The 57,671-nt window shown below is 46.0% G+C and carries 49 protein-coding genes, 2 tRNA genes, 1 other RNA gene, 4 pseudogenes and 1 riboswitch (1 of these 57 running past the window's edge); of the genes and pseudogenes, 32 read left to right on the top strand and 24 right to left on the bottom strand.

All coding sequences use genetic code 11. The features are described from left to right. The 4 genes in view from ICN35_RS02405 to ICN35_RS02390 are tightly spaced (at most 39 nt apart) and all read right to left on the bottom strand, a layout consistent with a single transcriptional unit that may run on beyond the window. Positions 1 to 390: the beginning of an arginine/lysine/ornithine decarboxylase gene (locus ICN35_RS02405; protein ID WP_215296623.1), read on the bottom strand. The gene continues 1,878 nt to the left of window position 1, outside the view; 390 of the gene's 2,268 nt are visible here — the first part of the coding sequence; it begins with the start codon at positions 388 to 390; the stop codon falls past the left edge of the window. Further along, positions 387 to 1,301, bottom strand: a complete 915-nt coding sequence (locus ICN35_RS02400; RefSeq protein ID WP_216123981.1) for an ion channel — start codon at positions 1,299 to 1,301, stop codon at positions 387 to 389. The genes ICN35_RS02405 and ICN35_RS02400 overlap by 4 nt, the downstream gene beginning before the upstream one ends. A gap of 13 nt (positions 1,302 to 1,314) precedes the next feature. Then, positions 1,315 to 1,881 carry a dCTP deaminase gene (dcd, locus tag ICN35_RS02395; protein ID WP_215296622.1) on the bottom strand — a complete coding sequence of 189 codons (567 nt, stop codon included), beginning with the start codon at positions 1,879 to 1,881 and terminating at the stop codon, positions 1,315 to 1,317. A 39-nt stretch (positions 1,882 to 1,920) separates the two neighbouring features. Continuing rightward, positions 1,921 to 2,772, bottom strand: coding sequence for a formate dehydrogenase accessory sulfurtransferase FdhD (locus tag ICN35_RS02390; protein WP_216123980.1), 852 nt, complete (start codon positions 2,770 to 2,772; stop codon positions 1,921 to 1,923). 150 nt (positions 2,773 to 2,922) lie between these two features. Here ICN35_RS02390 and metG point away from each other — a divergent pair. The 5 genes and pseudogenes from metG to ICN35_RS02365 form a co-directional block, all read left to right on the top strand. Next, positions 2,923 to 4,587 (top strand): annotated as a pseudogene (metG, locus tag ICN35_RS02385) (methionine--tRNA ligase); the annotation flags it as partial. A gap of 110 nt (positions 4,588 to 4,697) precedes the next feature. Beyond that, positions 4,698 to 4,886 (top strand): DUF3460 family protein, encoded by a 189-nt coding sequence (locus tag ICN35_RS02380; RefSeq protein WP_216123975.1) that lies wholly within the window; start codon positions 4,698 to 4,700, stop codon positions 4,884 to 4,886. Further along, positions 4,879 to 5,754: a ScpA family protein gene (locus ICN35_RS02375; RefSeq protein WP_216123973.1), complete on the top strand. Its 876-nt coding sequence runs from the start codon at positions 4,879 to 4,881 to the stop codon at positions 5,752 to 5,754. The genes ICN35_RS02380 and ICN35_RS02375 overlap by 8 nt, the downstream gene beginning before the upstream one ends. Next, positions 5,751 to 6,602, top strand: coding sequence for a pantoate--beta-alanine ligase (gene panC / locus ICN35_RS02370; RefSeq protein ID WP_216123971.1), 852 nt, complete (start codon positions 5,751 to 5,753; stop codon positions 6,600 to 6,602). The genes ICN35_RS02375 and panC overlap by 4 nt, the downstream gene beginning before the upstream one ends. Positions 6,603 to 6,629: 27 nt before the next feature. Beyond that, positions 6,630 to 8,033, top strand: coding sequence for a DUF2252 domain-containing protein (locus ICN35_RS02365; protein ID WP_216123969.1), 1,404 nt, complete (start codon positions 6,630 to 6,632; stop codon positions 8,031 to 8,033). A gap of 5 nt (positions 8,034 to 8,038) precedes the next feature. Here ICN35_RS02365 and ICN35_RS02360 read toward each other — a convergent pair whose 3' ends face one another. From ICN35_RS02360 to ICN35_RS02340, 5 genes are all read right to left on the bottom strand, one after another. Further along, positions 8,039 to 8,971: a methionyl-tRNA formyltransferase gene (locus ICN35_RS02360; protein WP_216123967.1), complete on the bottom strand. Its 933-nt coding sequence runs from the start codon at positions 8,969 to 8,971 to the stop codon at positions 8,039 to 8,041. A 1-nt stretch (position 8,972) separates the two neighbouring features. Continuing rightward, complete coding sequence (gene frc / locus ICN35_RS02355) at positions 8,973 to 10,220, bottom strand: formyl-CoA transferase (RefSeq protein ID WP_216123965.1); 1,248 nt, start codon at positions 10,218 to 10,220, stop codon at positions 8,973 to 8,975. A 239-nt stretch (positions 10,221 to 10,459) separates the two neighbouring features. After that, the gene (gene frc, locus ICN35_RS02350; protein WP_215296613.1) at positions 10,460 to 11,710 is read right to left on the bottom strand and encodes a formyl-CoA transferase; all 1,251 of its coding nucleotides are present in this window, start codon (positions 11,708 to 11,710) and stop codon (positions 10,460 to 10,462) included. Positions 11,711 to 11,801: 91 nt separating this feature from the next. After that, on the bottom strand, positions 11,802 to 13,511 hold the full coding sequence (gene oxc / locus ICN35_RS02345) for an oxalyl-CoA decarboxylase (RefSeq protein WP_216123964.1): 1,710 nt from the start codon (positions 13,509 to 13,511) through the stop codon (positions 11,802 to 11,804). A gap of 213 nt (positions 13,512 to 13,724) precedes the next feature. Beyond that, positions 13,725 to 14,342 (bottom strand): Crp/Fnr family transcriptional regulator, encoded by a 618-nt coding sequence (locus ICN35_RS02340; protein ID WP_216123963.1) that lies wholly within the window; start codon positions 14,340 to 14,342, stop codon positions 13,725 to 13,727. Positions 14,343 to 14,424: 82 nt separating this feature from the next. Further along, positions 14,425 to 14,641, top strand: a riboswitch (cobalamin riboswitch). Between the two features lie 140 nt (positions 14,642 to 14,781). Between ICN35_RS02340 and ICN35_RS02335 the strand changes: the two genes are divergently transcribed. The 5 genes and pseudogenes from ICN35_RS02335 to ICN35_RS02315 all read left to right on the top strand — a co-directional run bounded on the left by ICN35_RS02335 (position 14,782) and on the right by ICN35_RS02315 (position 18,446). Beyond that, on the top strand, positions 14,782 to 16,803 hold the full coding sequence (locus ICN35_RS02335) for a TonB-dependent receptor domain-containing protein (protein ID WP_216123962.1): 2,022 nt from the start codon (positions 14,782 to 14,784) through the stop codon (positions 16,801 to 16,803). 28 nt (positions 16,804 to 16,831) lie between these two features. Then, a complete protein-coding gene (locus ICN35_RS02330; protein WP_215296609.1) occupies positions 16,832 to 17,113 on the top strand; it encodes a hypothetical protein in 282 nt (93 codons plus the stop codon). After that, positions 17,094 to 17,309: pseudogene (locus ICN35_RS11470) on the top strand (cell division protein ZapA); the annotation flags it as partial. The gene ICN35_RS02330 and the pseudogene ICN35_RS11470, both read left to right, overlap by 20 nt. A gap of 99 nt (positions 17,310 to 17,408) precedes the next feature. Continuing rightward, positions 17,409 to 17,627: non-coding RNA, 6S RNA (gene ssrS, locus ICN35_RS02320), on the top strand. Next, on the top strand, positions 17,628 to 18,446 hold the full coding sequence (locus tag ICN35_RS02315; protein ID WP_216123961.1) for a sulfite exporter TauE/SafE family protein: 819 nt from the start codon (positions 17,628 to 17,630) through the stop codon (positions 18,444 to 18,446). On the opposite strand, the gene ICN35_RS02310 is transcribed toward ICN35_RS02315, so the two are convergent. The 6 genes from ICN35_RS02310 to ICN35_RS02285 all read right to left on the bottom strand — a co-directional run bounded on the left by ICN35_RS02310 (position 18,447) and on the right by ICN35_RS02285 (position 25,492). Continuing rightward, entirely contained in the window at positions 18,447 to 19,970 is a 1,524-nt protein-coding gene (locus tag ICN35_RS02310) for a malonyl-CoA synthase (protein WP_216123960.1), read from the bottom strand. A gap of 39 nt (positions 19,971 to 20,009) precedes the next feature. Then, a complete protein-coding gene (locus ICN35_RS02305; protein WP_216123958.1) occupies positions 20,010 to 20,990 on the bottom strand; it encodes a tripartite tricarboxylate transporter substrate binding protein in 981 nt (326 codons plus the stop codon). A 174-nt stretch (positions 20,991 to 21,164) separates the two neighbouring features. After that, complete coding sequence (locus ICN35_RS02300) at positions 21,165 to 22,469, bottom strand: malonyl-CoA decarboxylase domain-containing protein (RefSeq protein WP_216123956.1); 1,305 nt, start codon at positions 22,467 to 22,469, stop codon at positions 21,165 to 21,167. A gap of 135 nt (positions 22,470 to 22,604) precedes the next feature. After that, entirely contained in the window at positions 22,605 to 23,396 is a 792-nt protein-coding gene (gene lgt, locus ICN35_RS02295; protein WP_215296605.1) for a prolipoprotein diacylglyceryl transferase, read from the bottom strand. 12 nt (positions 23,397 to 23,408) lie between these two features. After that, entirely contained in the window at positions 23,409 to 23,873 is a 465-nt protein-coding gene (locus tag ICN35_RS02290) for a DNA polymerase III subunit chi (protein ID WP_216123954.1), read from the bottom strand. A gap of 14 nt (positions 23,874 to 23,887) precedes the next feature. Then, complete coding sequence (locus tag ICN35_RS02285; protein ID WP_370625653.1) at positions 23,888 to 25,492, bottom strand: leucyl aminopeptidase; 1,605 nt, start codon at positions 25,490 to 25,492, stop codon at positions 23,888 to 23,890. Positions 25,493 to 25,666: 174 nt separating this feature from the next. On the opposite strand from ICN35_RS02285, the gene lptF reads away from it, so the two are divergent. The 3 genes from lptF (at position 25,667) to ICN35_RS02270 (ending at position 28,938) form a co-directional block, all read left to right on the top strand. Continuing rightward, positions 25,667 to 26,782: an LPS export ABC transporter permease LptF gene (gene lptF / locus ICN35_RS02280; RefSeq protein WP_216123952.1), complete on the top strand. Its 1,116-nt coding sequence runs from the start codon at positions 25,667 to 25,669 to the stop codon at positions 26,780 to 26,782. Further along, on the top strand, positions 26,779 to 27,933 hold the full coding sequence (gene lptG, locus ICN35_RS02275; protein ID WP_216123950.1) for an LPS export ABC transporter permease LptG: 1,155 nt from the start codon (positions 26,779 to 26,781) through the stop codon (positions 27,931 to 27,933). Before lptF ends, lptG begins: the two co-directional genes overlap by 4 nt. A 63-nt stretch (positions 27,934 to 27,996) precedes the next feature. Beyond that, positions 27,997 to 28,938, top strand: a complete 942-nt coding sequence (locus ICN35_RS02270) for a CysB family HTH-type transcriptional regulator (protein WP_215296601.1) — start codon at positions 27,997 to 27,999, stop codon at positions 28,936 to 28,938. Between the two features lie 37 nt (positions 28,939 to 28,975). On the opposite strand, the gene ICN35_RS02265 is transcribed toward ICN35_RS02270, so the two are convergent. Next, positions 28,976 to 29,060, bottom strand: a tRNA-Leu gene (locus tag ICN35_RS02265). A 152-nt stretch (positions 29,061 to 29,212) separates the two neighbouring features. Here ICN35_RS02265 and ICN35_RS02260 point away from each other — a divergent pair. From ICN35_RS02260 to rng, 8 genes and pseudogenes are all read left to right on the top strand, one after another. Beyond that, on the top strand, positions 29,213 to 29,932 hold the full coding sequence (locus ICN35_RS02260; RefSeq protein ID WP_215296600.1) for a YebC/PmpR family DNA-binding transcriptional regulator: 720 nt from the start codon (positions 29,213 to 29,215) through the stop codon (positions 29,930 to 29,932). Between the two features lie 21 nt (positions 29,933 to 29,953). Further along, positions 29,954 to 31,231: a phosphoribosylamine--glycine ligase gene (purD, locus tag ICN35_RS02255; protein ID WP_216123948.1), complete on the top strand. Its 1,278-nt coding sequence runs from the start codon at positions 29,954 to 29,956 to the stop codon at positions 31,229 to 31,231. Between the two features lie 95 nt (positions 31,232 to 31,326). After that, positions 31,327 to 32,178, top strand: coding sequence for an oxygen-dependent coproporphyrinogen oxidase (gene hemF / locus ICN35_RS02250; RefSeq protein ID WP_255535688.1), 852 nt, complete (start codon positions 31,327 to 31,329; stop codon positions 32,176 to 32,178). Then, entirely contained in the window at positions 32,175 to 32,864 is a 690-nt protein-coding gene (locus ICN35_RS02245; RefSeq protein WP_216123939.1) for a nicotinate-nucleotide adenylyltransferase, read from the top strand. Before hemF ends, ICN35_RS02245 begins: the two co-directional genes overlap by 4 nt. A gap of 45 nt (positions 32,865 to 32,909) precedes the next feature. Next, positions 32,910 to 33,296: pseudogene (rsfS, locus tag ICN35_RS02240) on the top strand (ribosome silencing factor); the annotation flags it as partial. A gap of 28 nt (positions 33,297 to 33,324) precedes the next feature. Then, the gene (gene rlmH / locus ICN35_RS02235; protein ID WP_216123937.1) at positions 33,325 to 33,768 is read left to right on the top strand and encodes a 23S rRNA (pseudouridine(1915)-N(3))-methyltransferase RlmH; all 444 of its coding nucleotides are present in this window, start codon (positions 33,325 to 33,327) and stop codon (positions 33,766 to 33,768) included. Then, positions 33,761 to 34,396, top strand: a complete 636-nt coding sequence (locus ICN35_RS02230) for a nucleoside triphosphate pyrophosphatase (RefSeq protein WP_370625652.1) — start codon at positions 33,761 to 33,763, stop codon at positions 34,394 to 34,396. Before rlmH ends, ICN35_RS02230 begins: the two co-directional genes overlap by 8 nt. Then, positions 34,393 to 35,856 (top strand): ribonuclease G, encoded by a 1,464-nt coding sequence (rng, locus tag ICN35_RS02225; RefSeq protein WP_216123935.1) that lies wholly within the window; start codon positions 34,393 to 34,395, stop codon positions 35,854 to 35,856. The genes ICN35_RS02230 and rng overlap by 4 nt, the downstream gene beginning before the upstream one ends. A gap of 23 nt (positions 35,857 to 35,879) precedes the next feature. Here the strand turns inward: rng and msbA are convergent, their stop codons facing one another. Then, positions 35,880 to 37,643: a lipid A export permease/ATP-binding protein MsbA gene (gene msbA / locus ICN35_RS02220; protein WP_216123934.1), complete on the bottom strand. Its 1,764-nt coding sequence runs from the start codon at positions 37,641 to 37,643 to the stop codon at positions 35,880 to 35,882. 10 nt (positions 37,644 to 37,653) lie between these two features. On the opposite strand from msbA, the gene ICN35_RS02215 reads away from it, so the two are divergent. From ICN35_RS02215 to ICN35_RS02205, 3 genes are read left to right on the top strand one after another with little or no spacing between them, the layout of a single operon-like run. Next, complete coding sequence (locus ICN35_RS02215) at positions 37,654 to 38,415, top strand: glycosyltransferase family 2 protein (protein WP_216123932.1); 762 nt, start codon at positions 37,654 to 37,656, stop codon at positions 38,413 to 38,415. Next, a complete protein-coding gene (locus tag ICN35_RS02210; protein WP_216123930.1) occupies positions 38,412 to 39,191 on the top strand; it encodes a glycosyltransferase family 2 protein in 780 nt (259 codons plus the stop codon). The genes ICN35_RS02215 and ICN35_RS02210 overlap by 4 nt, the downstream gene beginning before the upstream one ends. 11 nt (positions 39,192 to 39,202) lie before the next feature. Further along, positions 39,203 to 40,342, top strand: a complete 1,140-nt coding sequence (locus ICN35_RS02205; RefSeq protein WP_216123928.1) for a glycosyltransferase family 9 protein — start codon at positions 39,203 to 39,205, stop codon at positions 40,340 to 40,342. 3 nt (positions 40,343 to 40,345) lie between these two features. Here the strand turns inward: ICN35_RS02205 and dnaE are convergent, their stop codons facing one another. Continuing rightward, entirely contained in the window at positions 40,346 to 43,960 is a 3,615-nt protein-coding gene (gene dnaE, locus ICN35_RS02200; RefSeq protein WP_216123926.1) for a DNA polymerase III subunit alpha, read from the bottom strand. 3 nt (positions 43,961 to 43,963) lie between these two features. Here dnaE and gluQRS point away from each other — a divergent pair, with 3 nt between their 5' ends. Beyond that, entirely contained in the window at positions 43,964 to 44,911 is a 948-nt protein-coding gene (gluQRS, locus tag ICN35_RS02195) for a tRNA glutamyl-Q(34) synthetase GluQRS (protein WP_216123924.1), read from the top strand. Here gluQRS and ICN35_RS02190 read toward each other — a convergent pair whose 3' ends face one another. The 3 genes from ICN35_RS02190 to ICN35_RS02180 all read right to left on the bottom strand — a co-directional run bounded on the left by ICN35_RS02190 (position 44,912) and on the right by ICN35_RS02180 (position 48,118). Beyond that, positions 44,912 to 46,345, bottom strand: coding sequence for a DEAD/DEAH box helicase (locus ICN35_RS02190; RefSeq protein WP_216123922.1), 1,434 nt, complete (start codon positions 46,343 to 46,345; stop codon positions 44,912 to 44,914). It lies immediately after the preceding gene. Between the two features lie 6 nt (positions 46,346 to 46,351). After that, entirely contained in the window at positions 46,352 to 46,756 is a 405-nt protein-coding gene (locus ICN35_RS02185) for a heme-binding protein (RefSeq protein WP_216124244.1), read from the bottom strand. A 177-nt stretch (positions 46,757 to 46,933) separates the two neighbouring features. Beyond that, positions 46,934 to 48,118: an alanine--glyoxylate aminotransferase family protein gene (locus ICN35_RS02180; protein WP_216123921.1), complete on the bottom strand. Its 1,185-nt coding sequence runs from the start codon at positions 48,116 to 48,118 to the stop codon at positions 46,934 to 46,936. Positions 48,119 to 48,339: 221 nt separating this feature from the next. Here ICN35_RS02180 and ICN35_RS02175 point away from each other — a divergent pair, with 221 nt between their 5' ends. Next, positions 48,340 to 49,026 carry a GntR family transcriptional regulator gene (locus ICN35_RS02175; RefSeq protein WP_216123920.1) on the top strand — a complete coding sequence of 229 codons (687 nt, stop codon included), beginning with the start codon at positions 48,340 to 48,342 and terminating at the stop codon, positions 49,024 to 49,026. Further along, the gene (locus tag ICN35_RS02170; protein ID WP_216123910.1) at positions 49,023 to 52,094 is read left to right on the top strand and encodes an FAD-binding and (Fe-S)-binding domain-containing protein; all 3,072 of its coding nucleotides are present in this window, start codon (positions 49,023 to 49,025) and stop codon (positions 52,092 to 52,094) included. The genes ICN35_RS02175 and ICN35_RS02170 overlap by 4 nt, the downstream gene beginning before the upstream one ends. A 5-nt stretch (positions 52,095 to 52,099) precedes the next feature. On the opposite strand, the gene ICN35_RS02165 is transcribed toward ICN35_RS02170, so the two are convergent. The 3 genes from ICN35_RS02165 to queG are packed head-to-tail and all read right to left on the bottom strand — an operon-like array spanning position 52,100 to position 54,388. Beyond that, positions 52,100 to 52,459: an AzlD domain-containing protein gene (locus ICN35_RS02165; RefSeq protein ID WP_215296582.1), complete on the bottom strand. Its 360-nt coding sequence runs from the start codon at positions 52,457 to 52,459 to the stop codon at positions 52,100 to 52,102. Next, on the bottom strand, positions 52,459 to 53,244 hold the full coding sequence (locus ICN35_RS02160) for an AzlC family ABC transporter permease (RefSeq protein ID WP_216123908.1): 786 nt from the start codon (positions 53,242 to 53,244) through the stop codon (positions 52,459 to 52,461). Before ICN35_RS02160 ends, ICN35_RS02165 begins: the two co-directional genes overlap by 1 nt. Before the next feature lie 43 nt (positions 53,245 to 53,287). Continuing rightward, complete coding sequence (queG, locus tag ICN35_RS02155) at positions 53,288 to 54,388, bottom strand: tRNA epoxyqueuosine(34) reductase QueG (RefSeq protein ID WP_216123905.1); 1,101 nt, start codon at positions 54,386 to 54,388, stop codon at positions 53,288 to 53,290. Between the two features lie 42 nt (positions 54,389 to 54,430). Here queG and tsaE point away from each other — a divergent pair, with 42 nt between their 5' ends. The 5 genes and pseudogenes from tsaE to ICN35_RS02130 all read left to right on the top strand — a co-directional run. After that, on the top strand, positions 54,431 to 54,970 hold the full coding sequence (tsaE, locus tag ICN35_RS02150) for a tRNA (adenosine(37)-N6)-threonylcarbamoyltransferase complex ATPase subunit type 1 TsaE (RefSeq protein ID WP_216123904.1): 540 nt from the start codon (positions 54,431 to 54,433) through the stop codon (positions 54,968 to 54,970). Beyond that, the gene (locus tag ICN35_RS02145) at positions 54,971 to 56,314 is read left to right on the top strand and encodes an N-acetylmuramoyl-L-alanine amidase (protein ID WP_216123895.1); all 1,344 of its coding nucleotides are present in this window, start codon (positions 54,971 to 54,973) and stop codon (positions 56,312 to 56,314) included. An 87-nt stretch (positions 56,315 to 56,401) separates the two neighbouring features. Beyond that, a tRNA-Lys gene (locus ICN35_RS02140) sits at positions 56,402 to 56,477 on the top strand. A 72-nt stretch (positions 56,478 to 56,549) separates the two neighbouring features. Continuing rightward, complete coding sequence (locus ICN35_RS02135; protein ID WP_216123893.1) at positions 56,550 to 57,278, top strand: site-specific integrase; 729 nt, start codon at positions 56,550 to 56,552, stop codon at positions 57,276 to 57,278. A gap of 58 nt (positions 57,279 to 57,336) precedes the next feature. Then, positions 57,337 to 57,543, top strand: a pseudogene (locus ICN35_RS02130) (transposase); the annotation flags it as partial. Between the last annotated feature and the right edge of the window lie 128 nt (positions 57,544 to 57,671).

Below are 57,671 nucleotides of genomic sequence, written 5' to 3'. Positions count from 1 at the left end.
GGTGTCTTCATTCATATGAATGAAACCATGAAGCTCACGCAGAATATCGTTGGGCATATGGCGTGAGGTACGAGTCTCGCCATATAAGAAGATCGGAATATCTTCGTTACGTTTACGGACCTCAGTAATAAATGCGCGGAGATTATTGAGCGCTGGAAGATCATGGTCTTCAGAATCAGAAACAAACTCTTCATCATCGATCGAGACGATAAATGAAGAAGCGCGGGAGGCTTGCTGAGCAAATGAAGTCAGGTCACCATAGCTGGTTAAGCCAATAACCTCCATGCCTTCGCTTTCGATTGCCTCAGCAAGATCGCGAATACCAGAACCCGAAATATTTTCGGAACGGAAATCTTCATCAATAATGATGATTGGGAAACGAAATTTCATAAAAACTCTCCTGCTGTTTTGTCCGATGTATTCGGAACCCACTTCTCAAAATTAGAAAGGTCAATGATCCGACTGCCATCTGACGAAACCGTGACTATATCGACAAATGTCGCATTTTGCTGCACATCTCTAGGTAAGTAAACATGGCGGGCATAAACCTGGTTAGCCAGGCTCTCGTGATAGCCCGTAAAGGTAATTAGCAAATGCCAATGGCCATTCAGGGCATGGTTGCCTAAATACTCATTCAAGGGGCTAGTCTCGTCTACGCTATGCATTGTAGTCCACGTCAAAGAAAAGACGGGACTCTCGGAGCGATGCAGGGGTAACTCCACTGAACGGCGATAGCGCTCACCCTCAGAAGTCATACTCTCCGCAATTAACCAGAGTCGCAACTGGGCTTCAACGATATGCGAGCTACGATCATTAGCCACCCGAAACTTCAACGTCTTAACACCGTCGTGATTACCAACCACCGCCACCTTAGTAAAACGCACGCCTGCAGTTGGTCTGGTAAAGCGTGCAAAGGCTAAACCGGTAGTTAGGGCTGAATAAACAATGCCAAAGAATGCTTCAAAAGTCACAATCGAGTTAGGCCAGTGACCTACCGGCGTCATTTGACCGTAACCAATAGTTGCCATGGTTTGTACGCTGAAGTAAAAAACATCAATCAGAGAATCTGGCTTGGTGTTTGTAATAGCGCCAGGGCCACAGGCCAGGTAAGCTACAGCAAATAGAAAATTTGTGCCCAAGTACACACAAATAACCAAAAGCAAAAACTTAGTCCAACTCGTTCCCAATAACCAATGATAGAAATTGTTTTCTGGGCGTGCTACTGCTGAGCGTGTCAGGGTAGCGCGGTACTCATCAAGATTAATTCGTGCGGGACGGCGACTCAATTGAAATTTACGCACTACCGAAAATGGCTTAGGTCTTAGGCAGGGTCACGCCCCGCTGACCTTGATACTTACCACCGCGATCTTTATAAGATGTGCCACACACTTCATCACTCTCAAAGAAGAGCACTTGTGCACAACCTTCGCCTGCATAAATTTTGGCAGGTAATGGTGTGGTATTTGAAAACTCTAAAGTGACATAACCTTCCCACTCAGGTTCAAATGGCGTGACGTTCACGATGATGCCGCAACGTGCATAGGTGCTCTTACCTACGCAAACTGTTAAGACGCTACGCGGGATCTTGAAGTATTCCACCGTTCTTGCCAAGGCAAATGAATTGGGAGGAATGATGCAAACCTCGCCCTTAAAATCTACGAACGATTGCTCATCAAAATTTTTGGGATCAACAATCGTGCTGTTGATGTTAGTAAAGATCTTAAATTCGTCTGCGCAACGAATGTCATAGCCATAACTTGATGTGCCATAACTAACGATTTTGTTGCCTGCAGCGTCTTGGCGGATCTGCCCAGGTTCAAATGGGCTGATCATACCTTGCTCGCCCATACGGCGGATCCAGTGGTCAGATTTAATAGTCATGGGCGAATTGTAAAACCTTCACCTCACCCGCCCAGAAATTTATTGGGGTTTTGGGGTAAAAACCACCCGCTCTGGGGCGTTGTAGATCTCGAAGTGTTTACCGGAACAGCGGGATAGGATGGTCAGATTGGTTTTGCGGGCCAGCTCTAAGCCCATGAGGGTGACCCCCGACCTTGTGAGCAAGAAAGGAACGCCCATTTGAGCGCCTTTAATCACCATTTCTGAGGTGAGGCGTCCCGTTGTAAAGAAGATCAAATCTTTGCCAGGCTTATTTGCCAACCACATCAAGCCAGAAATGGAGTCGACCGCGTTGTGACGACCAACATCCTCAATAAAGTGGAGGAGTTTGACCCCTCCATCTTTCGCCCTCTCAAACACGGCACAGGCGTGGACTGAGCCTGATTTTTTATAGATGGAATCATGTACTCGGATGTGATCCACCAATGCAACAATTGCCTCTTGGGACAAGTTGGGTCCATCGGGCAAGCGAATCTCTGACATCTCCTCCATAAGACCGCCAAACATAGTGCCCTGGCCACAACCCGTGGTCACTACGCGCTTGCTGGTGAGAGCATCAATATCCACCGTGCTTCGGCGTGTCTTGACTGCGGCAGAGTCTGTCTCCCAATCAACTTGGATGCTTTCGATGTCATCAGGTGACTCCACTAGGCGCTGGTTTCTTAGATAACCCAAAACTAGAGCCTCAGGGGCGCTACCCAAGGTCATCAAGGTGACCACCTCGCGTTTGTCTAAGTAGATAGTCAGTGGGCGCTCCCCAGGGATATGAGCAAGCTTAGCCCGCCCCGCCTCATCCATGATCTCTACCTCGTGCACCAAAGGCACGGAGGCATTAGACATCTGAATGTTCGGTTTTGCTGCTACTACTGACATTGGGCGCCTTCTAAATAGGGTACAAAAGTATTTTATCGAGACTAATCGGGGTTTTACTTTAACCGCAGACTAAAATTACTGCTCAAGCCCGCATAATTGCGGATTGAGCCCTAAATTAACCTTGTTACTTCTTATTTAAGACCGCTTTACATGAGCAGCCCCCAGCGTCGCATTCTTGTCACTTCCGCCTTACCGTATGCCAATGGTCAGATCCATATCGGCCATTTGGTGGAATATATACAGACTGATATCTGGGTTCGCTTTCAACGGATGCGTGGTCACGAGGTTCATTACGTAGGGGCCGATGATACTCACGGCACCCCGATCATGTTGCGCGCTGAAAAAGAAGGTATCACGCCAAAAGAACTCATCGCCAATGTTTGGAAAGAACATAAACGTGATTTCGATGACTTTTTAATTTCATTCGACAACTACTACACCACTGATAGCCCTGAGAATGAAAAGTTAGCGCAAAGCATTTATCTCAAGTTACGCGATGCAGGCTTCATTGAAAAGCGCGCCATTGAGCAAGCTTACGATCCTGTGAAAGAGATGTTTTTACCAGATCGCTTTATTAAAGGTGAGTGCCCCAAGTGCGGCGCCAAAGATCAGTATGGTGACAACTGTGAAAAATGTGGTGCCACCTATTCACCAACGGATTTAAAAAATCCGTTCTCAGTAGTGAGTGGTGCAACCCCAATCAAAAAGATTTCCGATCACTACTTCTTTAAGTTGTCTGATCCACGTTGCGAAGCATTCTTACGCGAGTGGACCCAAGTTAAAACCCCACTCCAAACTGAAGCTCGCAACAAGATGAAGGAATGGGTGGGTGAGCCTGGAGATAGCAAGTTGGGTGACTGGGATATCTCCAGAGACGCCCCGTATTTCGGCTTTGAAATCCCTGATGCGCCTGGCAAATACTTCTATGTCTGGTTGGATGCCCCCATTGGCTACTACGCCAGCTTCCTCAATTACTGCCAAGCTAAAGGCCTCAATTTTGATGAATGGGTGAAGCCAGACACAACGACAGAGCAATACCATTTCATCGGCAAAGATATTCTGTATTTCCACACTTTATTTTGGCCAGCTACTTTGCAATTTGCAGGCTATCGCACACCAACCAATGTATTTGCTCACGGCTTCTTAACCGTTGATGGCGAGAAGATGAGTAAGTCACGCGGCACATTGATTTCTGCAAGCAGCGTGATCGAGTGTGGCTTCAATCCTGAGTGGTTCCGCTATTACTTTGCTACTAAATTAAATGACAGCATGGAAGATTTGGATTTAAATCTTCAAGATTTCGTTGCACGTGTGAACAGTGATTTGTTAGGAAAATACATCAATATTGCAAGTCGCAGTGCCGGCTTCTTAGTAAAACGATTTGGCGGCATCGTTTCTGATGAAGCCATGAGCAACCCATTACTGAAAGAAATTGCTGCGGCCAGTGAAAAAATTGCTGCGCTTTATGAAGTACGCGAATATGCAAAAGCCTTACGCACAATCATGGAGCTCGCTGATAAGGTCAACGGTTTCGTGGATGAAAATAAACCATGGGAAATCGCTAAAGCTCCAGAGCGTGAAGCAGATTTACAGCGTGTTTGTAGCGTGACCCTGGAAGCCTTCCGCATGCTGAGTCTTTATCTCAAACCTGTCATTCCCCAGGTAGCAATTGGAGTAGAAGAATTTCTCTCTCTAGCTCCGCAATCCTGGAGCGATATCAATACCCCGCTTTCCAGCAAGAACCCAATCAAGACCTATAAGCACCTCATGACTCGAGTTGAAGCCCCTCAAATTGAGGCTTTGCTGGCAGCAAACTTGTAAAACGGGGGCTAAAAAGCACCTATAATGGTGGTCGAAGTCCCCAGATAACTTTTGGAATTAAATGCCACAAGTTATTGAATTTATTGAGTATTTTAGGAAATACGATGGCAAGATATCAATCTGAATTCACCCAGTTCTTAAGTGAACTCAAAACTGAGAAACCACACCTCGAGGCAGATCAGCAAGCTGGACGCGCCCTCTTGTGGGACAAAGAGCCACTTTCCGTTGAAGATCAGCGTCGCGCTAAAGCCGCCAAATTAAAACAACGCGCCTACGTTTACTCGAATGACTAATGCAGGCAATGAGCCAAGTGCTCAGCCAATAACCGATTTACTAGATAGCACTCCATCAGTAACCGATGGGATGTCAGAAGCATTCGCCAAGCTTTATGGCGAGCCTCTGTTTAAGCTCCCTACTGATCTTTATATTCCGCCAGATGCACTTGAAGTATTTCTAGAGGCATTTGAAGGGCCGCTCGACCTTTTGCTGTATTTAATTCGTAAACAGAACTTCAACGTTCTCGATATTCCGATGGCGCAGGTTACTCAACAGTACCTGAGTTATATAGACCAAATTCGTCACCATAATCTTGAACTTGCTGCTGAGTATTTGTTAATGGCGGCAATGTTGATTGAAATTAAATCCCGCATGCTGCTGCCAATGAAGAAAGCAGATAGCGAAGAAGAGGTAGATGATCCCCGCGCAGAACTAGTACGCCGCCTCTTAGAATACGAGCGCATGAAACTGGCTGCGCAAGAGCTTGATCAGATTCCCCAGCAAGGTCGTGACTTCCAAGTAGCCCATGGCTTTGTTGACACTACTGTTGCCATCACATGGCCAGAAGTGAATTTAGAAGATTTACAAATGGCTTGGCGTGATGTTCTACACCGCGCAAAACTTAATCAGCATCACACGATTACTCGTGAAGAACTCTCTGTTCGTGACTTCATGACTCGCATTTTACGTCGCTTACAAAATACGAAATTTGTTGAGTTTGGTGAATTATTTGAAGACGCTATCAAATCTGGCAATGGCATTCCAATAGTGATTGTGAACTTTATTGCCATGCTGGAACTCTCTCGTGAAGCCTTAATTGAAATTACCCAAGCTGAGCCATACGCGCCAATCTATGTGCGCCTCGCCTATACGCCTGTTGCATGAAAATTATTAGTGACATTCAAGAGCTGCGCGATCACCTGCGCGGACAAAATCGTGCTTCTTTCGTACCAACCATGGGTAACCTGCATGAAGGCCACCTCTCGCTTATGCGCTTAGCTAGGCAACATGGGGATCCAGTAGTTGCCAGTATCTTTGTAAATCGCTTGCAGTTTGGGCCGAATGAGGATTTCGATAGCTATCCACGCACGATGCAAGCGGATATCGAAAAGCTTGAAAAAGAAGGTGTGTACATCCTATTTGCACCGACTGAGCGTGACCTCTACCCGCAACCCCAAGAGTACCGTGTTGATCCACCTCAACAACTCGGCGACATCCTCGAAGGTGAGTTCCGTCCTGGATTTTTTAAGGGTGTTTGTACGGTCGTACTCAAACTCTTTTCCTGTGTGCAACCTAAAGTAGCTGTGTTTGGGAAAAAAGATTATCAGCAGCTGATGATTATTCGGCAAATGGCGAAGCAATTTGCTTTACCAGTTGAAATTGTCGCAGGGGAGACTATTCGTGCTGATGATGGTCTTGCTCTCTCCTCTCGTAATAGCTTCCTCTCCAAAGAAGAACGTGCAGAAGCGCCTGAATTACAAAGAGTACTCAAAGAAGTTCGCGAGCAAGTACTTCAATTGAAAGAACAGAACACCCATTCACTCTCTGAGATTGAAAAGAAAGCTGTTGCCACTCTTACGGGGCGAGGCTGGAAACCAGATTACATCGCCATCCGCCAACAAAGTGATTTAGCACCCGCATCCAATGAAAGTTTGCAAGCTGGTGAGCCACTCGTGATTCTTACGGCTGCTAAGCTTGGTAAAACCCGCTTGATTGATAATCTAGAGGTTTAGCCATAAGGCTTGTGTCATCATCAAAATATGCCAAGCAAAATCTACGAATCATTTCTTAAAAAAAATCCAAGTCTACAGGCACGTCATGACTTAGGCAGGTCGATTCGCAAACAAGTCAGCCGATCTGCAATCGGGCACTTTCATGTAGAAAGTAAACGTCAATCCCCAATTGATATATTGCTTGCACAAGCTGAAACCCGAATTCCAGAGTACATTCCAATTCGCCATGCGCGTATGGCAGTCGATCCATTCGCCTTCTTTAGGGGTGGTGCCGCTATTATGGCCAAGGATTTATCCAGCTTGCCAAGCCCTCCGATCACCGTTCAATTATGTGGTGATATGCATGTAAGTAACTTTGGCTTCTTTTCCACTACCGAACATCAGCTAGTTTTTGGAATCAATGATTTTGATGAAACGCTACCTGGAAATTTTGACTGGGACTTAAAACGCCTTACAGCAAGCGCATTGATTGCCTCCCAACTATTAGGCCAAGATCAAGCTTACGGAGAAATGATTGTTAGAAATATTTCTTCGACCTATCGAAACTACCTTCATCGATATGCGGCTATTCCATATGTAGATCTAAAGCGTAGTTATATCGACGATAAAGTCTTAGTGCTGACTGCTGCCAGAAATGCGAGAACAGCTAGCCAAAAATACTTGCATAGATTACTTGATAGGGCGCGAACAAATACGAATCACTATATTACAGAAAAGTTTATAGAGGAAACGCCAAAGGGGCCCCGCTTTATTGAACGTCTACCGCTAATAGTACATGCCGAGATCTCTGCATTTGGGGGTGGACCGGTTATAGACCTACTTGACCAAGCATTGCAAACCTACACAATATCTTTATTGTCAGATCGTCGCCATTTATTAAATCGCTATAAATTAATTGATTGGGTGCGAAAAGTAGTCGGGGTTGGTAGCGTGGGCACTTCATGTTGGGCCCTATACCTCCAGGGTCTGGATATACACGACCCATTATTTCTACAATTTAAGCAAGCTCAAAAATCTGTTCTATCTCCCTTCTTTCCAAATGAGCAGTTTAGTACCGAGGGTGAACGAGTGGTTTATGGACAATGCCTTATTCAAGGCGCCCCAGATCTATTTCTTGGCTTTGGAAAAACCGTTGAGGTAGATTTTTATATCCGTCAGTTACGCGATATGAAGGGTGGCATTTCTATAGGCGGTGATGGCATTAACACTAAAGTATTTCCTGATTTTGCAAAACTTTTTGGATGGGCTTTGGCAAACGCACATGCCAGATCAGGCGATCCTGCGGTTCTTGCAGGCTATTACGGTAGATCTGAAGCGCTAGATGATGCTCTTGTGAAATTTTCTATTTCGTATAGCAAGCAAAATGAAGCAGACTACGATACTTTTTTAAAAGCAATTAAATCAGGCAAAATTAGCTGCGCTCAAGAGTAGCAGTCTTACAGCGTAAAGAACTGCCCTAATTGTAGATTTAACTCTTTAGCCAACTCGGCACCAGTGACTTTCCCTGCCGCACCCTTAGCTTTGAGCACTTCAATTTGTCCGCCATGACAGGCGACGAAGAAAGAATCTAAAGTGATTTGCGTTACTTCGCCAGGTTTTCCTTTGACGGCACTAAAAGTAGCTGCGACATGCTTATGGCAATCGTAGAGCTGTACCTTTTGCTCACCAAACTCAGTCCATGCGCCAGGGGCTGGATTGCATGCCCGAATCAAGTTATAGATTTGACTAATATGTGTCGCCCAATGAATTTGGGCAGCATTGGCATCAAACCAACCTTCATAGTTAGCCCGCGATTCATCTTGGACTAACTCTTGATGTTTGCCTGCAACTACCAAATCAGCCGTCTCTAGCAATGCCTTCACACCAATCGGGAAAAGATGGTCAAAGTAGATCTTACCTAATGTGTCATCAGGACCAATAGGTACCTCTTTTTGCAGAATGACTTCACCTTCATCTAAACCATCGGATGGACGGAAAATGGTTAGACCAGTTTTTTCTTCGCCCAAAGCAATTGCCCAGTTAATAGCGCTTGGTCCACGATATTTTGGTAGAAGTGAGGGGTGGTATTGAATCGTACCGTGCTTCGGAATCTTGCAAAGTTCTTGCGGCACAAACTGTAATACATAAGCCATGACACAGATATCAGCTTGACTATCAATCATGGCTTGAGCAGCCTCGGGACCTTTGAGAGAGGCGAATTGCAAGGGGCTCAAACCTCTTGCTAAGGCAGCCTCTTTAAGTACCTCTGGTTTAGTTGACTTGGGATTGTCGGGCGGACAAAAAACGGCAACGACCTCATCGCCACGATCCAAAAAAGCCTCTAAGGCAGCTTTACCAAAATCGGCACTCCCAATTAACGCAACCCGCATCTTAGATCACCTTATCGTGGCGTAATGAAATTAATTCATCAGTGGAATAACCTAATTCACTCAGAATCTCATCGGTATGCTCGCCCAATAAAGGTGAACGTGTAACTTCAGTTGGACTGTCCGACATCTTGATTGGGTTACCAACCGTGAGGTATTTGCCACGAATAGGATGATCAACTTCAACCACAGTACCAGTAGCACGTAGTGCAGGCTCTTCAGCGATTTCTTTCATGGACAAGATTGGACCGCATGGGATGTCGTATTGATTCAATACATCCATGACTTCAAATTTGGTCATAGTCATGGTCCACTTTTCAATCTCACCAAAGATCTCCATCAAATGGGGCAAGCGTGCCATTGGCGAAGCAAATCTCACATCGGTAATCCAATCTTCGCGACCAATGACTTTACAGACCGCCTCCCAAACTGGGGCTTGCACTATAACGTACATGTAAGCATTGGGATCAGTTTCCCAACCTTTACATTTCACAATCCAGCCTGGCTGACCACCACCGGAGGCATTACCAGCGCGAGGTACAGCATCGCCAAACTCGCCGTTCGGGAATTGCGGATACTCTTGCATCAAGCCCACTCGCTCGAGGCGCTGTTGATCACGCAACTTCACGCGGCACAGATTCAACACTGCATCTTGCATCGCTGCTAATACTTTTTGACCACGGCCAGAGTGAGTGCGCTGATAAAGGGCAGTCACAATACCTAAAGCTAAATGCAAACCCGTTCCGCTGTCACCAATTTGTGCGCCAGTCACCATAGGAGGGCCATCATCAAAACCGGTTGTCGATGCAGAACCGCCAGCACATTGCGCCACGTTCTCATAGACCTTGCAATCTTCATATGGACCAGAGCCAAAGCCTTTTACAGAAGCCATGATCATCATTGGATTGAGCTCCTGAATACGCTCCCAAGAAAAGCCCATGCGGTCGAGTGCACCTGGGGCAAAGTTCTCAACTAATACGTCACACTCTTTAATGAGGCGTTCAAGAATTTCTTTGCCCTTTTGGGTTTTTGTATTGACAGTGATCGAACGCTTATTGTGGTTGAGCATTGTGAAATACAAGCTATCCGCATCTGGAATATCACGTAGCTGACCGCGAGTAGCATCCCCTTCGCCTGATTTTTCTACCTTGATTACATCTGCACCAAACCAAGCCAGCAGCTGAGTGCAAGTTGGGCCCGATTGAACGTGCGTAAAGTCGAGGATTTTGACCCCTTCTAGTGCTTTTGCCATGATTTAAGTCCTAATAAGAATGAAAATTTTGAATTGACTCAATTTTACCAGCGAGAAATCAGGATGAATAATAGATGCCTAATTTTTAAGCAAATAGCACGACCAAGCCTTTATTAGGGGCATATGGAGCCATCGCAGTGGGTTTTCAAGCTCAAAAGGCGCTTTAACAGATCCTGCCTAGGGAATAAAAAAGGCGCTCACGAGGAGCGCCTTCAAATGAACAGCAATTGTGATTGTTATTAAACCGCTTTAGCTGCGTGCAACTTAGCGATGTCATCCGTACTGTAACCAAGGTCAGATAACACTTCATCAGTGTGCTCACCCAACACAGGAGATGGCTTCACTTCAATTTCCAAATCAGAGAACTTGATTGGGCTGCCGATAGTCAAATATTTACCACGTACTTTGTGGTCAACTTCAACGATCGAACCGCTCTTACGCAAGTCTGGTGATGCAGCCAATTCTTTCATGGAAAGCACTGGAGCACATGGAATATCGAACTTGCGGAGGATATCCACAGCTTCGTACTTAGTCTTGTCTTTGAGCCAATCTTCAATGGTTGCAAAGATATCAAAAATCTTGTCTTGACGAGCTTCGGCAGTCATGTATGCAGGATCAGTTGCCCACTCTGGTTTGCCCAAAGCTTTAGTAATTGGCTCCCAAGCATGACCTTGAATGGTGAAGTAGATGTATGCGTTTGGATCAGTCTCCCAGCCCTTACACTTCAACACCCAACCTGGCTGACCGCCACCACCAGCGTTACCGCCACGTGGCACTACGTCAGTGAATGAGCCGTGTGGGTACTGTGGATACTCTTCCAAGTAACCCACTTTGTCTAAACGCTGTTGATCGCGCAACTTCACGCGGCATAAGTTCAATACAGCGTCTTGCATTGAGCAAGAAACTTTTTGACCACGGCCTGTTTTTTCACGTTGCATCAAAGCAGTCAAAATACCAATTGCCAAGTGCATACCAGTATTAGAGTCACCTAATGCTGCTGCAGAAACTGTAGGAGGACCATCCCAGAAACCAGTAGTAGAAGCAGCGCCACCAGCACACTGAGCAACGTTCTCATACACTTTTAAGTCTTCGTATGAATGGCCATCGCTAAAGCCTTTTACAGAAGCCATGATCATCTTTGGGTTCAATTCTTGAATACGCTTCCAAGAAAAGCCCATACGATCCAAAGCACCGGGGCCGAAGTTCTCAACCATCACATCAGAAGTCTTGATCATTTTTTCTAACACTTCTTTACCCTCTTGGGTCTTCGTGTCGAGCGTCAAAGAACGCTTGTTACCGTTGAGCATCGTGAAGTACAAAGCATCTGCACCTGGAATGTCACGTAATTGGCTACGCGTTACGTCACCAGAGCCTGGACGCTCTACTTTGATAACGTCTGCACCATACCAAGCCAACAGCTGAGTACATGCAGGACCCGCTTGAACGTGGGTGAAGTCAATGATGCGAATACCGTCTAATGGTTTAGTCATGTTTGTTTCTCCTTAAATGTTTCTTGTTTGCTTCTAAATTTAATCTCGAAATATTAACTTTTTATTACCGTGTTGAATTCCCAATCGAAGCTTATTTCTTAGCACTTGCTGTGGATGGGTTCAAGTTCGTTAAACGTCCACTCTCAGTACCTGCAGTCTCATCAATAACAGCATTGATGAGGGCTGGTTTACCGGCAGCAATCGCTTCAGTTAACGCTGCTTCTAATTCTGCTGGGGTGGTGACGTAGTAACCAACGCCACCAAATGCTTCAATCATCTTGTCGTAACGGGCATCTTTCACGAACACAGTTGGCGCCACATCAGCTCCGCCTGTTGGGTTTACGTCAGTTCCACGGTAAACACCGTTGTTATTAAATACAACCGTTGTGATTGGCAAGTTGTAACGGCAAACCGTTTCCAATTCCATACCGCTAAAACCAAACGCGCTATCGCCTTCAACTGCAACCGTTGGCAAACCACTAGTAACTGCAGCGCCAATCGCATAGCCCAAACCAATACCCATAATGCCCCAAGTACCAGAGTCAAAACGTTTACGAGGTTTATACATATCCACAATCGCGCGGCAATAGTCGAGTGTGTTGGCACCTTCGTTTACCAAGTTCACATCTGGATTCTTCTTGATCACATCACGAATCACTCGCAATGCGCCGTGGAAGTTCATCGGCGTAGCTTCTTTGGCCAAAGTTTCGGCCATCTTTGCCATGTTCTTATCTTTTTTCTCATTGATGGCATTGATCCACTCAGCACTTGGCTTAGGTACTGAAGCAATACCCTTCAAGAGTTCACTGACGCACGAACCAATATCACCAATTAATGGCGCAGCGATTTGTACGTTGCTATCCACTTCGTTTGCCTGAATATCGATTTGAATAAATTTCTTAGGATCTTTGCCCCATGTCTTGCCTTTACCGTGGGCAAGCAACCAGTTCAAGCGTGCACCAACCAACATTACTGCATCAGCTTCAGCCAATACAAATGAACGTGCTGCAGATGCTGATTGTGGATGGTTATCTGGCAACAAGCCTTTTGCCATGGACATTGGCAAATAAGGGATGCCCGATTTTTCGATTAAGTCACGAATTTCTTTGTCAGCTTGTGCATATGCAGCGCCTTTGCCCAAAAGAATCAATGGACGCTTGGCACCTTTAAGAACATCTAATGCGCGCGCAACTGCATCAGCAGCTGGGATCTGACGTGGAACTGGATCGATTACTTTGAAGATCGATTTTTTAGCTTCTTCAACCGGCATGGTTTGAGCAAGCAACTGAGCTGGCAAATCTAAATACACGCCACCTGGACGACCAGAAACTGCTGCACGAATCGCGCGAGCAAAACCGATGCCGATATCTTCAATGTGATTGATACGATAAGCAGCCTTGCAATAAGGCTTAGCAGCATTGAGCTGATCCATCTCTTCGTAATCGCCTTGTTGCAAGTCAACGATTTCACGTTCGCTTGAGCCAGAAATCAAAATCATCGGGAAGCAGTTCACAGTAGCGTTAGCCAATGCTGTTAAACCGTTCAAGAAACCTGGCGCAGAAACAGTCATACAGATACCCGGCTTTTGGGTCATGTAACCTGCAATCGCTGCAGCATTACCAGCATGTTGCTCATGACGGAAGCCAATAAAACGCAAACCTTCTGCTTGAGCCAAACGACATAAGTCAGTAATTGGAATACCAACAAGACCAAAAATCGTATCGAGGTCGTTTGCTTTCAGTGCATCGATCACGAGGTGAAAGCCATCAGTTAATTGGGTGTTTTGGTTATCTGTTGTCATAGAATTTTTATGTGAATTACGGATAGCCCCGAATGAGAGCTAATGCAATCTAGCTTGCGCTACTGTCTCCAATAAAGTTATTAATCGCACTACGGGTATTGCCCCCGCTTAGGCTGAGGTGAATATTAGGCTTGGAGCGGGGGTTCATCATTGACTTCGGTCAATTTCCCCCTAAATCCTCAATATCCAAATAGATATGAGGCTTCAGAAGACTTATATAAAAAGCTCTTTATGCTTAGTTTTGAGGCGACTCAAAGTCTCCGGGGAGAGATTCAGGTAGGCGGCCAGCTCTTTTTTGGGGAGAAGCTCAAAGAGATCTTCATATTTGCGTAAAAAGCGCTCTACTCGGCCAGGGGCATCGAGCATATGCAAGGTAATGGTATGAGCCATGATCTCGCTCATCAAGCGCATGACCTCAAATTCAAAACTTTCCTTCAGCGACTTATGTTCATCTAGAAACTCAGCCCACTTTTTAAGGGGCATCCGAGCCACACGAGCCTTGGTTACACAGGCAATACTGTAGGGGGCTGCGGTCTTTAGGCGCCATGCTGCATAGCTCGTTTCAATATCTTTTTCAATCGCAAAACGCAAAATCATTTCCTTAGCATCTGCACTGGAAACAATCCGCTTGAGAATGCCATCCAGCACAAAATACTGCTCCATCTGGTGATCGCCTTGATGCAAGAGTATTTCTGATTTTTTGAGATCCGAGACCTCTAAATGGCGCTCTAATTCGACCATCACAGTTTCATTGAGGCTTTTGAGAACTGAGTTTTGCCTCAACTGAAGCCGAATCAAGTTTTTTTCGGGGTGCTTATCTAATACGGTCATGATTCCTTCATCCTGGGTCTCATATTGTAGGCTTTTTTATCCCAATAACTAGATAAAAACCCTAACCCAGCATCTAAGTAGGCTAGAATTGAACAGTCGTGGTGCTTTGTTGCAATGCAATAGAGTTAAACGGGAAACACTAAACGTGTGCTGCCCCCGCAACGGTAAGTAAATACCTCCGAAATAATCATTTTGGAGGTCAGGAATCTGAAATACGCCACTGTGCGCGTCAATCGCATGGGAAGGCCAGATTCTGAGATTTACTAGCCCGGATACCGGCCAAGACAGGTGGAATTTCGCGGACGGGGACCTTCGCGCGCCGATGACAGCGCTCGGTCCAACCCTGCCGCCAAATTGACGCCAATCTCCTGCACGAGAAATTCTGTTCGACCCAGCTTACGGGGAAGTGAGCTAGGCAGTTGATAACAGAAAGTCAAAAATGACACAGCAGTTCAACAGGAAATATCTTGGCGCATTTCTATGCTTCCCTCTATTTGTCCTTAGCAGCACGGCAATTTCACAAAACAACTCCAGCGTTTCAGTTACTAACTCACTAGATCCAATCAATCCAGTAATTGTTACTGCAACTCGCACACCAAAATCTGGAAATGATGTTTTAGCTGACTTCACCTACATCAGCAGGGAAGAAATTGAAAATTCTGCACAGTCTAGTCTTCCCGACTTGCTGCAACAACAACGAGGCATTCAAATATCAAGCTCTGGTGGTGCAGGCAACCTTTCGAGCGTTTATTTGAGAGGTGCAAGCAATGCACAAAGTCTAGTTTTGATTGATGGCGTCAAAATTGATTCGACTGGCGGTGGGGCAATTTGGAGCGCTATTCCACTATCTCTCATAGACCACATTGAAATTATTTATGGACCACAAAGCACTTTTTATGGTTCGGATGCGATGGGCGGTGTTGTGCAAATATTCACCAAAAAAGGTGGTGGTCCCACACAATTTGAAGCATCTGCTGGATATGGGGCCTATAACACCAGCATTACAAATGCAGCAGTATCTGGCTCACTTGGAAAAGAGAGCGCAACCAACTACTCAATAGGCATCAGCCAAGAAAATTCGGTAGGCTTTAATACAGTAGCACCAAATAATCCACACTATAGAGGCGGAGCGAACTACTCGACAACCCTCCCATCACCTTACCCAACCACGCCAACGGGATACACCCGCTTGGGAGCAAGCGGGTCACTCTCCACAGTTTGGTCTGCAGGACAAGAGCTGGGATTAAAGATATTTGCGAGTAAAAACAGCTACCAATATCCAAGTAATGAATATTTAAGCGGCAATGCAGAGGTAGCACAAGGCATCAATCAACTCGCCATTTTTTCAGCGTACTCAAAAAATCAAATTTCCGATATCTGGCAAAGCTACTTTCAGGCATCAAGCTCTACAAACGCTTCTCAAAGTTTGACCTCACAAAGCAATGATCGACTGGTAACTCCATCTTACGATTTTCTGTGGCAAAACGACATCAAAGTTGGTACAGATAAATTACAAGTCCTGCTAGAGCGAAATATTCAATATGCAAATATGAATAACTCTGCATACCAAACTTATTGTGGCTACTCTTCAGATCCAAACGCTTGCAGCAATATTAATATCAATCAACAGCGCACAACTAATTCAATTGCTGGATCTTACGAATTGAAACGGGGTAATAATCTGGCAACGCTAGCCCTTAGAAATGATCAAATCTCTCAATATGGATCAAAGGTCACCTATAGTGCGGCCTATGGTTATTTCATAACCAAGGAATTAAGAACAAATATTAATTACGGTACAGGCTTCAGAGCTCCATCGTTTAATGATTTTTATTACCCAGGATATGGGACTGCAAACCTTAAACCAGAGACAAATAAAAACCTTGAAGCAGGTATTCACTATGAGACTCGTAACTATGGGGTCCATTTAACTGCATATCAAAATAGGATTGAAAACTTTATTCTGCCAATCAATTGCTATGACAGTGACTTCAACTGCGGCAATCCAGCCTACTATTCTGGATCACATCCAGTGAACTTTAGCCTAGTCCAAATCAAAGGCGCTTCATTGGGTGTTGATGGAAAAATCAATGATCTTTCTTTAAAAGCATCGGCTGATGCTATGAGCACTGTAGACCAAACTACAGGTTTAGACGTGCCAAATCGAGCAAACTGGGTTGGTAATTTCTTAGCCGATTACAAGATAAATAAATTAAACGTGGGGACCAATATCACTCTTTCAGGACCTCGCTGGGGTGGCGTGAATGGAACACAAACGGCAAATACCTACAACATGCAAAGCTATACATTAGTGGGTTTATACGGCAGCTACCAAATTGAGAAAAATTTGTCCACTTTTATACGCTGGAATAACGTCTTTAATTCTCAGTACCAGACAAATTATGGCTATGCCAACCCAGGATCCAATGTATTTGTAGGCTTGCGCTACGCCATGAAATAACCCTTTAGTTTCAGACTACAATGCCAATATGAACGAGCCTATCTCTCATTTCACTGGCGATGCAAATCTGGGTGCCCTGAGCGCATCCATTCAGCGCCTGTCTGAGAAGATTTCACTAATTCAAGAAGCTGTGCGCAATCTCAATCAAAGTCATGTGCTGCTTGAGGGCAAAATCGAGGATGCTCAAAAACGGGTTCAGCGCATTTTGAGTCGCTTGCCAGAACAAAGTGATGGTCGTCAACTAAACTTACTTGGCGAAGCAATTCCACCAACCAATCCAGAGGACGACAGTGAGCCAACAACGCATTGAAGTAACTCTTGCCGGTCAAAAGATCACTCTAGCAACCAGCACTGAACACGAACCACTGCTTCGTGCCGCCTGTGTGTTGGTCGATGAACAAATTCAACTGGCTATTAGCGGTGGTAACCGCAGCATTGAACGAGCCAGCATGATGGCCGCACTCAAGATTGCAGGTGACTTCATTACATTGCAGAAAAATCAATCGCAACAAAGCTCTTCTTCAAATGTGAGCTCTCATGAAGTAGCTCGTCTTCAAGCGGAAATTCGTGGGCTTGAAGAACAAGTGGACACTTTGTTGCAAACTCTTTCCCTGCCTGGTTCGCCAAGGCCAATAGTTCCTTGAACCGATGCGCAAGCATCCGGAACGATCTTTACCTTGTGGGCGTGAGCGTTTTGCAAGTTCACAGTGCCAACTCAGACTTGGTCACTCCCTGAACCTCTTAATGCACCCGAAGCAGAGTAGCCGTTCCACCTTGAACCTTTGGGTTCAGGATGACGGCCTAGCGGCCAAGGCGGGGAATTCATGTTACTAAGCGATATCCTGATGCTGATACTGTGTGGCAGTATCTCTGGATTTTTAGCAGGACTTCTCGGAATTGGTGGTGGCATGATTTTGGTGCCGTTCATGATCTTAGTTTTTAATCACCTAGGCTTTAACCAAGAAGTGATTGTGCACATGGCCATCGCCTCTGGCATGGCGACTATTCTATTCACCACCACTTCAGCTATTTGGGCGCATCACAAACACGGTTCGATTGACTGGAAACTTGTTGCCGCCTTGAGTCCAGGTTTAGTGATTGGCAGTTTGATTGGCGGCAGTGAAATCTTTGAAGCACTCAACACCTCTTGGTTATCACTCTTCTTTGCCATCTTTATTGTGTATAGCTCTATTCAGATGATTCTGAATAAAAAACCAAGCGCAGGACGAGAGTTGCCAGGCGGTCTAGGTTTATTTTCTTTTGGGGCATTTGCGGGTAGCTTAGCCAGCTTAGTTGGTGCAGGAGGTGCATTTATCACCGTGCCATTTATGCTTTGGTGCAATGTCAAACCCCACACCGCTATGGCCACCTCTTCTGGCTTAGGGTTTCCAATCGCTGCAGCTGCCACCATTGGCTATATGTATGGTAGCTGGGATCACCCTAACCTGCCCTCAGGATCTCTGGGTTTTGTATATGTCCCAGCAGTGGCCTGTATTGTGGCGATCAGTATTTTCACTGCTCCACTTGGAGCAAAGATGGCGCGTAAGTTGAATGTTGCTCAACTCAAACGCATCTTTGGTGTGATGCTATTAATGCTTGCAGTCTTCATGTTTAATGAAAGCCGCAAGGCATTTGGCTTTTAATTATGCAGTGTATTGCTGACGCAGAATATTCTTTTGCACTTTACCCATAGCGTTACGTGGCAAGTCAGAAACAATTTCTAAACGCTTTGGTATCTTGAAATTAGCAATTTGGGTTTTCAAGGTGGCAATCATCGCTTCAGCATTTAACTTAGCTCCAGGCTTGGCTACCACCACAGCCATGACAGCTTCACCAAAGTCAGGATGCGGAATACCAATCACTGCGCTCTCATCAACGCCATCCATATCATCTATAAAACTTTCGATCTCCTTTGGATAAACGTTATAGCCACCGGAAATAATCAAATCTTTGCTGCGGCCAACAATACATAAGTAATCCTTAGGTGCTTTACCGCCATTGGCATCACCACCCCAGCGACCAACGTCACCTGTCTTGAACCAGCCATCCTTAGTAAATTCTTCGGCGGTTTTCTCAGGCATGCGCCAGTAACCCTTAAATATATTCGGACCTTTAACTTGAATGCTACCGATCTCATCAACACCACAAGGTTTATTGTCTTCATTCACCACACGTACTTTAACGCCAGGCAATGGCAAACCAACAGAACCCCCTACGCGGGCACCTTTATATGGATTAGAAACCAACATCACGGTCTCACTCATGCCATAGCGCTCTAAAATAGGCTGGCCAATGACATCCTTGAAGGTATTAAATGTCTCTGTAAGCAATGGGGCGGAACCAGAAATAAATAAGCGCATATTGCGCGCCACTTTCTTGGTGAAGCCTTTATCAGCAAGCAAACGTACATAGAAAGTCGGTACGCCCATCATCACAGTCGATTGAGGCATATGATGCATTAGCTGCGTAACATCCAAACGTGGCAACCAAATCATCTTGCTGCCATTAATTAATGCGCCATGAGCTGCTACAAACAAACCGTGCACATGGAAGATGGGTAATGCGTGCAAGAGTACGTCGCCTTTTACCCAACCCCAAAACTTTTGCAAGACCTGTGCATTGCTATATAAATTCTGATGGGTTAGCATCGCGCCCTTACTACGACCAGTAGTACCGGAGGTATACAAGATTGCAGCCAAATCATCATCTTTCGTGGCAACCGTCTTGAAGGTGTCGCTTAAGCTACCAGCACGCTCCAACAATGTTCCAGAACGATCTTCATTTAAAGTAAATACTTGTTTGGTTCCAGCCTTAAAAGCAACCTGAGATACCCAAGAGAAATTTTTTCCGCTGCAAACCACTACTGCAGGCTCAGCATTCTCAATGAAGTACTGCATCTCAGCAGCTTGATAAGCTGTATTCAGAGGCAAATACACATAACCGGCACGAATCGTAGCCAAATATAGAAAAAGTGCTTCAGGAGATTTTTCAACCTGAACTGCTATGCGCGAACCGGCTGGTAACTGCAAACTCTTCAGCAGATTGGCCATCTTCGCAGTAGCGCGCTCTAGGTCCCCCCAAGAGTAATAGAGGCCATCATGCGTTTCGATAGCGCAGGCTTTTTTATCTTTTGGAAAACCTTTTTCCAATACTGAATACAAATTCATTAGAACCTCTGATCAAACAAACATTTTAGGAAAGCGATCTTAATCCAACTTAGCGCCAGAAGCTTTAGCAACCGCAGCCCAACGCTTTATATCTGCATTAATAAATTTTGCAAATGCATCGCCGGATAAATTAGGCGTATCAGAACCATTGTTAGTCCAGATCGTCTTCATGTCCGGTGTATTAATAGCCTTTTGTACTTCTGCAATCATTTTGTCAACGATCGGCTGTGGCGTTCCCTTGGGAGCAAACAAACCATACCAAGTAGAAACCTCATAGCCCACTAAGCCAGCCTCAGCAGCAGTAGGGACGTTTGGAAAGCCAGGTGCGCGCTTTTGTGATGCTACTGCTAAGGCCACAATTGAACCATTCTTGATCTGTGCAGCAGAAGAACCCAAGCCATCAAATTCTATATCTACTTGACCAGCAATCAGGTCTTGCATTGCTGGTCCTGCGCCACGATAAGGAATATGGGTAATAAAAGTCTTGGTTAGCATTTTAAATTGCTCGCCAGCCAGGTGGTGTGAAGAGCCATTACCAGCACTCGCATAGTTAAACTTGCCAGGATTTTTTTTAAGAAGTGCAATGAACTCTTTAAGATCTTTCACTTGCACGTTCTTTGGGTTCACCACAATCACTTGCGGTGGATTTGCAACCATCGCTACTGGAATAAAACTCTTTTCAATGTCGTAGTCTAGGTTGGGATACATTGCTGGGGCGATGGCGTGATGAGCAGCGCCCATAAAAAATGTGTAGCCATCTGGTGCCGCTTTTGCTGCAATAGATGCGCCCAATGTACCACCTGCGCCACCACGGTTATCAATCACGATTTGCTTGCCCAACTGCTTAGTAAGCTGAGCAGCCAAAGGTCTTGCAAATGCATCTGTTCCACCGCCGGCTGGAAATGGAACCACAAATGTAATGGGTTTATTAGGCCACTCTTGAGCCATTACAGCTAATGGTGCAAAACAAACGACAAATAGAGCTTTTCTGAAAAAACCCTTTAATGTTTGCTGAATCATGATGTCTCCTCCACAAGCCTATTTGGCTATTGTTTGTAAGTTATTTACGTCAATTATTCACTACTGAATGCTTTGCTGAGCCTTACTACTGTCCAGTTTCTTCCCATTCTAAAGGGAATGCTCTCTAAATTCTGCTTTAGAGCTTCTACTCCAAAATCCTGCATTTATGGCTATCTAAGGCTGCATTAAACGACCTACCGCACGGGAGTAATCAATCTCACCCTGCGTAAATCGCTCATGATTCTCCTCAACTGAGGATAAATCGTACAAATAATTCACCATCAGGGCTGCTGACTGTCGTAATCCCTTGCGAGAAAGATCAGCCGCCCAGTTAATTTGATGCAACTTCGCACCATTTCCCAAATGAAACTTGGCTACTGGGTTGCCATTTCTGCCAGCAGACCCTAGGCCAAGATAAATACTTGCCAGACAAAGCAAGGCTGATTTTTCTTTTTCACTCGCATTATCGGGATGCCATCCCGCACCTAGTCGTTCAGTCCAAGACTGATTAGAAAGACCCATCGTATTCAGGGCTTGCTCCCGAGCAGTACGAATAGCTGGCTTTAATTGCACTCCTGTTTTGTCGCCACCGATATCTGCACCCGCAACAACCCAATCAATAAATCCAGGAATGGGAGAGAGAGTCACAAAAGTCTTCAGACCAGGGAACTCTGCATGCAACTGCTCAGCAACACGCTTGATCAAAAAGTTACCCATCGAAACGCCACGCAGGCCAGGCTCGCAGTTACTAATAGAATAAAACGCAGCGACTTTGTATTGGGAGTTTTGATGAACAGTCTCCGCCTTCTTATCAACTAGGGGAGTAATCACTGCGGGAATCTCAGGCAGCAAAGCTACTTCAACAAAAATCAGTGGCTCATTAGGCAATTGCGGATGAAAAAAGGCAAAGCAACGGCGATCAGGCTGCAAACGTCTGCGTAGATCATCCCAACCATCAATGGCATGCACTGCTTCATGTTGAATTAATTTCTCCAAGACTTCAGCAGGGGATTTCCAATCCACTCGATGCATCTTCAAAAAGCCAGGATTGAACCAGGAAGACAGTAAGTGGCGTAAATCGAAATCAACTGCTGTGAGTTCAGGTTGCTTTTCTAGTAGCTGCAATAAATCACGCCGCATGCCTACCAATGCTGCAGTGCCATTGCTTGCGCGATTGAGGCGACGAAATAATTCTTGCCTTGGAGGCTCAGTAACACGCTGCAGTTTGATGTAATTACGCGCGCTAGCTTCAGCAGAAAAGTTTTGCGCTGCACTCATCACCGCAGCAGGATCTGGGTTGAGTTTTTCAAACAAGAAAGTGAAAAACTTCAAATGCTGATCTTTGGAAAGCTTTCGATAGTTATTGATGACATCATCCGCCATGCTTACAGCATTAGACTCGCCTCTCTCAGAAATGAGGCGGTTTACTGCACCAGTGACACGCGAAAAATAACGCGCTTTTGCTAACTTTTCCAGCATGGGAGCCTATCTATTAAAACAGTGAATAAATCCAATAAACCATGTAGTGCTTCTTACTGGATGAATCAATTAAATCAACTGCATTTTCATTAAATTTCTAATAATGATAAAGGGATTCTCAATATGATGAAGCCCTTAAGAAATAAGGGGGGCCGAATGACGGCGTAGCAAGTAGGTGCCAAAGATCATCATTGGTATGCAGAGCCACTGACCCATCGATAGGCCAAGGCCCAAGAGCCCCAAGAAAGCATCGGGCTCACGAGCATACTCAGCCAAGAAACGACAGACTCCATAGCCTAGTAAAAATAATCCGGATATCTGTCCAATCCGGCGAGGCTTACTTGCATACATCCAAAGAATAATTCCGAGTAAAACACCTTCACCCAGCAATTGATAAATTTGTGATGGATGACGTGGAATGGAATCCACCAAGGGAAAAACCATTGCCCAAGGAAGATCGGTTGGTCTACCCCACAACTCGCCATTAATAAAATTACCTAAGCGCCCAAATGCCAATCCAAAGGGAACCAAAGGTGCCACCAAATCACTCACTACAAAAAAAGTCGTCTGACGTTTCTTTGCAAACCACCATAAGGCCACCAGAACACCCAAGAGACCGCCATGGAAAGACATGCCACCTTCCCAGATTTTCAAAATACTCAATGGGTTGGCAAGGTAAAAGCTAGGCATGTAAAAAAGGGTATACCCCAAGCGACCTCCAAGCACTACACCCAATACACCTGCAAATAATAAATCTTCTAGGTCTTTATAGGTCCAGCCCAAAGCCTGATAACGAGGAGTACGAATGCGTAAACGACCTAGCAACAGAAATTGCGCAAAGGCCATGAGATACATCAAGCCATACCAGTGAATCGCAAAGGATCCAATACGCAGTGCTGCCGGATCAAACTGTGGATGGATCAACATGAAAAATGGAAATTAACTCTTGGATTGATCAAAGTTATGGAGCTCATGACCTAATTCACGATAGGCCTTGAAGCGCTCGCGCCCTGCTAAACGCTCCGCTTCATTCACTGTTACGACTTCCACAATCCGCGGAAAGCGCTCAACTAAAGCCGACACATCTTGCGGCATGCGCATACCCAAATGAATCATGACGTCAGCATGGGGAATAGCGCTTAGATAAGGTGAAGCAAAGTTATCTGTGAGAATGATGGGTGTCTCTGCAGCGGCTTCATCGTCAATATAACAATGCGGCAAAAAGTCAGCGCTACTGAAAGTCCAAAGCAAATCATCCAGCTTCTGTAGATCCCCTTTTTCACCGACAATCACAATCTGTCGAACCGGCTGGCCCTCTGGTGTGGCGCTCCAGATTTTGCGGGTCAAGCGACAGGCATATTCCAGCTTGTCACTTACATTACTATGAAAATCAATGCGCGCCATATAAATTGGCTAACTTACTTTTGCGCAAGCAAGAAATTCACCAAGAGAGGGACTGGACGACCGGTTGAACCTTTGGCAGCACCACTCTTCCATGCAGTTCCAGCGATATCCAAGTGAGCCCATTTGTACTTCTCAGTAAAGCGCGATAAGAAGCAGGCTGCGGTGACACTTCCTGCAGGGCGTCCACCAATATTGGCAACATCCGCAAAATTGGATTTGAGTTGCTCATGATAAGCAGCATCTAAAGGTAAGCGCCATACCGTATCTAAGGAATCTTTACCCGCTTTAGTCAGAGCATCTACCAAGACTTCATCATCAGAAAACACGCCGCTATGCACATGTCCCAACGCAATGACGCAGGCGCCTGTTAAGGTTGCTACATCAATTACAGCCTTAGGTTTAAAACGCTCAACATAAGTTAGTGCGTCACACAATATCAAACGGCCTTCAGCATCAGTATTGAGAATCTCAATGGTTTGACCTGACATGCTCTTCACAATATCTCCTGGACGTGTTGCTCTACCGGATGGCATATTTTCACAGGTAGGCACTACGCCAATCACATTCTTCTTGAGCTTCATCAGTGCGGCGGAATACAAGGTGCCAATAACCGATGCGGCACCACACATGTCGTACTTCATCTCATCCATCGCTTCGCCAGGCTTCAGAGAAATGCCGCCCGTATCAAAGGTAATGCCTTTACCAACCAAGACAATTGGAGCCTCTCCAGTTTTGCCTCCTTGGTGACGCATCACGATAAATTGCGGCGGGGTTTCAGAACCCTTAGCAACAGATAAAAATGAACCCATGCCCAAAGCTTCAATTTGTTTGAGTCCTAACACTTCAACCTTCAGGGCGGTCTTTTTAGCCAAGCCCTGTACAGTCTTACCTAAATAAGTTGGGGTGCAAATATTAGGAGGAAGGTTGCCCAAGTCCTTGGCGAGATTCATCCCCTCAACCATCGCACCACCCTGCTCAATCGCTAGTTTTAATTCTTTGGCGCAAGCATTGTTGCCTGCAAAGATCAAATGCTTAAAAGTATCAGCCTTATCTTTCGCCTTAAATTTCATCGCCGGTTGGCGCACACCGAAACGATAAGCCTGATCGCCAGCATATTGAATAGTGAGCCGTACTTCTTGCGCAATCTTCTCGGATGTTTTAGAGAGCGTAAAACTCGGAGCAAACCAAATTGCATTTTCAATTGAGCCGCCACTCAATGCCTTTAATCCTGCGCGTGCCACTTTGGAATAAGCCGTCAAACTTTGATCGGCGGTTAAGCGCAGATCACCCATGCCGAGCAATAACACCCGCTTAGCTTTGACTGCATTCGCAGACCAAGATTTATCCGCTCTCAATATACAAACTGAGGCTTGTTTGCTATCTAAATCGCCCAAAACGTTGGCGTGACTAACTGAACCGCCCAAGAACAGATCTAACTCCGCCAAAACGCCGACCTTAGCCTTGGTACCTTTACTACCCGCAAATCCTTCAAAGTCAGCTTTGGAATAACCCAAAACGAGGCAATCTGTAGTTTGAGCCAGCATTGTTTTGAGGCTCGGTTTGAGCAGTTTTGCACTCTGCAGGTCAGCTTGGGGGAAAATTTTGGTGCTAAATTGAATTGTCATAATCTATTGCAGTATTTTTAGGTCGATTCAAGGGCGAAAGATAGAAATCTAGGATGTTTATCCATTATCCTCCGACATGAGATTAACCTATTTTTCCCACATCAAAATAAGTCCTTTTGGCTTTTCATATACCCCCAGAACTACGTTCAGACCCATCCATTACCATTCATGATTTTTAAAGAAGTCCTTCGCCGCGAACTTAGCTTTACTACAGGCGGAGTCTTTTTGGTCTTGGTCACCATCATGGTCACCACTTTGGTGATTCGAATTTTGGGATATGCAGCCAATGGTTCCGTTAATCCTGAAGATGCCATCGTTCTCATTTCTTTGGCTACTCTAGGCTATCTTGCCGTTTTATTAACCGTATCACTCTTTGTTGCCATACTGATTGTTTTAGTGCGCTGGTACAAAGATTCTGAAATGATCGTTTGGTTTGCTAGTGGATTAAGCATCAGTAACTTGATCCGCCCTATTTTGCAATTTGCTACTCCACTCATCATCATTATTGCCTTGCTGGCTCTTTTTGTGTGGCCTTGGGCTAATCGAGAAACCACCCTCATTAGCCAGCGCTTTCAGCAACGTGATGATGTATCGATGGTGACTTCTGGCCAATTTAAAGAATCTGCCAGAGCAGAACGCGTCTTTTTTATTGAAGAGCTTGATGTTGATAAAAGTGAAGTGAAAAATATATTCGTAGCTGACCATAAAAATGGGCGCCTCAGTATTGCAGTCGCTTCCACTGGCTATATTCAAAACGCCGAAGGCGGAGAAAAATCCATTGTTTTGCATAATGGGCGACGCTATGAAGGGCAGCCTACTGCACCTGATTTTAGAATCCTAGAGTTCAATGACTACACCACCAAGATCCGAAGCAAAGAAGCATTGGCGCCAGCCCCACGTGATCGAGAAAAAACGGTTTCCGAGTTACTGAACGACAATAATCCAACAGCATTTAATGCCAATCGCGCAGAGCTCCTTTGGCGCCTAGGTTTGCCACTGATGGCTCTGGGCTTGGTTCTGATTGCCATCCCACTAGCGTATGTCAATCCCCGCTTAGGCAATTACACTGCGATGTTTTATGCGGTCCTTATTTATTTGATTTATAGCAACCTACTGAATCTCACGCAAAACTTTGTTGCACAAGGGAAGTTCAGTGTGTTTGTCGGAATTTGGCCTATTCATCTTTTAGCATTTTTGATTGCATTTGTACTGATACGTAATCGTATTAATCCATCCATTCGGTGGTGGCGTCGTCAACTTCCCGCATCCTTTTCTCACAAATGAAACTGCTCTTTCCGTATATTTATGAGCGTTATTTAGCTAAGCAGATCTATGCGGCCTTTGGCTTCATCTTATTTGCCTTAGTTGCCCTCTTCTTATTCTTTGACATCTTGAGCGAGCTAGGCTCTGTGCAAGGTGGCTATACCCTACCAATCGCATTGCTCCATGTATTACTGAAGGCGCCGAGCCGCATTTCTGAAATTATTCCAATTGCAGGTTTGATTGGCAGCATTTATGTATTTGCCATGCTAGCCAGTCAATCTGAGTTCACCATCTTGCGTATCGCAGGACTTGATGTCAAGCATGGCCTCATTACACTTACCAAAATTTCATTACCCCTGGTGCTCCTAACCCTCATCATGAGTGAGTGGACCGGCCCTTATGCAGAAAGCAAGTCAGAACAAATTCGCATGAAGGCTTTAGGCACTAGCTACTCAGCACAATTTAAGACTGGCGTTTGGGTGAAAGATCGCCTCAGAGATGAGGACGGTAGCGGTCCCGTTCGACCAGGTGTGCGCTATGTGAATGTGGGTAAGGTCGATAAAGACAATGAGATTCGTGATATTCGGATGTATGAATTTAACGATAACTACAATCTGCTATCGATTCGGAGCGCCCCATCGGGTCATTTCGATGAAGCTGGAATTTGGGCATTAAAAGATGTGACCGAAACACGCTTCAAAGAAATCAAACAGACCGATCCTCTCAACCCCGTTTTTTCTTCGAGGACATTTACCCACCCTACTCTGACTTTAGAGTCTGAGGTCACGCCACAAATTTTGAACGTACTCTTGATCAGCCCTGAAAAAATGTCGATTGTCAGTTTAGGTCGTTTCATTATTCACCTACAAGATAACAAGCAAGATATACAACGTCACGCCATTGCCTTTTGGAAAAAAGTAGTTTACCCATTCACCATTTTTGTGATGCTGGCTCTAGCCCTCCCGTTTGCTTACTTAAAAGTACGTGCAGGCAGCGTTGGTATTAAAGTGTTTGGCGGAATCATGCTAGGGATGAGCTTCCAGCTATTTAATTCTCTTTTCTCCAACGTCGGTTTGTTAAGCGCATGGCCGACCTTCTTGACGGCCTTAATTCCGCCCATGTTCTACTTTCTATTAGCACTCCTTGCTTTGCGTTGGGTTTCTAAAGCCTAAGACCAAAAATTCATATAGAATCAGATTCCTATATCTCTTTAGATATATAGATAGGAGTCTTATATGAACCTTCATCAATTTCGTTTTGTCCGCGAAGCGGTTAGGCAAAACTTCAATCTCACCACTGCCGCCAAAGCACTCTTCACTTCTCAGCCTGGCGTATCGAAGGCCATCATCGAACTAGAAGATGAATTGGGTGTGGAGATCTTTCGTCGCCACGGCAAGCGTATTCGCTCACTCACTGAGCCTGGCAAGCGTATTCTAAGCTCGGTAGAACGAATCCTCGATGAAGTGGAAACACTAAAGCGAGTTGGCGAGGATTTTGCCAGTCAAGACCAAGGCAACTTTGTGATTGCCACCACCCATACCCAGGCTCGTTATGCACTCCCTAAAGTGCTGACTGAATTTACTAAGCGCTTTCCAAAAGTACGCGTCAGTATTCAACAAGGTAGCCCTGGGCAGATTGCGGAGCTACTAAGTCATGACCGTGCTGATATCGCCATTGCTACTGAAGGAATAGCCAATACACCTGGCGTCCTCGCTCTACCGGGTTACCAATGGCAGCACGTCGTTATGGTGCCATTGAGTCACCCGCTACTAAATCAAGCAACAGTCACTTTAGAAGAGATTGCGAAATATCCGATCATCACTTACGACAAAGCATTTGCAGGCCGCAGCAAAATTGATGCGGCCTTTGCTCAACGCAGTATTACACCCGACATCATCTTAGAAGCAATTGATGCTGACGTGATTAAAACTTATGTTGAAGCCGGTATGGGTATTGGCATTGTTGCTGGTCATGCCTACGACTCTGAAAGAGATCGCAACCTCAAAGTGATTCCCGTAGGTCATTTGTTCGGTAATAACGTCACGCACATTGGAGTTAAACAAGGTGCATACCTAAGATCTTTTGTGTATACCTTCATTGAACTTTTCTCGCCCACGCTCACCAAGAAAATTGTTGAGCAAGCAATGAGCGAGAAAGCCGAAACTTACGAAATATAGTGCTTGGAGAAATTTGACGGCTTGATTGACCGTTAAATGGTGCCTCGGGGCGGACTCGAACCGCCACGCCTTGCGGCACCGGATTTTGAGTCCGGCACGTCTACCAATTCCATCACCGAGGCAGGTGTTTGCAGTGGAAATTCTGCGCAATTTGATGCTTTGTTACTGCTAAGACATGAGAGTGTAACAAAAATTGCCTAGTTGCCGCCTACCTTGGGCATAGAACCCCTTAAAATAGAGACTTATAGCCAAATTATTAAAAGGAATTACCCGTATGGCCGGCCACTCGAAGTGGGCCAATATTCAGCACCGCAAAGGTCGTCAAGACGAAAAACGCGGCAAGATTTGGACCAAACTCATCAAGGAAATTACTGTTGCTGCCAAATTAGGCGGCGGCGATCTGACAGCTAACCCTCGCTTACGTTTAGCGATTGACAAGGCTAAAGATTCCAACATGCCGAATGACAATGTGCAACGAGCTATTCAGCGCGGCACCGGCTCTTTAGAGGGAGTGAGCTACGAAGAGATTCGTTATGAAGGTTACGGCATGAATGGTGCAGCAGTGATTGTTGATTGCCTCACCGATAACCGCACTCGCACCGTTGCAGAAGTGCGCCATGCTTTCAATAAAAATGGCGGCAATATGGGAACTGAAGGTTCAGTTGCCTTTCTATTTAAGCACTGCGGTCAAATGTTATTCGCCCCCGGCACTAGCGAAGATCAACTGATGGAAGTTGCCTTAGATGCGGGTGCTGATGATGTGATCACTCACGATGATGGATCACTTGAGGTATTAACTCCCGTGCCAGATTTTCCTAAAGTGCAAGATGCGCTTTCTCAAGCAGGATTAAAAGCCGAATTAGCGACTGTTGCCATGAGACCAGAAACAGAGATTGCGTTGGAAGGTGATCAAGCGGAGAGCATGCAAAAATTGCTGGATGCACTTGAAAACTTAGATGACGTACAAGAAGTCTTTACCAACGCTGCTCTTTAAACTCTTACTAACTCTTCTATTATGAAAATTCTTCTCGTTGGATCTGGTGGACGCGAACACGCCTTAGCCTGGAAACTGGCGCAATCTCCTCGAGTGCAAAAAGTGTATGTGGCGCCAGGTAACGGTGGTACTGCAACCGCCAAGCAAACCGCTGTTGGCATTGAGAATTTACCGATTACCGGATTAGAAGAGCTGGCTGATTTTGCGAAACGTGAAAATATTCACCTGACGGTTGTTGGTCCTGAAGCCCCATTAGCCGCAGGAATTGTGGATGTCTTCCGCAATCATGGCTTACGTATTTTTGGACCAACTCAACTGGCCGCTCAATTGGAATCCTCTAAAGACTTTTCTAAAGCATTCATGAAACGTCACGGCATTCCCACGGCTGATTACCAAACATTTTCTAGCACTCTAGAAGCTCATGCTTACATTGACGCTAAGGGTGCACCGATTGTGATTAAAGCTGATGGCTTGGCTGCTGGCAAAGGTGTTGTAGTAGCCATGAGCTTAGAAGAGGCTCATGCTGCAGTGGAGATGATGCTCGCCGATAACAAACTCGGCAATGCCGGTGCCCGCGTTGTCATTGAAGAATTCCTCACCGGTGAAGAAGCCAGCTTTATCGTTCTCGTAGATGGTAAACATGTTCTTGCGCTGGCAACCAGTCAAGATCACAAGCGCTTATTAGATGGTGACCAAGGCCCCAATACTGGCGGCATGGGTGCTTACTCTCCTGCGCCTGTTGTGACCCCAGAAATTCATGCACGGGCATTGCGTGAAGTGATCATGCCCACTGTTAAAGGTATGGAGGCAGATGGCTTGCCTTACACCGGCTTTCTTTATGCAGGCCTGATGATTACTCCAGACGGCAAAATCAAAACACTGGAATTCAATTGCCGCATGGGTGATCCAGAAACCCAACCGATCATGGCGCGCTTACGCAGCAATCTCGTAAATGCTCTTGATCACGCAGTAGATGGCAAGTTGAATGAAATAGAACTTGAGTGGGATCGTCGCACTGCTTTGGGAGTAGTACTTGCTGCCCATAACTATCCAGACACGCCTCGTAATGGCGATGTCATTACCGGTATTCCGGTTGACACTGAAGATCAAATCACCTTTCACGCTGGCACCAAACTACAAGATGGCAAAGTAGTGACGTCTGGTGGACGGGTGCTCTGCGTGGTCGGCTTGGCGGATACTGTTCGCGGCGCCCAACAAAAAGCTTACGATGCAATTAATCAAATCCAATTTGATGGCATGCAATATCGCAAAGATATCGGCTATCGCGCACTTAAATGAAAGTAAGAGCACCTTTGTCAACTCAACATACTCAAATTGATATCGCTGTCTTAAAAGATTATTTCTTAGGGCTACAAGATCGCATCACCAATGCCATGAGTGCATTAGATGGCAAAGCCTTCGCTGCAGACGAATGGCATAAACCTGAAGATAGCAAGCTCAAAGGTTATGGTCGCACCTGTACTCTAGATGGTGGGAATATCCTCGAAAAGGGTGGTGTTGGCTTCTCTCATGTTCGAGGTGATCAAATGCCACCCTCAGCTTCGCATCACCGTCCCGAAGTAGCTGGTCGCAGCTTTGAAGCGATGGGAGTATCAGTAGTCTTCCATCCTAATAATCCCAAGGTTCCAACCACCCATATGAATGTGCGCTGCTTTATTGCGCAAGCCCCAGATCAAGAACCCGTCTGGTGGTTTGGTGGCGGCTTTGATCTCACACCCTACTACGGCGTTGATGGGGATTGCAAACACTTTCATCAAACCGCAAAAGATGCTCTTGATCCATTCGGAGCAGAGCTCTACCCTCGCCTTAAAAAGTGGTGTGATGAGTATTTTTACTTGAAGCATCGTGAAGAACCCCGTGGCATTGGTGGCGTTTTCTTTGATGATTTCAACGAACTGGGCTTTGAGAAAAGTTTTGCAATGACCCGTGCAGTAGGTGATGCCTTTATTAACGCTTACCTGCCAATCGTTGAACGCCGCTATCAAGATACCTTTACCGCTGAAGAAAAAGCATTCCAAGAGTACCGACGTGGTCGCTATGTGGAATACAACCTCATCTTTGATCGCGGTACGATTTTTGGCTTGCACTCGGGTGGTCGCACCGAATCCATCTTGATGTCCATGCCCCCAGTAGTGCAGTGGTGGTACAACTATCATCCCAAGCCTGGGACACCAGAAGCTAAGCTGTATGACTATTACCTCAAACCACGTGATTGGTTAGCTTGAGCGCTCGTAAAAAAATTGGCATCCTGGGTGGCACCTTTGATCCACCCCATATAGGGCATCTCAGATTAGCGAGTCATTTTGCAAAAAAGTTGCACTTAGACGAGCTACTTCTCATACCCAGTGGTGAACCATGGCAGAAGGGCACGAACATTACAACCGCTGAAATTCGTTATCAACTCACTGAGGCTGCCGGTATTGATTTAGCCAAGGCACTTTCATATTTAAAGATACCCACAAAAGTCGGTATTGATCGCATAGAGATTGAGCGTGCTGGTCCGAGTTACAGTATTGATACTGCCAAATCCTTACGTGAACGCTTTGGTTCCCAAGCAAGCTTAATTTGGTTGACTGGATTGGACTCGTTGATTCACCTACCAACCTGGGTTGCTTGGCGCGAGTTGTTTCAGTACATGCATTTCGCCGTAGCCAGTCGACCAAACTATGATCTCATGGCTGAGATGAGCCCTGAAATTCAAGAATTACTTGATACCCGCCAAACTTTTGATCTAGCAGCTCTTGAAAATCAAGCGGCTGGCCTCATCTACATTGATGAAGGTCTTGCAGTAGACCTCTCCTCTACCGACCTCAGAAGTCGCCTTCAGTCACCTGCTCGAAGCTCTATTGAGTCTGAGCAAATTCCATCACAAACACTAGAAATCATTACAAATCTGGGCTTGTACCAGTAATCAAGCTAAGATCAAGCTCAACACTAAAAAAATTGCATAGACACCATGGACTTACGTAAATTACAACGCGTCATTATTGATGCCCTAGAGGATGTTAAGGCGCAGGATATTCGCGTTTATGACACCACCAAACTCAGCGAGTTATTTGATCGCGTCATCATTGCTACAGGGTCCAGCAATCGCCAAACACGGTCTTTAGCTATGTCTGTCAAAGAAGAGGTCAATGCCAAAGGTGGTGAAGTGATCTCTATCGAAGGCTTAGAGACTGGTGAATGGGTGCTCGTAGACTGCGGTGATATTGTGGTTCATATTTTGCAGCCGATGTTGCGCTCTTACTATCAACTGGAAGGTATGTGGGGCGCCAAACCGGTGCGCGTCAAATTGGCTAGTGCCAAAGGCCTAGCTAAAGCAAGCGAATCCGAAGATGACGAGTAATTTTTTTATTCACGCCACTTAGCCAATGCGCTTAACCATTGTTTCAGTTGGTCACAAGATGCCCGATTGGGTTGCAACGGCAACTCAAGACTACATCAAACGCATGCCAGCGGATTGTAGTATTGAGATTAAAGAAATCAAACCTGATCTCACCCCAGCAAAAGAAGCAGTCAAAATCTTAGCAGCTGTTCCAAAGGGCTCACGCGTCATTGCCCTAGATGAGCGCGGTAAAGATCAAACCACCCAGAATCTAGCTACTCAGTTAGCAAGCTGGCGTCAAGAAGGTTTTGATATTACCTTTTTAATTGGTGGAGCTGATGGTCTAGATGCCAAGCTCAAAACGCATGCACAAGCGATGTGGCGTCTCTCTAGCCTCACACTGCCACATGCGATGGCTAGAGTGTTACTGGTTGAGCAACTCTATCGCGCCTGGACTATTCTTCAAGGTCATCCATATCACCGTGAGTAATGCTGTGTATTCTTTTGTTTATCTCGCCTCTCAAAGTCCACGTCGTCAAGAGCTCTTAAAACAAATAGGGGTGCACTTTGAAATGCTCCTTCCTCAAATAGGTGAAGATGTTGAAAGCATTGAAATATCCCTCCCTCATGAAAAAGCACCTGCTTATGTAGAGCGAGTGACCTTAGCGAAAAGCGCCGTTGCACTAGAGCGCTGGAAAAAGAGTGGCTTACCTTGGGCGCCAATTTTGTGTGCAGACACCACGGTGAGTCTTCCCAATCATCCCGATGGTGAAGTCCTCGGAAAACCCTCTGATGTTGCCGATGCTACTCGCATTCTGGGAATGTTGAGTGGTAAAACCCATGAGGTATTCACTGGGGTGGCACTGACGATCACGCCTGAAGAATCACCGGTATTTTTATTGCAAGCATCTGAGGTTCAGTTTGCCGTCCTGTCGGAATCGCAAATCAACACCTATATTGCCAGCGGAGAACCTTTTGGTAAGGCTGGCGCCTACGGTATTCAAGGTGGCGGAAGCGCCTTTATCCCCTCGATCAAGGGTAGCTATAGCGGTATCATGGGACTTCCCCTTTATGAAACTGCTCAACTACTCAAACGCGCTCAAATTAACTGCATATGAATGAAGAGATACTCATCAATATCACTCCGCAAGAGACGCGGGTTGCTTTAATACAGCAAGGTGCGGTTCAGGAACTGCAAATTGAGAGAACTCGTCAACGTGGAATTGTTGGAAATATCTACCTTGCAAAAGTTGTGCGCGTATTACCAGGTATGCAGTCTGCTTTCATTGAAATTGGTTTGGAGCGTACTGCGTTTATGCACGTTGCTGACATCACCCAAAGCAATCCGCAGCCCCAAATTGAAAAATTACTATTTGAAGGTCAGACTTTATTAGTCCAAGTCTTGAAGGACCCCTTAGGCACTAAAGGCGCACGTCTGACGACCCAACTCAGTATTGCAGGGCGTAATTTAGTTTACTTACCTCCCGCAGGAACCGATACCGCTACCGAAAAATATATCGGCGTCTCCCAACGAATTGATCAACCAGAAGAGCGTGAAGCAATTAAAACTCGTCTGACTGGACTCATGGCTGAAGATGAGAAAGGCGGCATCATCGTGCGTACCAGCGCCCAAGATGCTTCAGATACCGAATTGCAACATGACATGCGCTATCTCAGAACCACTTGGGAAAGTATTCGTGAAGCAATGAAGCACAAATCTGCGCCTAGCTTACTTTACCAAGACCTGAGCTTGGCTGAGCGAGTATTGCGCGATGTTGCTGGCGAAGAAACAATTCAAATTCGGGTCGACTCGGCAGAGAATTTTGAGAAGCTCAAAGGCTTCGCCAACCTATATATGCCTAACTTATTAGGCAAGCTCACTTTGCATCGTGGCGAACGTGCCCTATTTGATTTATTTGATGTCGATGCCGAAATTAATAAAGCCTTAGGTCGACGTGTTGATCTGAAATCCGGTGGCTACCTGATGATCGATCAAACAGAATCAATGACAACGATTGATGTCAACACTGGTAGCTATGTAGGCGCCCGCAATTTGGATGACACAGTATTTAAAACCAATCTTGAGGCAGCTCAGGCCATTGCTCGGCAACTGCGCTTACGCAACCTAGGCGGCATCATCATTATTGATTTTATCGACATGATAGGCAAAGATCATCAAGAATCGGTATTGCATGAACTGAAGCGGAATTTGGAGCGTGATCACGCTCGTACTTCTGTAAGTGAATTTTCAGCATTAGGCTTGGTAGAAATGACTCGCAAGCGTACTCGTGAATCGCTGGCTCATATTACTTGTGAGCCATGTGCTACCTGCATGGGCAAAGGTGAAATCAAAACGGCACAAACGATTTGCTATGAGATCTTGCGTGAGATTGTGCGTGAGCATCGTCAATTTAATCCGCGAGAATTTCGGATCGTAGCGGCACCAGACGTGATTGACCTCTTTCTTGAGGAAGAAAATCAATTCTTGGCGCAGTTGGGCGATTTCATTGGCAAACCGATTACGCTCCAGGCAGAAGGTAGCTTCCGCCAAGAACAATACGATATCGTTCTGAGCTAAGGATCCAGACTATTTAAGCAAGATTACGCATTAGAGAATTGAATGCGATGTAAGTTGGCATACAGGCCATCTTGCTTGATCAACTCTTCATGTGAGCCGTTTTCCACAATCTTGCCGTGCTCTAAAACGACAATTCGGTCTGCATGTTCAATCGTGGAGAGACGATGCGCAATCACCAAGGTAGTTCTGCCAGCCATTAATCTTTCTAAAGCATCTTGCACTTGACGCTCTGATTCAGAATCCAAGGCAGAAGTAGCCTCATCCAAAATCAGAATCGGCGCATTTTTATAGATAGCTCGAGCAATTGCCAAACGCTGACGTTGGCCGCCAGATAAGCGGTTGCCGTTATCACCCACCATCGAATCAATCCCCTCGGGAAGCTCACGAATCATGGCACTCAAGTTGGCCGCCTCTAAAGCCTCGATCACCCGACCACGATCAATACCCTCTTCACTGGCCGCGCCATACGCTACGTTGGCAGCAATCGTGTCATTAAATAAAATGACATCCTGACTTACAAAGGCAAGTTGCTTGCGAACATCCGCCAGCACAATATCTTCTAAGGGCAAGTCGTCTAAGTAAATATGGCCACTGGTTGGCTTAAAGAACCGGGGCAGTAAGTTGACTAAGGTTGACTTGCCACCACCAGAAGGTCCAACAAACGCAACAATTTCGCCAGGCTTGATCGTGAGATCAATATTGGTCAATGCATCTTTATGCCCCGCCTCTTGCTGGTATGAGAAACCCACCTTCTCAAATCGGATTGCACCTTTGGCTTTATCCAAAGGCTTCATGTTCTGTTTGCGATCTTCAGCCTCTTCAAAAGGCTGGTCTATTAAGCCGAAAATCATTTCTGCCGCAGTGAGACCGCGTTGTAAAGGCTGATTGATATCAGCTAAATGCTTTAAAGGAGAAATCACTAACATCATTGCGGTAATAAACGCCGCAAAACCGCCTACCGTAGTGCCTTCAGTAGAAGACTGCATCAATGCAATCACCAGCACAATCGATAGCGCCATTGAGGCAATTAACTGTGTAATGGGTTGATTTAAGCCACCTGCTACGGCCGACTTCAAAGCAAATTGGCGTAAACGCTCTGCTTTTTGTAAAAAGCGATTCATTTCATATTCTTGGGCGCCGTGCACCTTCACAATCTTGTAGCCAGCAGCAGATTCCTCAACAATGTAGGCCAACTCACTCGTCAAATTTTGTTGCTCGCGATTAAGCGACCTCAAGCGTCGATTAATTTTGCTCATGATCAAAGCAATGACCGGGAAAATGATGAGTACAACTAAGGTGAGTTTCCAATTGAGATAAATCAAGTAGCCCATCAATCCCACTACAGTTAGTGAGTCGCGCACCAGGCTAATGAGCATGCCGCCCATAATTGACAGCACATTATTTACTTCAAAAACAACGGCATTAATTAAATTGGAGGCTGAATTTTTCTGAAAGAAAGCAGTACTTGCATGCAACAAGGTTTGGAACATTTGCTCACGCAGTTTGAGAAGGACCGCATTGATGACTCGGGTGAGTAAATAATTCGATAGAAACTGAGCTAGGCTACGTACTAGCGCCAATCCAACCAAAAAGACGGGTATCTGCCAGAGCTTGTCATTAAGCCCACCAGTAAAGCCGCGGTCCAATAGAGGCTTCATCAAAGCAGGGATCGAGGTCTCCGCTGCAGCCACAAAGGCCATGGCGACTAAGGAACCGATAATCAGCCCAATATGGGGCTTAAGATAGGTAATTAAGCGATTTAGAGCGGTCCGGTCTTGAGCATTCATATAATGAATTATGCCCACCTTATCAGTCATACTCATCACCCGCAATGAAGCGGCCAATTTAGACGACTGTCTGGCCTCCCTGGAAGGCATTGCCCAGCAGATTGTGGTGGTCGACACCAACAGCGCTGACCGCACCCTAGAAATCGCCCAAAAGTATGGCGCGACGATTGCTCAGCCCTCGGATTGGCCCGGTTTTGGTCCCCAAAAGAACCGCGCTTTGGACTTGGCTACGGGTGACTGGGTTTTGTCTCTAGATGCCGATGAAAGACTCACCCCTGTACTCAGGTCAGAAATTGTGACAGCAGTTCACCATAGCGCCCAGATCAATTGTTTTGCCATTTCCAGACTATCTTGGTACTGCGGCCGCTTCATTCGCCACTCTGGGTGGAGCCCAGATTACGTAGACCGGCTCTTTAAGCGAGGTACTGCCCGCTTCTCAGATGACTTAGTCCATGAGCGACTCATTCCCAATGGCGCTGTCGCAAAGCTAGAAAACCCCATGCTGCACTACAGTTTCATGAACTACTCTCAGGTGCTGCAAAAACTGGATCGTTATTCCACAGCCTCTGCTGAGCAAGCGTTTGCCCAAGGCAAAACAAGTAGTCCCTTAAAAGCAGTCATACACGGCATCTGGGCATTTATACGTACTTATATTATTCGCGCTGGATTTTTGGATGGGGGTCAAGGATTTGCCTTAGCCATCTCCAATGGTCAGGGAACGTATTACCGCTACATCAAGCTCTGGCATCTCCATCAGGAAGCGCGTAAATGATTTCGATTTTGCTGGCTACATATAACTGGCCGCAAGCGCTGAAGCTCTGCCTAGAATCGCTAGCTACCCAAACAGACCATCATTTTGAAATCATCATCGCCGATGATGGGTCTACTGAGAGCACTAAACAAATCATTAACGCCTTTCAATCAACGCATTCACTTTCAATAACGCACCTTTGGCAAGAAGATCAAGGTTTTCGAAAAACCAAAATTCTCAACCAAGCGATTGAAGCAGCTAAAGGTGATTACCTCATCTTTTTGGACGGAGACTGCCTGGTTCAGCCGGATTTTGTTGCTCGCCATCGCGAGCTTGCACAAACGGGCTTTCTCGTTACTGGTAGCCGAGTCCTGCTCAATGAAAAACTAACACAAGAGTTACTAGCCACTTCCCGCTGGGACTTTAAGCTATTTATCTCCAAGCTTTTGGAGTACCGTCTCAATGGTGGTATTAATAAATACTGGCCGCTCAAAATCAAACTCGGCAATGGTTCTTGGCGCGACTATAAAAAATTTGTTTGGCGTCGTATTAAGGGTTGCAATATGGCTTGCTGGAAAACCGATGCGCAAGCAATTGATGGCTTTGACGAGACCATGACCGGCTGGGGTCACGAGGATGCTGACTTTGTATTTCGTTTACAGCGGCATCATATCAAGCGCAAATCAGGATCATGGTCTACCGAAGTATTGCATCTCTTTCATCAAATTCATGATCAGAGCAATGCTGCTGAAAATGCGCGGCGGGTGCGTGAAAAGATTTTGGCAAAGGCAATGTAAGCGATCCACATATGACCAACTTCTCCATCCTAAAGCCCAAAAAAGTATTATTCATTGCGACTCGGCAAATTGGCGATGTACTGGTCACAACACCTTTAATTAGCAAAGCACGTGAACTGTGGCCCGATGCTGAATTTCATTTTCTGGGATACAAGAGCAAACTCGATATGCTCAAGGGTAATCCAGATATTGACCAGATTATTGAAACCTCTGACCGACCTGGGTTTGGTGAATACCTCTCACTGTTTAACCAACTCTTTCAGCGTTATGACCTCGCCTTTGTGACTCAGCCAGGCGATCGTGCTTACTTATATGGCTTGGTTGCTGCATTTCATAGAGTAGGCGTTTTGGGTGGACATCCTCAAGGCAAGCAAAGTAATGCAAATAAGCAAAATGCTTGGAAAAAATTCATTTCGATGCATACCGTTGAGGTAGATTACTTTACACAGCATGTCATTGCTGAAAAACTGCGCCTTCTGGAAGTATTCTTCAGAAACCCTAGCGATTTATTTGCAAACCCGATTAATGTCACACCACCTATTGGCGAGGCTTTGACACCAGTCATTGCCAGTGAACTGACTCATGCTTATGTTGTGATTCATCCAGGCCCTCTGACAGCCTACAAACGCTGGCCTCTTGACTATTGGCAGAAGCTCATTACTCATATAGTCAATCGTGGCTTTCAGGTGGTGCTGAGCGCTTCACCAGCAAAACAAGACTTACAACTAAACCATGACATCCTATCCTTGTTAGAACCCAAGGTTCGCCAAAAGGTGATTGATACTGCGGGCAAACTATCTATCCCTCAAGCAGGATCTTTATTGCGTGCAGCTAGTTTGTATATTGGAGTAGATACTTCCATCACCCATTTAGCAGCAGCCTGCAATACGCCAACCATTGCTTTATTTGGCGCTACACCACCCACCAATTTTGGGCCATGGCCCAATGGTTTTATTGGTGCGCAACCTTATCAATTACGCGCTCGCACACAAACGGTTGGCAATATCACTATCTTGCAAGGTCCCGGGGAATGTGTACCGTGTCGTAAGGCTGGTTGTTTAGATCGCGCAGATAGCAATAGCGAATGCTTGGACCTACTAGAACCCACTCAAGTCATTGAGGTAGTAGAAAAGATCTTAGAAAGAAAATAAAGGCTAGTGGTACTGAACTTGCACAGGGTCTTTTTGTTTTGAAGTCAGCAATTGATTAAGACTATGCAAGCAGGCGTCATCCGGATAAATGCGCATCTCTTCTGGGAACTGCATTAAGCAAGCACCACCACTTGTAGTCACAGCTGCCGTCAACATCAAACCTTTTACTCCATCATTTGTATTGGGGCTTGGCACAGGCGCACCCAGCTTCGGGTCTCGGGTGCGATTGGCCATGAGGTAAGGTCCAATTTGGCTACGCAGCATTCTGATGTCTACCGCTGAATCAAGGTATACATGCACATTGCGCGCAAAGCGCATTCGCGCCCCAGTAATATCCATGACCGCCTCAGACACAATTCGCAGGCCACCAGAGAACTTATCTGGCGTCACATTTACTTTAGCAATCAGGAGCTCATCTTCTTTTAGCCAGGAACGATTGGGCTCATAGACCTCGCTATACAAAGTGACCTCTAGCGCGGCAGTACCATCGTCAATCGTCGCAATCATCATGCGGCCGCGTTGGCCTGTCAACATACGTGCCGATGTCACAATACCGGCAATCAGTTGATCTTTGCCTTCGGTAATTTTCGCTAATGGCTGACGAATGAAATGAGAGGTCTCTTCGCGGTAGGCATCAAACATATGACCAGTCAAACACAGTCCTAAAGCCGTTTTTTCTTCTTGGAGACGTTTTTTCTCAGACCAAATAGGCTCGCGTACCAGCTCAGGCTGATGTTGATGATCCTCGCCAGCAACCTCAAATAAGCTTACCTGATGAATCGAAGCTTCTGCCTGTTCAGCTGCTTCAATCGCTCTTGCCAAAGAAGCCAACAAGGTAGAGCGAATGTCATAGAGATTGCCACCAGCTGCTAGGGAATCTTTATAGAGGCTATCAAACGCACCTGCACGCATCAGTGCTTCTATGGCACGCCGATTCACTTGTCTGCGATCTACACGAGCGCAGAAATCAAACAGGTTCTTGAATGGTCCATCGGATTCGCGTGCTTTGACAATGGCTTCAATCGCTGCCTCACCAGTACCCCTAACCGCTCCTAAGCCATAACGAATATGACTGATCGGCGCATCAGGCGCAGCATCGGGTGCCCGCAAGGGCGTGAACTCATAGACACCCGTATTGATGTCGGGCGAGAACACCCGAATTTGGTTTGCCAAACAATCGTCATACAAAATCTTTACCTTATCGGTGTCATCCATCGCGAGCGATAAGTTGGCCGCCATGAATTCAGCAGGGTAATAGGCTTTGAGCCAAGCAGTTTGATAAGCTAAGAGAGCATAGGCAGCAGCATGAGATTTATTAAATCCATACCCTGCAAAACGCTCCATCAAGTCATAGATCTCGTTGGCCTTTCCTTCGGAGATGCCACCTGCTTTTGCACCATCACTAAAGATCTTGCGATGCTGTGCCATCTCTTCTGGCTTTTTCTTGCCCATAGCACGGCGGAGCATATCGGCACCACCAAGTGAGTAGCCACCGATCATCTGTGCCATCTGCATCACCTGCTCTTGATACACCATGATGCCGTAGGTTTCACGCAGAACGGGTTCAATACGCGGATCTGGATACTCTACTTTTTGACGACCGTGCTTACGCTCAATAAAGTCTGGAATCAAATCCATCGGACCAGGACGATATAGAGCCACTAACGCAATAATGTCTTCAAAGCGGTCAGGCTTAGCATCGCGCAGCATGCCTTGCATGCCGCGACTTTCTAGCTGGAATACGGCAACCGTATTTGCCCGCTTCAATACGTCGAAAGCTCGCTCATCATCGAGTTGAATATCGCTAATACTCCAATCCTTACGATCAGCATGCAGCGCTTTAATCCAGCGCTCTGCTGCTGCCAAGATAGTGAGCGTCGTAAGACCTAAGAAGTCAAACTTCACTAGGCCAATGGCTTCAACATCATCCTTATCAAATTGGCTAATCACAGAGCTACTATCTTGATCTTTGCTCTCTTGGGTATACAGCGGACAAAAATCTGTCAGTCGACCTGGGGCAATCAAAACACCACCAGCATGCATGCCAACGTTACGCGTCATACCCTCGAGTTGCTGCGCCAATGAGAGTAATTGACGGACCTCGTCTTCATTCTTTTCACGCTCGGCTAATTGCTTCTCTTCCTTTTTTGCTATTTCAATGGTCATGTATTGACCTGGCTTATTGGGGACAAGCTTCGCAATCCCGTCAACAAAGTTATAGCCCTGCTCTAAAACCCGGCCCACGTCGCGAATCGCTGCTCTGGCAGCCATCGTGCCAAAAGTCGCAATTTGGCTGACAGCATCCTTACCGTATTTATCTTTCACGTACTGAATCACACGGTCACGACCGTGCTGACAAAAGTCGATATCAAAGTCGGGCATCGATACCCGCTCTGGGTTTAAGAAACGCTCAAAGAGTAAGTTGTAACGAAGTGGATCGAGATCGGTAATGCCAAGAGAGTAAGCTACTAAGGAACCAGCACCTGAGCCACGACCTGGACCGACAGGGACGCCATTGTTTTTAGCCCAGTTAATAAAGTCTGCAACGATCAAGAAGTAACCAGGAAAGCCCATTTGAGAAATGGTCTTGACCTCAAAAACTAAGCGCTCGTGATAACGAGACATCTCCTTAACCCGTTCTTCTGGGTCTGGAAAGTTGCGCTCCATATGACGCTTGAGACCAACTTCAGATTGCGCTAAAAGATACTCATCCAACGTGATGCCTGGTGGCGTCGGAAAATCTGGCAAGCGTGGCTGACCTAGAACCAGAGATAAGTTGCAACGCTTCGCAATCTCAACTGAGTTCGCCAAAGCTGCTGGTAAATCTGCAAAGCGCTTTTCCATCTCTGCTTGCGTCAAAAAATACTGCTGATCGTTAAATTTCTTTTGACGCCGCGGGTTACCCAGCAGCTCACCCTCAGCAATACAAACGCGCGCCTCATGCGCCGTAAAGTCACTCTTTTGCATAAACTGCACTGGGTGTGTCGCTACTACTGGTAGATCTAACTCACTAGCTAAATGGCATGCCAGCTGAAGTTGCTTTTCATCTTGCGGATGACCACCGCGTTGCACTTCAATGTAAAACGATTGGGGAAAGAGTTTTTCATAACGTCTCGCCACGCTTTGAGCTTGATCTTCTTGACCTGCTAACAATGCGGCACCAAGCTCACCCATACGCGCACCTGACAGCGCAATTAATCCGTAAGAGAGTGTTCTATTGGCTTTCTTATCTTCCGCTTTTGCAGCAGGTTCACTAAACCAAGCTGAATCGACTTCAGCACGACCACGTGATTGATTATCCAAAGAGGCTCTACTGAGTAACTCACAAAGATTGAGGTAGCCAGAATGGTTTTGTACTAGTAATAACAGTCGATGAGGCTGATCGGGATCTTGGGAATTGCTCACCCAAACATCTGCGCCGGCGATCGGCTTGATACCACCAGAGCGAGCGGCTGTATAAAACCGCACTAGGCCAAATAAATTACTTAAATCGGTGAGAGCCAAGGCAGCCATTTCATCTTTGGCAGCTGCAGCTACTGCATCATCAATACGCACGACTCCATCCGTAATCGAAAACTCGGAATGAATGCGGAGATGTACAAAACGGGGTAAAGCCATGAGATGATTTTAGCTGTGTCCAAGCTCAAAAACCCTTCATCCCCAGCCGACGGCTATCGCGGGCGATTTGCCCCCTCGCCTACCGGACCACTCCATGCGGGATCGCTGGTTGCGGCCCTAGGAAGCTGGTTAGATGCCCGTAAGAATGGTGGTAAATGGCTGCTCAGAATAGAAGATCTGGATACCCCTAGATGCATCCTTGGGGCTGATCAGCTCATTCAGTCCCAATTGCTCGCATGTGGCCTTTTCTGGGATGAAGCCCCCACCTTTCAGTCAAAACATCAGGATCGCTACCAAAAAGCTTTAGAACGCCTCAATGAGCTTAAATGCCTCTATTCCTGCACCTGTTCTCGGCAAACAATTACCAATACCCTAGCGGAGCTTGGAATTCAAACACCGCGCAATCAAGAGATGGTTTATCCAGGAACGTGCAGACCAAGTCAACTAGAGAGCCATACAAGTTCTGAAATTTCAGACCTGAAGGCGGCTTGGCGAGTTGCGCTGCCCCCAAATTGCCAGATTGATTTTGAGGATTTAGCCCTCGGCACTCAAAGTCAGAATCTCAATCAACAAGTCGGGGATTTTATCCTGCGCAGAAGTGATGGTCTCTTTACTTACCAACTCGCCGTAGTCGTAGACGATGCAGAGCAAGGTATTACCCATATCGCACGTGGCGAAGATTTGCTAAGCAACACCGCTAGGCAAATATATTTACAAACTCTTTTGGGATACACAACGCCGCATTACAAACATCTCCCCTTGGTATTAGATGAACACGGCGAAAAATTGAGTAAGCAAACATTAGCAACCCAAATTAATACGCAAGATCAAACACATTCTCTTGCAGAGCTACGCAAGGCTGCAACACATTTAGGATTGGGTGGGTTACCTGATGGTGAGAGGATCACCATTGCAGAGTGGCTCTTGGCAGCCACTCATGCCTGGAGCTAATTACTTCTTTTTAAAACCGCCCAATAAGGCGCCAACTGCTGGCTTAGCGGCCACAATACCCACTTTTTTCACTTCTGGCTTTACTACATCGGATGACTGTGGTGCGGCGCTAGGCTCATAAGGCTTATAGAAAAATGGGTCTGACATTTTTGCTGGGGCACTACTACTAGTAGATGGCTTGGCATAAGCAGGAGTACCCTCAGGCAAAGGCTGGATATCTAACTTACGCTTCATTAGCTTTTCAATATCGTCTAATAAACGCTTTTCACTGGCATCTACTAAAGCAATCGCATCCCCTTTACTACCAGCACGACCTGTTCGACCGATGCGGTGAATAAAGTCTTCAGCGTTATAAGGCAACTCATGATTAATCACGCAAGGCATATCTGGAATATCCAAACCCCGCGCTGCCACATCAGTCGCCACCAACACTTCAATCGCGCCAGACTTGAATGCATCCAAAGTTAAGGTACGCTCACCCTGACTCTTATCACCATGAATCGCACCTGCTTTAATACCATCACGCTCTAAGGCCCGTGCTAACTTGGCACAACCTAAACGACTATTGGTGAAGATGATGCACTGACGCGATAAACCTTGACGCGTACGGCTTTCTAAGACTTGGACAATCGCACGCTGCTTATCACTTGCTGACACCATATGAATGACTTGCTTAACCGTGTCGGCCGCAGCATTTTGACGAGCTACCTCTACCGTTACCGGTGAACGCAAATAACTCTGCGCGAGCTTCTTAATCTCTGGTGAGAAAGTTGCCGAAAACAACAGGGTCTGTCTTTGCGCAGGAATCAAATTAATGATGCGTTGTAGATCAGGCAAGAAACCCATATCGAGCATACGATCGGCTTCATCTAGCACCAGAATCTCTACCTGGGACAAATTAGCCACTTTAGACCCAATGTGATCAAGCAAACGACCTGGTGTGGCAATCAAGATCTCAATACCGTTACGCAAGATGGCAACTTGCTCTTTCATATCCACGCCACCATAGACCACAGCAGCGCGCAGATCAGTGTGCTTCGAGTAGTTAGCAGCGTTCTCAGCTACCTGCACCGCCAACTCTCTGGTTGGAGTTAAAACTAAGGCGCGAATCGGATGACGTGCGGGTGAGGCACTATTGCTAGCATGGCGCAAAATCTTTTGAATGATTGGCAATACAAAGGCTGCTGTTTTGCCAGTACCAGTTTGTGCAGCACCCATTAAATCGCTCCCCGCTAAAACATGCGGAATTGATTGCGCTTGAATCGGAGTGGGAGTGTTATAGCCTTGTTCAGCAACCGCTTTTTGAATCAGCGGGTCTAAACCAAAATCAGCAAAAGTAATTGTTGCTGGAGGGGTAACACTAGGGTCGGCGCTAGGAACGACTAAGTCGCCAAGCCCTGTAGATGAATTTATTTCAGTAGCAGTATTGATCAAGGTAACTTACAGGATGACCGCAATGCCGGCCTTAGCGGTTTCGGCATCCTCGGTCGATTTAACGCCGGAAACGCCGACTGCGCCGATGGTAAACCCATTTACCTCGATATTAACCCCACCCTCTAACATACCCGAAATATGTGGGACAGATAAAAAAGAGGTACGACCATTATTAATAATTTCTTCGTACACGCGGCTTTCACGTTTACCCATGGCAGCAGTGCGTGCTTTTTCTTGAGCAATGTAAGCAGATACTGGTGCGCATCCGTCACGACGGGTCAAACCTAGTACATGTCCACCATCATCACAAACAGCGATCGTGACTGCCCAATTATTTTCAGCGGCATGCTTGTTGGCCGCATCCAGAATCTTTTGAGCATCCGCTTGAGTTAAATAAGGTTTAGTTGCCAACATGTTGAATCCTTTTTAAATACTATTGTCTCGAATATGTTTTATGTGATGAAAGTACCATCAATACAAGTACCTGAATTATAAAGGCTGCAGCCAGGCTCAGCCCTTTAAGTCTGACCCCGGACGATCTGCACCCTGCCTTTGCCCTATACGCAACCGAAAGGGTCTAAATGGTGGTTATTTGAGGAATTCTTGAGCAGCCACTACACCGCTAGCCTTAGGCTTAAAGCCCATAGCACCCAAGCTCATTTCAACCCCACTTAAAGCAGCCATCAAATTGAGCTCATTACAGTCACCCAAATGACCAATGCGGAATGCTTTGCCCTTAATTTTTCCAAGGCCTGTTCCTAAGGAGAGATTAAATTTCTCCAAAGCATGTTTGCGTAATTTGTCGGCATCCATACCTTCAGGTGTAGCGATACAAGTTAACACTGGAGAGTAGCAATCCTTATCCTGACATTGAATTTCGAGCCCCCAAGCATGAACAGCTTCACGACAAGCGGCAGCCAAACGCTGATGACGCGCAAAGATTGTGTCCAAACCTTCAGCCATCATCATGTCCATCGCTTCATGCAAACCGTACATTAAATTCGTGCTGGGTGTAGTTGGCCAGTAACCATTTTTATTGGACTCCAATATTTCATCCCATGCCCAATACGCTTTATGCATTTTGTTTTGCTTGCTCACTTCAATGGCTCTTACTGACAAGGCATTAAAGCCAATACCTGGAGGCAACATCAAACCTTTTTGCGAACCAGAAATAGTCACATCCGCGCCCCACTTGTCATGCTCGTAGTCTGCAGATCCAAGGCCAGAGACGCTATCAACCAACAACAAAGCGGGGTGCTTTAAGGAGTCGATCGCTTTACGTACTGCGGCGATGTTTGAAGTAACGCCAGTCGATGTTTCGTTATGCACTACGCAAACGGCTTTGATTTCATGCTGAGTGTCTTTACGCAAACGCTCTTCAATCACAGCAGCATCTACACCCCAACGCCAAGAATCTTGTCCAGATTTACCAACGACCTCGACCTTCAGACCGAGGCGTTGTCCAAGTGCGCGCCATAAATTAGCGAACTGACCAGTTTCATAAAACAAGACTGTGTCGCCAGGGTTGAGCACATTCACTAAAGCGCCTTCCCATGATCCCGTTCCGGAAGCGGAATAAATAATCACCGGCTGCTCTGTTTTGAAAATCTTCTTGATACCATCCAAAACCTTTAAGCCAAACGCACCAAACTCGGGGCCACGATGATCAATGGTTTGATAGCTAATGGCACGTAATACGCGTGGAGGCACTGGGCTTGGGCCAGGTATATGTAAAAAATGGCGTCCTGATGGGTGGTTATCAAGTTTCAACATGCTTTGTCTCGCTATGGATGGGTTTAGGTATTTAAAAGGGGGTGAATTCTAGGAACTCGTTTCAGCCGGTAGTGTATGACAAATTTTGGCAATTTTCTATTTTGTATACAATTTATTTTCATTTAATCTAAAAATAAACCTTAATTTAAGCATTTAAAGCCATAATTTATGCTTTATCATGACTTATTGATATTTTTGTATACAAATTATAGGTTCTCAATATGACGGTCGCAGAGCAGCCAAATTCCCAAAATCTGCATGAGGCAATCTTCCAAAAACTCAGATCACTCTTAGTAGAGGGAAAGATTGCACCAGGCAGCAAACTGAATGAGCGTGAATTAGCTGAAAGCCTGAATGTTTCTCGCACACCGATTCGGGAAGCGATTCGTCGCTTGGCTGCCGATGGCCTAGTAGAGTTGATCGCCAATCGTGGAGCGATCGCTGTGCAATTGAGTTTGGAAGATGTCATTCATACCTTTGATGTGATTGCCGACTTAGAGGGCTTCTCTGGAGAGCTGGCTGCAAATCATATTAATGATGCCAGCCTCTCTGAATTAGAGGCACTCCAGTATGAAATGATGGCTTCGTATGCGCGCCGTGATTTATCGAGTTATTACAAACTCAATCTACGTATCCATCATTTAATTAATCAAGCAGCGAACAACCCTGTACTCTCTCGTCTCTTTACTCAAGTAAATACTCGTATCGAGGCGCTACGCTTTCGCTCCAACCAAGACGGCGTCAAATGGGAAAAGGCAGTGGAAGAACATCAAGAGATGCTCGATGCCTTAAAAGCACGTGATAGCCAGAGAATGCGCAAGATCATGATTCAGCACGTACAGAACAAGCGTGATGTTGTCGTGCAACTTCTGAAAGCAGAAACAAGCAGCCTGGAGATGGCTAAATGAATAAGCCCTTAGACCTCAAAGAAGTCATGATTGATCAAGCGACCTTAGCAAAGCGCCTACACCAAGAAACGTCTGGCGAAGTGATGACCGATAGCGCAAGTCGTGGTCGCTACGCTACCGATGCCTCTATTTATCAAGCCATGCCAGTGGCAGTGTTTGTCCCCAAGACCGCAGAAGATATTGCTACAGCCATTCAGATTGCGGCTGAGCTTGGTGTACCAGTATTACCAAGGGGTGGTGGCACCAGTCAGTGTGGCCAGACTACTGGCGCTGCACTGGTGATTGATAATAGCAAATACTTCAGAAATGTTCTTGATCTCAATCTCAATCAAGGCTACGTGGAAGTTGAGCCAGGTATTGTGCTGGACCATCTCAATGGCTCCCTCAAGCAACATGGTCTTTGGTATCCAGTAGATGTATCCACTGCTGGGCAGGCCACGATTGGAGGCATGGCAGGTAATAACTCTTGTGGAAGCCGCTCTATTGCTTACGGCAATATGGTGCATAACGTCTTGGGTATCAATGCTTGGCTGGCGAATGGTCAAATTGCCGAGTTTGGTAATTACGCCAATAGCTCTGGTGTTGCTAAGCAGTTAGGTGACTTTGTAAAAGGTTTAGCAAACACACTTCAACCAGAGATCGAAGCTCACTTTCCGAAAGTACTCAGACGAGTCGCTGGTTACAACCTCGATATCTTTCACCCTCAAAGTGAACTACCTTATACGCAAGATGGCAGCGTGAATCTCTCACATCTTTTAGTGGGTAGCGAAGGTACGCTGGCTTACTTTAAATCTCTCAAACTCAAACTTGCACCACTACCGAAACATAAGGTGCTTGGCATTGTGAACTTTGCGAGCTTTTACAAAGCCATGGATAGTGCTCAACACATTGTGAAACTTGGACCTACTGCAGTAGAGTTAGTCGATCGCACCATGATTGATCTAGCACGCAGTAATCCCAGTTTTAAGAAGACGATTGAGACTGCACTGATTGACCATACTGCGCAAACTCCAGAAGCGATTCTGTTGGTAGAGTTTTCAGGGGAAGCGCATGCTCCCTTGCTTGAAAAAATCATGGCATTACAAGAGCTCATGGGTGACTTAGGCTTACCCGGTTCAGTGGTATCTATGCCAGACGCTTCCTTACAAAAGAATTTATGGGAGGTGCGTAAAGCGGGGCTAAATATCATGATGAGCTTAAAAGGTGATGGCAAGCCAGTGAGCTTTATTGAGGACTGCGCAGTTCCGCTAGAGAGTCTGGCAGATTACACCCAAGCCTTAACGGATGTCTTTTCTAAATATGGTTCACGCGGCACTTGGTATGCCCATGCTTCAGTTGGTACTTTGCATGTCCGACCCATTCTTGATATGCGCAGAGATGGCGCCCAAAAGATGCGTGCTGTTGCCGAAGAAGCGTCTGCCTTGGTACGTAAATACAAAGGTGCTTACAGTGGTGAACATGGCGATGGCTTGTGTCGTGGTGAATGGATCTCATGGCAATTTGGCCCCAAGATCACTGAAGCTCTTGCAGAAATCAAGCATGCCTTTGATCCTCAGGGACTATTTAATCCAGGCAAGATTATTAATCCACCAAAGATGGATGATGCGAGTAACTTTCGATTTTCGCCAAGTTATCAAGTGATTCCATTACAGCCTGCATTAGATTGGTCAGCTTGGAACGTACAAAATAATCCTGTTACTGAAGAAACTACCGCGCCCGGCACCGGTGGTGATCCCGCAATGGGTTTAGCTAAAGCAGTTGAGATGTGCAATAACAATGGCCACTGCCGTAAGTTTGATGCGGAGGTGATGTGTCCCAGTTATCGTGTGACTCGGGATGAAAAACACCTGACCCGCGGCAGAGCAAATACCTTACGCCTAGCACTCTCCAATCAACTCGATATCAAAGACGAGACTTCACCACTTGGCAGCGATGCCATTAAAGAGGTGATGGAATTGTGTGTGAGTTGCAAAGCCTGTCGTCGTGAATGCCCTACTGGCGTTGATATGGCCAAGATGAAAATTGAGTTTCTATCAGCCTATAAGAAACGGGTTGGTCATTCTTTACGTGATCTAGCAGTGGCGTATCTTCCCAAGTATGCCGGCACGATTAGCAGTATTCCACTCTTGCCAGTGATCCTCAATCTGCGCAATCGCATTGCACCGATTGCCAAGCTACAAGAATGGATCATGGGTATCTCCGCCCAAAGAAGTTTGCCAATTTGGAAAGGTAATACTTTCTGGAGTAAGCCAAAAGCAATCGCACCCTATCAATTTAGTCCTGAGGCCTTATCAAATCAACCAGGGGTAGTGCTATTAGCCGATACCTTTAATGCTTACTTCGAAGATGAAAATCTGCAGGCGGCAATAACCGTTCTTACTGCTGCTGGCTATCGTATTCATATTCCGCACAAGAGTCAGAACAAGGCTAAAAATAAAGAACAAAACACTTGCTCCAAAGAATTTTGCTGCGGCAGAACTTACCTTGCAGCTGGCATGGTGGATAAAGCCAAAGAAACACTCGGTGAACTCATCGATCATCTCGCACCCTACGCGCAAATGAATATTCCAATTATTGGTCTTGAGCCTTCTTGTCTCTTTACCTTAAAAGATGAGGCTTTGGTGATGGGTTTTGGGGAGCGAGCAGTGACCGTATCGCAGCAAGCGCAACTCTTAGAAGAGTTTTTAGCCAGCAAAGCGAAAGCAGGCAAACTCAACCTGCAACTCAAAGCCGCCAGTAAGCCGGTCCTTTTTCATGGGCATTGCCATCAGAAGTCTTTTGCAGCTGTGACACCTGCCATGGAACTACTCAAACTCATTCCTAACGCAGAGCCTCAATTAATTGAATCGTCTTGCTGCGGCATGGCCGGTAGCTTTGGCTATGAAGCCGAGCATATCGAGGTATCTAAGCAAATGGCTGAAGCGAACCTATTGCCGAGCATTCGTAAATCACCCGATAGTTGGGTAGTAGCGGATGGCACTAGTTGCCGTCATCAAATTGCAGACGGCACGCAACGTGAAGCGGTACATATCGCCAGAATATTAGCGGCACATCTTTCAGTTGAATGAAAAGCTTAGCGAATCACGCCATAACCCACCATCAGCAAGGTTCCAGTCAATAAGGCTGGAACCAAACGCTTAGAAGGTTTAGAAACCATCACGCCAATCGCTAAGGCGCAAATCAAAATCCGAATCCACAAAGGCACGGTAGCCATTAAACCCAAAGGCATGACGATCAGGCGAATCGTCAAGGCAGCAACCATGGTGTAGGTCACCGCCGCTAACCAACGAAAGATTTCGCTTTCTTGATTAATACTTTGAGAAAGCATGACACCAATCGCTCTGCAGAAATAAGTGCCAATACAGGCGCCTACTAGAGCAATCCACAAACCCCATCCCGAGAGCGCGTTTGTCATCGTATCCATTGGACTCATTACCCTACTACTCCGGCTTTCTTACGCAAGAACTTGCGATCAATAAAGTAAGCCAGAGTCCCACCTACAAGACCTGCCGTTAGTAAGCTGGTATCGCGATCAATTAAAAAGAAGATCGGGCCAAAAATACAACCCATGAAAAGAGCAATACGATTAATCCAAGGTTTGACTTCGGTAAACGTTAATAAGAAGAAGAGTGGATTAATAAAGACTAGACCCAGCGTTACAGCAGGCGGCACCATGCCAGCTAAATAGAAACCCAAGATCGTTCCAGGAATCGAAATTAACCAACAGAGTAAACCAAGGCCTACAAAATAGGCCAAGCGGTGCTTAGTCTCTATCGCATGAAACTCACGCATCGAAATTGCCCATGCCGTCATGGCCAATAAATGGACGGAAGCATATAAGCTTCGATTGCGATCCTTCTGATGAAACTGCGGAAAGAGTGTCACCGTCATCGTGATGAAGCGGGTCGAAGTTAAGGTTACTGCCAAAGCAATTGCAATGACGGATGAACCAGTGATCGCCATTTCTAGTAAGACCACCTGCCCTGGCAAGGCAAACATAAAAAATGAGGTAGAGGTGGTGAACCAAACATCAAAGCCATTGGTTTTGCCCATGGCTCCAAAACCCACCATGCCAGCAAAGAGCACCATGGCTGGTGCTCCAGCTGCATCACGCATTCCCACCCAAAATGCATCGCGAGGACTTTTAAAGCGCTCCGCTGCCGAACCCTCTAATGCAATTTCGCTAGGATCAATATAAGGTTGGTCGGCTGATGACATAGGCTAATTGTAAGAGCTAGGCTTCATTATTGTCTAAGCTTGCCTAAGGAATGGGATTGAGAGCCCACTCAATATGTTCCGCAACGAGTGCATCTGCTGATGAGAGACCTTCACTCAAGGCTTTTCGAATAGCTTTCTTGTCTGCATTAGCTACTACTGGATTGGCTAGGGCATTACCCATTGCGACCGCGAGATTACGGCGCCAGCGGCTATAACCAATGCGTCGAATCGCACTGCCTTCATGGCGCTCTTCAAACTCTACTTCAGTCCATGACCACAAATGCAAAAGACTAGCCTGTCCCAAACCATGACGCTGTGCAAAGTCTGGCAATTGTGTGCGCTTAGCAAACTTATTCCATGGACAAATCAACTGACAATCATCGCAACCATAAACGCGATTACCCATTGCTCTGCGAAACTCCATTGGAATGGCCTGAGGGTTCTCAATGGTGAGATAGGAGATACAGCGGCGTGCATCTAATTGGTATGGCGCAGTAATGGCTTGTGTTGGACAAACATCAATACACGACTGACAAGTACCACAATGTTCGTCTTGCGCTTCATCGATTGGGAGTGGTACATCGACCAAGATCTCACCCAAAAAAAAAGTAGAGCCAGATTCACGATTGAGTAAGAGCGTATGTTTTCCACGCCAACCTAAACCCGCTTTACGAGCAAGCTCCACTTCCATTAAAGGGGCTGAATCCGTAAATACACGATATCCAAAAGTGCCAATTTTTTCTTCGATAGCGTTGGCAAATTCTTGCAAGCGATGACGTAAGACTTTGTGATAGTCGCGACCTCTGGCATACATTGAGACCACTGCTTGAGAGGGATCCTCTATGCGTTGCCACTCAGCATCAAGATTAATATCGGGTGGCAGATAGTTCATGGTGACGCAAATGACGCGTACAGTACCTGGCACTAATCGCTGTGGATCAGCACGCAGATCTGCATGACGTTGCATGTATTCCATCTGGCCATGACGCCCATCTGCCAACCACTCCTGCAAACGCTCACTTGCCAAGCCCAGGTGGGTATCCGTAATGCGCAAACCATCGAATCCCAACTCCATAGCCTTTTCTCCAAGCCAAGCACGTAACTTGGACTCGTCTAGAGCAGAGGAATGGGCAGATAAAGGCATATGAATAGAGAATGTAGCGCAATAATTGAATAAACTAGAACAATGGCTCAAACCCCAGAAACACCATTAGCAATAATTAAGCAACATTGTAGGCAGGAAGCGGATACCGCCAGCCTTGCCAAACAACTTGCCGCCAGCATTACTGGTTTTATGGAGCAAAATCCACAGGGACATCTCAATATCTCCCTAGTTGGCAATTTAGGGGCAGGCAAGACCACCTTCGCACGATATTTAATTCAATCAATGGCTTATGCGGGCAAGGTCAAAAGTCCAACCTATACCTTGTGCGAGCCTTACACACTCAAAACCAATAGTGGTGAATTTACCGCGCATCATTTTGATCTCTACCGAATGCGTGATCCTCTGGAATGGCAAGAAGCTGGTTTTGGAGAATATTTTGATATTCCTGGCTTTTGTTTAATTGAGTGGCCAGAAAAAGCTGAAGGCACTCTACCACCATTCGATCTACGAATTGAATTACTCCCAGGCGTAAATGAGAATGAGAGATCAGTGACGATGACAGCACTCCTGAATGATGGCCACCATGTTCTGAATCATGTAATACAGAATTTAAGCAAGTAAATGGGTATTAAAAAAACTATTCAACAAACGAATCTTGCGCGAAGGCAGCATCTCAAAACTTCAGCGAAGTTCTTGAGCTTTGCACTGCTTTTTACAGAAGTGGAGATTGCTTGGGGCGCCAAGATATTGGGTGTGCGTGTCTGGCCATCAGAGGACTACACCCGCATTACTCTAGAATCTGATACACCATTACCTGTTAGCCAGCAAATCCTCAGCAATCCTGATCGCCTGGTAGTTGATGTGCAAGGCTTGGAGCTCAATCCCACTTTGAGAGATTTAGTAGCCAAGGTCAAGCCTAATGATCCTTATATTGCGCAAGTAAGAGTAGGTCAGTTTCAGCCAGGAGTAGTGCGCTTAGTATTCGACTTAAAAGAACCGATCAAGCCTCAACTCTTCACATTAGACCCCGTTGGTGAATACAACTACCGCATGGTCTTTGATTTGTACCCTACCACTCCACCTGATCCCTTGATGGAGTTAGTAAAAAGCAGCGCTCGTAAAGAAAGTGCTCTAGCTAAATCAAATGAAGAAGTAGATTTCATTGCGCAGTTTGCTACTAAAAAGGAGGCGCCAAAGTCGCCAGTGGCACAAGCCATACCTGAGGCTAAAGAAGCTCCGGCAGCTGCTAAGTACAAACGCCTGATCACCATTGCCATTGATCCTGGTCATGGTGGCGAAGATCCGGGTGCAATCGGCTCATTAGGTTCTAGAGAAAAGCACGTAGTACTCTCGATTGCAAAACGACTCAAAGACAAGATAGAGGGTGAAGCCTATATGCGCCCTTTTTTAACTAGAGATGGTGATTATTTTGTACCTCTGCATGTGAGAGTACAAAAAGCCAGACGAGTTGAGGCGGATCTTTTTGTTTCTATTCATGCGGATGCATTTATTCAGCCACACGCCAAAGGTGCTTCCGTATTTGCACTTTCGCAAATGGGTGCTAGTAGCTCAATGGCACGCTGGATGGCCAATAAAGAAAATGCTTCAGACTTGATTGGTGGCATCAATATCAAGACCCAAGATCGACAGGTAGCTAATCTACTCCTAGATATGTCAACCACTGCTCAGATTAAAGACTCGCTGCAGGTTGGAAACTCTATTCTGAAGCAAATTAGTGGTTTTGCGCCCTTACATAAAGGAAAGGTAGAGCAAGCCAGCTTTGCTGTTTTAAAGGCACCAGACATCCCTTCTATCTTGGTAGAAACTGCCTTTATTAGTAATCCTCAAGAAGAAGTCAGACTGAATGATGATGGCTACCAGGACCGCATTGCTGAGGCTATTCTGAAGGGGATTAAGGATTATTTTTCCAAAAATCCAGCAGTCGCCAGAAGAGCGAACTCATAAGCTACTTGTAACTACAAGGGCTTACGGGCAGACACCGCAGACCAAGGGATCGCCTACAAACTTCTTGCTATAATTTATGGCTTAACTGGGTCGGTAGCTCAGTCGGTAGAGCAGCGGACTTTTAATCCGTTGGTCGCGAGTTCGAATCTCGCCCGACCCACCAAGCTTTAAATGTGTAGCCCCTTTCGAGACGATTGGTAATAGTTCTTCAAAACTTTTATCAGGAGTTACAGAAATGGTTAAAAACACCGCACAAACGCCAATTGTGCAAAATCTAACGGTTAGCGACCTAGCTAGCCTATTCATCAATAATGTCAGCATTGCTAAAAGCTCAACGGTTTTAACCAGATTAACCTGGTTTACGACTTTTTACGGCAATCGAGTTGCGCATGAGCTCACTGGTGAAGATGTCGAGGACATACTCGTACATCTTGAAGAAGCATCACCATCAGGAAAGCAATTGGCGAACTCGACCATTAATCGATATCGATCTACTCTTCAAGCTCTTCTAACTTACGGGCGCCGTCGCCGTCTTTTTCCTAGAGGGTGGTCTAACCCAGTCAGTGATACTGAAAAGCGTCCTGAAAGCCAAGGACGAACTCGCTTCTTGTCGAAGCATGAATATGAGCAACTAATCAAAATGGCTCGTCTCTCACGGTGGAAGAAGCTTCCACTCATCATCATGCTTGCAATGACGACAGGGGCTCGCAGAGGTAACCTAGTCGAGCTATGCTGGTCTGATATAGACATAGAGCGCAGCGAAATTAAGTTAGGAAAGACTAAAAACGGAAGTCCTCATATATGCGTGATTACCGATACAGCAATGGCTGAGCTAAAACGCTTTAAGCGCGGCAAGGAAGACGAGCTGGTGTTCAATAGCGCTCGCATTCCTAATAGACCATTTTGCTTTAATAAAGCCTTTAATCAGGCTCTAAAAGATGCTGGAATTGAGGGGGTAGGGTAATCATCCCCTAGGTTAACCGGCCTTAAAGGTAGAATTTTCTCTATTAGAGGAGTTCTGCATGAAACGTTCTAAATTTACCGATAGCCAAATCATGGATGCCCTAAAAAGGGTCGATGCCGGCCTAGCAGTGCCTGATATTTGTCGTGAGCTGGCCATCAGCACGGCTACTTTTTACAAGTGGCGCTCTAAATATGGCGGTATGGACACCTCGATGATGGCTCGTATGAAAGAGCTTGAAGCTGAAAATGCCAGGCTTAAGAAGATTGACCTGTCCTGGGATTTTCAGACCAAAAGCTTTTAGAGATAATGACTCCTTCAACCTAAGGAGCAGGTATGAAGAGAGTACGGTTTTCAGACGAACAGATTGTTCGGATATTGCAAGAGGCAGATCGT

The sequence above is a fragment of the Polynucleobacter sp. es-GGE-1 genome (genome assembly GCF_018882005.1).
GTDB lineage: Bacteria > Pseudomonadota > Gammaproteobacteria > Burkholderiales > Burkholderiaceae > Polynucleobacter.
This window is presented reverse-complemented; position numbering and strand designations above follow the sequence as displayed.

What these genes read in the sequence shown, in the direction of transcription:
- dcd (WP_215296622.1), bottom strand. Translation starts at nt 1,881, where the DNA reads ATGACTATTAAATCTGACCACTGGATCCGCCGTATGGGCGAGCAAGGT.
- ICN35_RS02390 (WP_216123980.1), bottom strand. Translation starts at nt 2,772, where the DNA reads ATGTCAGTAGTAGCAGCAAAACCGAACATTCAGATGTCTAATGCCTCC.
- ICN35_RS02380 (WP_216123975.1), top strand. Translation starts at nt 4,698, where the DNA reads ATGGCAAGATATCAATCTGAATTCACCCAGTTCTTAAGTGAACTCAAA.
- ICN35_RS02375 (WP_216123973.1), top strand. Translation starts at nt 4,879, where the DNA reads ATGACTAATGCAGGCAATGAGCCAAGTGCTCAGCCAATAACCGATTTA.
- panC (WP_216123971.1), top strand. Translation starts at nt 5,751, where the DNA reads ATGAAAATTATTAGTGACATTCAAGAGCTGCGCGATCACCTGCGCGGA.
- ICN35_RS02365 (WP_216123969.1), top strand. Translation starts at nt 6,630, where the DNA reads ATGCCAAGCAAAATCTACGAATCATTTCTTAAAAAAAATCCAAGTCTA.
- ICN35_RS02360 (WP_216123967.1), bottom strand. Translation starts at nt 8,971, where the DNA reads ATGCGGGTTGCGTTAATTGGGAGTGCCGATTTTGGTAAAGCTGCCTTA.
- frc (WP_216123965.1), bottom strand. Translation starts at nt 10,220, where the DNA reads ATGGCAAAAGCACTAGAAGGGGTCAAAATCCTCGACTTTACGCACGTT.
- frc (WP_215296613.1), bottom strand. Translation starts at nt 11,710, where the DNA reads ATGACTAAACCATTAGACGGTATTCGCATCATTGACTTCACCCACGTT.
- oxc (WP_216123964.1), bottom strand. Translation starts at nt 13,511, where the DNA reads ATGACAACAGATAACCAAAACACCCAATTAACTGATGGCTTTCACCTC.
- ICN35_RS02340 (WP_216123963.1), bottom strand. Translation starts at nt 14,342, where the DNA reads ATGACCGTATTAGATAAGCACCCCGAAAAAAACTTGATTCGGCTTCAG.
- ICN35_RS02335 (WP_216123962.1), top strand. Translation starts at nt 14,782, where the DNA reads ATGACACAGCAGTTCAACAGGAAATATCTTGGCGCATTTCTATGCTTC.
- ICN35_RS02330 (WP_215296609.1), top strand. Translation starts at nt 16,832, where the DNA reads ATGAACGAGCCTATCTCTCATTTCACTGGCGATGCAAATCTGGGTGCC.
- ICN35_RS02315 (WP_216123961.1), top strand. Translation starts at nt 17,628, where the DNA reads ATGTTACTAAGCGATATCCTGATGCTGATACTGTGTGGCAGTATCTCT.
- ICN35_RS02310 (WP_216123960.1), bottom strand. Translation starts at nt 19,970, where the DNA reads ATGAATTTGTATTCAGTATTGGAAAAAGGTTTTCCAAAAGATAAAAAA.
- ICN35_RS02305 (WP_216123958.1), bottom strand. Translation starts at nt 20,990, where the DNA reads ATGATTCAGCAAACATTAAAGGGTTTTTTCAGAAAAGCTCTATTTGTC.
- ICN35_RS02300 (WP_216123956.1), bottom strand. Translation starts at nt 22,469, where the DNA reads ATGCTGGAAAAGTTAGCAAAAGCGCGTTATTTTTCGCGTGTCACTGGT.
- lgt (WP_215296605.1), bottom strand. Translation starts at nt 23,396, where the DNA reads ATGTTGATCCATCCACAGTTTGATCCGGCAGCACTGCGTATTGGATCC.
- ICN35_RS02290 (WP_216123954.1), bottom strand. Translation starts at nt 23,873, where the DNA reads ATGGCGCGCATTGATTTTCATAGTAATGTAAGTGACAAGCTGGAATAT.
- lptF (WP_216123952.1), top strand. Translation starts at nt 25,667, where the DNA reads ATGATTTTTAAAGAAGTCCTTCGCCGCGAACTTAGCTTTACTACAGGC.
- lptG (WP_216123950.1), top strand. Translation starts at nt 26,779, where the DNA reads ATGAAACTGCTCTTTCCGTATATTTATGAGCGTTATTTAGCTAAGCAG.
- ICN35_RS02270 (WP_215296601.1), top strand. Translation starts at nt 27,997, where the DNA reads ATGAACCTTCATCAATTTCGTTTTGTCCGCGAAGCGGTTAGGCAAAAC.
- ICN35_RS02260 (WP_215296600.1), top strand. Translation starts at nt 29,213, where the DNA reads ATGGCCGGCCACTCGAAGTGGGCCAATATTCAGCACCGCAAAGGTCGT.
- purD (WP_216123948.1), top strand. Translation starts at nt 29,954, where the DNA reads ATGAAAATTCTTCTCGTTGGATCTGGTGGACGCGAACACGCCTTAGCC.
- hemF (WP_255535688.1), top strand. Translation starts at nt 31,327, where the DNA reads ATGAGTGCATTAGATGGCAAAGCCTTCGCTGCAGACGAATGGCATAAA.
- rlmH (WP_216123937.1), top strand. Translation starts at nt 33,325, where the DNA reads ATGCGCTTAACCATTGTTTCAGTTGGTCACAAGATGCCCGATTGGGTT.
- rng (WP_216123935.1), top strand. Translation starts at nt 34,393, where the DNA reads ATGAATGAAGAGATACTCATCAATATCACTCCGCAAGAGACGCGGGTT.
- msbA (WP_216123934.1), bottom strand. Translation starts at nt 37,643, where the DNA reads ATGAATGCTCAAGACCGGACCGCTCTAAATCGCTTAATTACCTATCTT.
- ICN35_RS02215 (WP_216123932.1), top strand. Translation starts at nt 37,654, where the DNA reads ATGCCCACCTTATCAGTCATACTCATCACCCGCAATGAAGCGGCCAAT.
- ICN35_RS02210 (WP_216123930.1), top strand. Translation starts at nt 38,412, where the DNA reads ATGATTTCGATTTTGCTGGCTACATATAACTGGCCGCAAGCGCTGAAG.
- ICN35_RS02205 (WP_216123928.1), top strand. Translation starts at nt 39,203, where the DNA reads ATGACCAACTTCTCCATCCTAAAGCCCAAAAAAGTATTATTCATTGCG.
- dnaE (WP_216123926.1), bottom strand. Translation starts at nt 43,960, where the DNA reads ATGGCTTTACCCCGTTTTGTACATCTCCGCATTCATTCCGAGTTTTCG.
- gluQRS (WP_216123924.1), top strand. Translation starts at nt 43,964, where the DNA reads ATGATTTTAGCTGTGTCCAAGCTCAAAAACCCTTCATCCCCAGCCGAC.
- ICN35_RS02180 (WP_216123921.1), bottom strand. Translation starts at nt 48,118, where the DNA reads ATGTTGAAACTTGATAACCACCCATCAGGACGCCATTTTTTACATATA.
- ICN35_RS02175 (WP_216123920.1), top strand. Translation starts at nt 48,340, where the DNA reads ATGACGGTCGCAGAGCAGCCAAATTCCCAAAATCTGCATGAGGCAATC.
- ICN35_RS02170 (WP_216123910.1), top strand. Translation starts at nt 49,023, where the DNA reads ATGAATAAGCCCTTAGACCTCAAAGAAGTCATGATTGATCAAGCGACC.
- ICN35_RS02165 (WP_215296582.1), bottom strand. Translation starts at nt 52,459, where the DNA reads ATGAGTCCAATGGATACGATGACAAACGCGCTCTCGGGATGGGGTTTG.
- ICN35_RS02160 (WP_216123908.1), bottom strand. Translation starts at nt 53,244, where the DNA reads ATGTCATCAGCCGACCAACCTTATATTGATCCTAGCGAAATTGCATTA.
- queG (WP_216123905.1), bottom strand. Translation starts at nt 54,388, where the DNA reads ATGCCTTTATCTGCCCATTCCTCTGCTCTAGACGAGTCCAAGTTACGT.
- tsaE (WP_216123904.1), top strand. Translation starts at nt 54,431, where the DNA reads ATGGCTCAAACCCCAGAAACACCATTAGCAATAATTAAGCAACATTGT.
- ICN35_RS02145 (WP_216123895.1), top strand. Translation starts at nt 54,971, where the DNA reads ATGGGTATTAAAAAAACTATTCAACAAACGAATCTTGCGCGAAGGCAG.
- ICN35_RS02135 (WP_216123893.1), top strand. Translation starts at nt 56,550, where the DNA reads ATGGTTAAAAACACCGCACAAACGCCAATTGTGCAAAATCTAACGGTT.